51 protein-coding genes and 1 pseudogene are annotated in these 54,592 nt (G+C 54.8%); 24 read left to right on the top strand and 28 right to left on the bottom strand.

Annotated features, from left to right (window positions below; translation table 11 throughout):
- A partial coding sequence (locus tag ACRBCU_RS17050; protein WP_431366593.1) for an NADH:ubiquinone reductase (Na(+)-transporting) subunit B occupies positions 1–1,099 on the bottom strand: 1,099 nt, incomplete at its 3' end.
- Positions 1,100–1,102: 3 nt separating this feature from the next.
- Positions 1,103–2,443 carry a Na(+)-translocating NADH-quinone reductase subunit A gene (locus tag ACRBCU_RS17045; protein WP_431366592.1) on the bottom strand — a complete coding sequence of 447 codons (1,341 nt, stop codon included), beginning with the start codon at positions 2,441–2,443 and terminating at the stop codon, positions 1,103–1,105.
- A 191-nt stretch (positions 2,444–2,634) separates the two neighbouring features.
- On the opposite strand from ACRBCU_RS17045, the gene ACRBCU_RS17040 reads away from it, so the two are divergent.
- The 3 genes from ACRBCU_RS17040 (at position 2,635) to ACRBCU_RS17030 (ending at position 5,027) form a co-directional block, all read left to right on the top strand.
- The gene (locus tag ACRBCU_RS17040; protein ID WP_431366591.1) at positions 2,635–3,666 is read left to right on the top strand and encodes an FAD:protein FMN transferase; all 1,032 of its coding nucleotides are present in this window, start codon (positions 2,635–2,637) and stop codon (positions 3,664–3,666) included.
- Between the two features lie 12 nt (positions 3,667–3,678).
- Positions 3,679–3,921 (top strand): (Na+)-NQR maturation NqrM, encoded by a 243-nt coding sequence (nqrM, locus tag ACRBCU_RS17035; RefSeq protein WP_431366590.1) that lies wholly within the window; start codon positions 3,679–3,681, stop codon positions 3,919–3,921.
- A gap of 347 nt (positions 3,922–4,268) precedes the next feature.
- Positions 4,269–5,027 carry an N-acyl homoserine lactonase family protein gene (locus ACRBCU_RS17030; RefSeq protein WP_431366589.1) on the top strand — a complete coding sequence of 253 codons (759 nt, stop codon included), beginning with the start codon at positions 4,269–4,271 and terminating at the stop codon, positions 5,025–5,027.
- Positions 5,028–5,085: 58 nt separating this feature from the next.
- Here ACRBCU_RS17030 and repC read toward each other — a convergent pair whose 3' ends face one another.
- The 3 genes from repC to repA form a co-directional block, all read right to left on the bottom strand.
- A complete protein-coding gene (repC, locus tag ACRBCU_RS17025) occupies positions 5,086–6,246 on the bottom strand; it encodes a plasmid replication protein RepC (protein ID WP_431366588.1) in 1,161 nt (386 codons plus the stop codon).
- A 171-nt stretch (positions 6,247–6,417) separates the two neighbouring features.
- Entirely contained in the window at positions 6,418–7,410 is a 993-nt protein-coding gene (gene repB / locus ACRBCU_RS17020; protein WP_431366587.1) for a plasmid partitioning protein RepB, read from the bottom strand.
- Positions 7,407–8,594: a plasmid partitioning protein RepA gene (repA, locus tag ACRBCU_RS17015; protein WP_431366586.1), complete on the bottom strand. Its 1,188-nt coding sequence runs from the start codon at positions 8,592–8,594 to the stop codon at positions 7,407–7,409. Before repA ends, repB begins: the two co-directional genes overlap by 4 nt.
- A gap of 250 nt (positions 8,595–8,844) precedes the next feature.
- Between repA and ACRBCU_RS17010 the strand changes: the two genes are divergently transcribed.
- Entirely contained in the window at positions 8,845–9,885 is a 1,041-nt protein-coding gene (locus ACRBCU_RS17010) for a Rieske 2Fe-2S domain-containing protein (protein ID WP_431366585.1), read from the top strand.
- A 5-nt stretch (positions 9,886–9,890) separates the two neighbouring features.
- Here the strand turns inward: ACRBCU_RS17010 and ACRBCU_RS17005 are convergent, their stop codons facing one another.
- The 3 genes from ACRBCU_RS17005 to ACRBCU_RS16995 are packed head-to-tail and all read right to left on the bottom strand — an operon-like array spanning position 9,891 to position 12,069.
- Positions 9,891–10,568 carry a nitroreductase gene (locus ACRBCU_RS17005; RefSeq protein ID WP_431366584.1) on the bottom strand — a complete coding sequence of 226 codons (678 nt, stop codon included), beginning with the start codon at positions 10,566–10,568 and terminating at the stop codon, positions 9,891–9,893.
- 13 nt (positions 10,569–10,581) lie between these two features.
- Positions 10,582–11,052 (bottom strand): MaoC family dehydratase, encoded by a 471-nt coding sequence (locus tag ACRBCU_RS17000; protein WP_431366583.1) that lies wholly within the window; start codon positions 11,050–11,052, stop codon positions 10,582–10,584.
- A gap of 12 nt (positions 11,053–11,064) precedes the next feature.
- Positions 11,065–12,069: an NADP-dependent oxidoreductase gene (locus ACRBCU_RS16995; protein ID WP_431366582.1), complete on the bottom strand. Its 1,005-nt coding sequence runs from the start codon at positions 12,067–12,069 to the stop codon at positions 11,065–11,067.
- A gap of 40 nt (positions 12,070–12,109) precedes the next feature.
- Between ACRBCU_RS16995 and ACRBCU_RS16990 the strand changes: the two genes are divergently transcribed.
- The gene (locus ACRBCU_RS16990) at positions 12,110–12,766 is read left to right on the top strand and encodes a histidine phosphatase family protein (RefSeq protein ID WP_431366581.1); all 657 of its coding nucleotides are present in this window, start codon (positions 12,110–12,112) and stop codon (positions 12,764–12,766) included.
- Here ACRBCU_RS16990 and ACRBCU_RS16985 read toward each other — a convergent pair.
- Positions 12,763–13,761, bottom strand: coding sequence for an NADPH:quinone oxidoreductase family protein (locus ACRBCU_RS16985; RefSeq protein ID WP_431366580.1), 999 nt, complete (start codon positions 13,759–13,761; stop codon positions 12,763–12,765). The two genes, ACRBCU_RS16990 and ACRBCU_RS16985, sit on opposite strands and share 4 nt — an antisense overlap.
- Before the next feature lie 136 nt (positions 13,762–13,897).
- Here ACRBCU_RS16985 and ACRBCU_RS16980 point away from each other — a divergent pair, with 136 nt between their 5' ends.
- The 18 genes and pseudogenes from ACRBCU_RS16980 to ACRBCU_RS16895 all read left to right on the top strand — a co-directional run bounded on the left by ACRBCU_RS16980 (position 13,898) and on the right by ACRBCU_RS16895 (position 32,132).
- Positions 13,898–15,064 carry an acyl-CoA dehydrogenase family protein gene (locus ACRBCU_RS16980; protein WP_431366579.1) on the top strand — a complete coding sequence of 389 codons (1,167 nt, stop codon included), beginning with the start codon at positions 13,898–13,900 and terminating at the stop codon, positions 15,062–15,064.
- 4 nt (positions 15,065–15,068) lie between these two features.
- Positions 15,069–16,184 carry an acyl-CoA dehydrogenase family protein gene (locus ACRBCU_RS16975; protein WP_431366578.1) on the top strand — a complete coding sequence of 372 codons (1,116 nt, stop codon included), beginning with the start codon at positions 15,069–15,071 and terminating at the stop codon, positions 16,182–16,184.
- On the top strand, positions 16,184–17,005 hold the full coding sequence (locus tag ACRBCU_RS16970; protein ID WP_431366577.1) for an SDR family oxidoreductase: 822 nt from the start codon (positions 16,184–16,186) through the stop codon (positions 17,003–17,005). Before ACRBCU_RS16975 ends, ACRBCU_RS16970 begins: the two co-directional genes overlap by 1 nt.
- Complete coding sequence (locus ACRBCU_RS16965) at positions 17,005–17,931, top strand: SDR family NAD(P)-dependent oxidoreductase (RefSeq protein ID WP_431366576.1); 927 nt, start codon at positions 17,005–17,007, stop codon at positions 17,929–17,931. Before ACRBCU_RS16970 ends, ACRBCU_RS16965 begins: the two co-directional genes overlap by 1 nt.
- A 24-nt stretch (positions 17,932–17,955) precedes the next feature.
- On the top strand, positions 17,956–19,152 hold the full coding sequence (locus ACRBCU_RS16960; RefSeq protein ID WP_431366575.1) for an acetyl-CoA C-acyltransferase: 1,197 nt from the start codon (positions 17,956–17,958) through the stop codon (positions 19,150–19,152).
- Positions 19,149–20,141 (top strand): NAD(P)H-dependent flavin oxidoreductase, encoded by a 993-nt coding sequence (locus ACRBCU_RS16955; RefSeq protein WP_431366574.1) that lies wholly within the window; start codon positions 19,149–19,151, stop codon positions 20,139–20,141. Before ACRBCU_RS16960 ends, ACRBCU_RS16955 begins: the two co-directional genes overlap by 4 nt.
- A gap of 84 nt (positions 20,142–20,225) precedes the next feature.
- Positions 20,226–20,876, top strand: a complete 651-nt coding sequence (locus ACRBCU_RS16950; RefSeq protein ID WP_431366573.1) for a histidine phosphatase family protein — start codon at positions 20,226–20,228, stop codon at positions 20,874–20,876.
- 11 nt (positions 20,877–20,887) lie between these two features.
- Positions 20,888–21,919, top strand: coding sequence for a phosphotransferase family protein (locus ACRBCU_RS16945; protein WP_431366572.1), 1,032 nt, complete (start codon positions 20,888–20,890; stop codon positions 21,917–21,919).
- Complete coding sequence (locus ACRBCU_RS16940) at positions 21,919–22,716, top strand: IclR family transcriptional regulator (protein ID WP_431366571.1); 798 nt, start codon at positions 21,919–21,921, stop codon at positions 22,714–22,716. The genes ACRBCU_RS16945 and ACRBCU_RS16940 overlap by 1 nt, the downstream gene beginning before the upstream one ends.
- A gap of 382 nt (positions 22,717–23,098) precedes the next feature.
- Positions 23,099–24,343, top strand: coding sequence for a branched-chain amino acid ABC transporter substrate-binding protein (locus tag ACRBCU_RS16935; RefSeq protein ID WP_431366570.1), 1,245 nt, complete (start codon positions 23,099–23,101; stop codon positions 24,341–24,343).
- A gap of 86 nt (positions 24,344–24,429) precedes the next feature.
- Positions 24,430–24,806, top strand: a pseudogene (locus ACRBCU_RS16930) (branched-chain amino acid ABC transporter permease); the annotation flags it as partial.
- Between the two features lie 2 nt (positions 24,807–24,808).
- On the top strand, positions 24,809–25,347 hold a 539-nt coding region (locus ACRBCU_RS16925; RefSeq protein ID WP_431366569.1), incomplete at its 5' end, for a branched-chain amino acid ABC transporter permease.
- On the top strand, positions 25,344–26,639 hold the full coding sequence (locus ACRBCU_RS16920) for a branched-chain amino acid ABC transporter permease (RefSeq protein WP_431366568.1): 1,296 nt from the start codon (positions 25,344–25,346) through the stop codon (positions 26,637–26,639). The genes ACRBCU_RS16925 and ACRBCU_RS16920, both read left to right, overlap by 4 nt.
- The gene (locus ACRBCU_RS16915) at positions 26,636–27,397 is read left to right on the top strand and encodes an ABC transporter ATP-binding protein (protein WP_431366567.1); all 762 of its coding nucleotides are present in this window, start codon (positions 26,636–26,638) and stop codon (positions 27,395–27,397) included. The genes ACRBCU_RS16920 and ACRBCU_RS16915 overlap by 4 nt, the downstream gene beginning before the upstream one ends.
- Before the next feature lie 14 nt (positions 27,398–27,411).
- Complete coding sequence (locus ACRBCU_RS16910; protein ID WP_431366597.1) at positions 27,412–28,095, top strand: ABC transporter ATP-binding protein; 684 nt, start codon at positions 27,412–27,414, stop codon at positions 28,093–28,095.
- 6 nt (positions 28,096–28,101) lie between these two features.
- Complete coding sequence (locus tag ACRBCU_RS16905) at positions 28,102–29,307, top strand: serine hydrolase domain-containing protein (RefSeq protein ID WP_431366566.1); 1,206 nt, start codon at positions 28,102–28,104, stop codon at positions 29,305–29,307.
- Positions 29,304–31,259 carry an acetoacetate--CoA ligase gene (locus tag ACRBCU_RS16900; RefSeq protein ID WP_431366565.1) on the top strand — a complete coding sequence of 652 codons (1,956 nt, stop codon included), beginning with the start codon at positions 29,304–29,306 and terminating at the stop codon, positions 31,257–31,259. The genes ACRBCU_RS16905 and ACRBCU_RS16900 overlap by 4 nt, the downstream gene beginning before the upstream one ends.
- Before the next feature lie 9 nt (positions 31,260–31,268).
- Positions 31,269–32,132, top strand: coding sequence for an acyl-CoA thioesterase (locus ACRBCU_RS16895; RefSeq protein ID WP_431366564.1), 864 nt, complete (start codon positions 31,269–31,271; stop codon positions 32,130–32,132).
- Between the two features lie 109 nt (positions 32,133–32,241).
- On the opposite strand, the gene ACRBCU_RS16890 is transcribed toward ACRBCU_RS16895, so the two are convergent.
- The 9 genes from ACRBCU_RS16890 to ACRBCU_RS16850 form a co-directional block, all read right to left on the bottom strand.
- Entirely contained in the window at positions 32,242–33,342 is a 1,101-nt protein-coding gene (locus ACRBCU_RS16890) for an NADH:flavin oxidoreductase/NADH oxidase (RefSeq protein ID WP_431366563.1), read from the bottom strand.
- A 228-nt stretch (positions 33,343–33,570) separates the two neighbouring features.
- Positions 33,571–33,942, bottom strand: coding sequence for a VOC family protein (locus tag ACRBCU_RS16885; RefSeq protein WP_431366562.1), 372 nt, complete (start codon positions 33,940–33,942; stop codon positions 33,571–33,573).
- Between the two features lie 13 nt (positions 33,943–33,955).
- Positions 33,956–34,729, bottom strand: a complete 774-nt coding sequence (locus ACRBCU_RS16880) for an SDR family oxidoreductase (RefSeq protein ID WP_431366596.1) — start codon at positions 34,727–34,729, stop codon at positions 33,956–33,958.
- A 1-nt stretch (position 34,730) separates the two neighbouring features.
- Positions 34,731–35,498, bottom strand: a complete 768-nt coding sequence (locus ACRBCU_RS16875; RefSeq protein WP_431366561.1) for an SDR family NAD(P)-dependent oxidoreductase — start codon at positions 35,496–35,498, stop codon at positions 34,731–34,733.
- Complete coding sequence (locus ACRBCU_RS16870) at positions 35,495–36,784, bottom strand: acyl-CoA dehydrogenase family protein (protein WP_431366595.1); 1,290 nt, start codon at positions 36,782–36,784, stop codon at positions 35,495–35,497. The genes ACRBCU_RS16875 and ACRBCU_RS16870 overlap by 4 nt, the downstream gene beginning before the upstream one ends.
- Before the next feature lie 50 nt (positions 36,785–36,834).
- Positions 36,835–37,614 (bottom strand): enoyl-CoA hydratase-related protein, encoded by a 780-nt coding sequence (locus ACRBCU_RS16865; protein WP_431366560.1) that lies wholly within the window; start codon positions 37,612–37,614, stop codon positions 36,835–36,837.
- Positions 37,611–38,903: a 3-hydroxyacyl-CoA dehydrogenase NAD-binding domain-containing protein gene (locus ACRBCU_RS16860; RefSeq protein ID WP_431366559.1), complete on the bottom strand. Its 1,293-nt coding sequence runs from the start codon at positions 38,901–38,903 to the stop codon at positions 37,611–37,613. The genes ACRBCU_RS16865 and ACRBCU_RS16860 overlap by 4 nt, the downstream gene beginning before the upstream one ends.
- A complete protein-coding gene (locus ACRBCU_RS16855; RefSeq protein WP_431366558.1) occupies positions 38,900–40,606 on the bottom strand; it encodes a class I adenylate-forming enzyme family protein in 1,707 nt (568 codons plus the stop codon). Before ACRBCU_RS16855 ends, ACRBCU_RS16860 begins: the two co-directional genes overlap by 4 nt.
- Before the next feature lie 200 nt (positions 40,607–40,806).
- Positions 40,807–41,838, bottom strand: coding sequence for an NADP-dependent oxidoreductase (locus tag ACRBCU_RS16850; protein WP_431366557.1), 1,032 nt, complete (start codon positions 41,836–41,838; stop codon positions 40,807–40,809).
- A gap of 194 nt (positions 41,839–42,032) precedes the next feature.
- Between ACRBCU_RS16850 and ACRBCU_RS16845 the strand changes: the two genes are divergently transcribed.
- Positions 42,033–42,764, top strand: a complete 732-nt coding sequence (locus ACRBCU_RS16845) for an SDR family oxidoreductase (protein ID WP_431366556.1) — start codon at positions 42,033–42,035, stop codon at positions 42,762–42,764.
- A gap of 36 nt (positions 42,765–42,800) precedes the next feature.
- Here the strand turns inward: ACRBCU_RS16845 and ACRBCU_RS16840 are convergent, their stop codons facing one another.
- The 10 genes from ACRBCU_RS16840 to ACRBCU_RS16795 all read right to left on the bottom strand — a co-directional run bounded on the left by ACRBCU_RS16840 (position 42,801) and on the right by ACRBCU_RS16795 (position 54,499).
- A complete protein-coding gene (locus ACRBCU_RS16840; protein WP_431366555.1) occupies positions 42,801–44,597 on the bottom strand; it encodes an IlvD/Edd family dehydratase in 1,797 nt (598 codons plus the stop codon).
- Between the two features lie 156 nt (positions 44,598–44,753).
- Positions 44,754–45,452 (bottom strand): urea ABC transporter ATP-binding subunit UrtE, encoded by a 699-nt coding sequence (gene urtE / locus ACRBCU_RS16835; protein ID WP_431366554.1) that lies wholly within the window; start codon positions 45,450–45,452, stop codon positions 44,754–44,756.
- A 2-nt stretch (positions 45,453–45,454) separates the two neighbouring features.
- Positions 45,455–46,195 carry an urea ABC transporter ATP-binding protein UrtD gene (gene urtD / locus ACRBCU_RS16830; RefSeq protein WP_431366553.1) on the bottom strand — a complete coding sequence of 247 codons (741 nt, stop codon included), beginning with the start codon at positions 46,193–46,195 and terminating at the stop codon, positions 45,455–45,457.
- Positions 46,192–47,358, bottom strand: coding sequence for an urea ABC transporter permease subunit UrtC (gene urtC, locus ACRBCU_RS16825; protein WP_431366552.1), 1,167 nt, complete (start codon positions 47,356–47,358; stop codon positions 46,192–46,194). Before urtC ends, urtD begins: the two co-directional genes overlap by 4 nt.
- Positions 47,359–47,362: 4 nt before the next feature.
- The gene (urtB, locus tag ACRBCU_RS16820) at positions 47,363–49,300 is read right to left on the bottom strand and encodes an urea ABC transporter permease subunit UrtB (RefSeq protein WP_431366551.1); all 1,938 of its coding nucleotides are present in this window, start codon (positions 49,298–49,300) and stop codon (positions 47,363–47,365) included.
- A 70-nt stretch (positions 49,301–49,370) separates the two neighbouring features.
- Positions 49,371–50,588: an urea ABC transporter substrate-binding protein gene (gene urtA, locus ACRBCU_RS16815; protein WP_431366594.1), complete on the bottom strand. Its 1,218-nt coding sequence runs from the start codon at positions 50,586–50,588 to the stop codon at positions 49,371–49,373.
- A gap of 588 nt (positions 50,589–51,176) precedes the next feature.
- Positions 51,177–52,400: an NADH:ubiquinone reductase (Na(+)-transporting) subunit F gene (nqrF, locus tag ACRBCU_RS16810; protein WP_431366550.1), complete on the bottom strand. Its 1,224-nt coding sequence runs from the start codon at positions 52,398–52,400 to the stop codon at positions 51,177–51,179.
- A gap of 13 nt (positions 52,401–52,413) precedes the next feature.
- Positions 52,414–53,022 (bottom strand): NADH:ubiquinone reductase (Na(+)-transporting) subunit E, encoded by a 609-nt coding sequence (nqrE, locus tag ACRBCU_RS16805; protein WP_431366549.1) that lies wholly within the window; start codon positions 53,020–53,022, stop codon positions 52,414–52,416.
- Positions 53,022–53,675, bottom strand: coding sequence for an NADH:ubiquinone reductase (Na(+)-transporting) subunit D (locus ACRBCU_RS16800; protein WP_431366548.1), 654 nt, complete (start codon positions 53,673–53,675; stop codon positions 53,022–53,024). The genes nqrE and ACRBCU_RS16800 overlap by 1 nt, the downstream gene beginning before the upstream one ends.
- Positions 53,672–54,499 (bottom strand): Na(+)-translocating NADH-quinone reductase subunit C, encoded by an 828-nt coding sequence (locus ACRBCU_RS16795; RefSeq protein WP_431366547.1) that lies wholly within the window; start codon positions 54,497–54,499, stop codon positions 53,672–53,674. Before ACRBCU_RS16795 ends, ACRBCU_RS16800 begins: the two co-directional genes overlap by 4 nt.
- Positions 54,500–54,592: the final 93 nt, after the last annotated feature.

The following is a 54,592-nucleotide window of genomic DNA, read 5'->3' as shown; positions in this document are numbered from 1 at the left end:
GGATCGCCAGCATCATTCCCTCCACGCGGATCATCACCACCATGAAGCCGATCAAGGCTCCGTAAATATAGCGGCCCATGTTGGTGTGCGATCCTGAAACAGGCTCCGTCACCATGAACACAAGACCAAAGGCATACCCGCCCACAACCAGATGCCAATGCCACGGCATCGCAAACATCGGATTGCTGTCAGACCCGATCATGTTGAGCAGCAGCGAGAACCCGATCATGCCGCCAAGACATCCTAGTACCATGCGGTAGTTGGCAATCTTAGTGACCAGCAGGAACACCAATCCAATCAGCGCCGCCAGCGTTGACGTCTCACCCATTGAGCCCGGCATAAAGCCAAGGAAGCTGTCCCACCACGTCAAACCTTGCGCCGCCAGCGCTTGGTAGCCTTCAGCAGCAGAGACCGCCAACGCCGTTGCGCCAGTAAACCCATCCACAGGCACCCAAACGGAATCGCCTGATAACTGCGCAGGATATGCAAAATACAGGAACGCACGACCCGTCAAAGCTGGGTTAAGAAAGTTCTTACCCGTTCCGCCAAACACTTCCTTGCCGATCACAACGCCAAAGATAATGCCTAGCGCGACCTGCCACAAAGGCGTGCTCGCAGGCAGGATCAGCGCATACAGCATCGAGGTCACAAGGAAACCTTCGTTAACTTCATGGCGGCGAACCGTCGCAAAAATCACCTCGAAAACACCACCCGCAACCAGCGTGGTGATATAAATCGGCAGGAAGTACATCAAACCGTGCAACATATTCGCAAGCGGGTTCGCTGGGTTGTACCCGATTCCAAGCGCGCCAATGATGCTCGCGCGCCAGCCAGATGGACCAAACTCGGCAATCGCCGAATTGGTCTGGAACCCGACATTATAAAGACCCATCAAAATGCAAGGGATCGTCGCCAGAACCACATAGGTCATGATCCGCTTCATATCAACGTAAGAGCGCGCATGTGGCGCAACCGTCGTCACAGTCTTGGGTGTGTAGATAAAGCTCTCGATCATTTCATAGATCGGGAAATATCGCTCCCACTTACCGCCCTTTACGAAATCCGGCTCGATCCGGTCAAAGAAATCTCTCAGTCCCATCGATCAGCCCTCTTTCTCGATAGTCGCTAGGCAATCGCGCAGCGCTAACCCGTATTCGTATTTCGCAGGGCAGGCAAAACCGGCCAGCCCCAAATCTTCTTCATCCAGTTCCATCGCGCCAAGCGCTTGGGCTTGATCCGTGTCCATGGTTAAAAGCGCGCGCAGCAATTGCGTTGGCAAATAGTCCTGCGGCATCAATGTCTCAAAGGTGCCAACCGGCACCATTGCGCGCCGTCCACCGTTCAAATTCGACGTCAAAGGAAACAACCGCTTGGACATGGCAGAGCCAAGAACAGGCTGAACCGCATATTTGCTAAACATCGGGCGGATCCAACCCATAGGGATCTGCTTGTGATCTTCTTCGATCAACGTGACCTGACGCGCGTAACGGCTAAGATAACCATCTGCCCCCTGCCCCATGCGTCCGCTTAGAACCGAGCCGGAAATCATCCGCACAGGACGATCAAACGGCATCTCAGCAGCGGCAATATCGTCCATCGACGCGCCAACAATCGTGCGTACCAAAGTCGGGTTCGCACACATCGGCCCTGTCAACGCAATCACGCGCGCAGCATCATATGTCCCTGTTTGCAACAAACGACCAATCGCGATCACATCTTGATAGCCAATCGTCCAAACCGACTTGTCACCATGCAGCGGCTCAAGGAAATGAATATGCGTGCCGGCAAGGCCAGCAGGATGCGGACCAGAAAACTCGGCCTGCTCAACCTCGGCCAAATCCGCACCAGGAACATCCGCGCCTGTCTCGCGGCACAGATACGTCTTGCCTTCGCTCAAACGCGCAATCGCTTTCAAGCCTTCGACAAATGCATCTGCTTGCGCGCGAATGATCGGCGCGGGATCGGCGGCCAAAGGCTCCGAATCCATCGCCGTGACAAAAATCGCACTCGGACGTGCCTCAATTTCAGGCACTTTCGAATAAGGACGCGTTCTGAACGACGTCCAGAGGCCAGCAGTAGCAAGGCGCTCTGCCAAACCATCAGCGCTAGACGAATCACCTACAGCAGAAAAATCAATTGGTGCGCCCTCGCCGCCCACTTCGATCTCTACGCTAACGAGCTTGCGTCGCGCACCGCGATTAATCGCTTTGATTCGTCCGGAAACTGGGGAAACGACCTGAACCAGAGGCGAATCTTTGTGTGAAAACACAGGGGTACCGGCAACAACCTGATCACCGACCTCAACCGCCAACCGCGGTTTTAGCCCAATATAATCATCGCCAAGAAGCGCAACTGTCTTAACGTCGGGTGTGACTTCAGTGGCATTTGTTAACCCGCCCGTAATGGAAAGGGTCAGACCTTTTTTTAATGCGAATCGCTGCACTGCTAACCTCGTCGAGACTACTTTTGGACCGCATATCAGATACAACAGAAGCGGAAAGCAAAAAGTATTGTGTACCATTGTATTCCGTGCTGGATAACCGAGGTAAAATCTGTTGAAAAGACCAATATTGTCGCGGGACAGTACAACATTGCCGTGCTACACCGCACCCGATTAAGAATTGAGGTATATCCGTGTCCCAAGCTCTAAAACTCTCGCGCCGCAGCTTTATGGTCATGCCGCTGTGTCTTGCCGCTGCCTGCAAACTGGGTGATTCCATTCTGAAGGTCACGGGCCTGACAATGGGCACCACATATAATGTAACGGCCGTTGACGCGCCCCGCTCTGTCACCAAGTCTGATCTTTCAAACGCTGTGAACAACGCTTTGAATGTCGTAAACGCTCAGATGTCCAACTGGGATGCCAACTCTGAAGTGTCTCGCTTCAATGCCAGCACCTCGCTTGACGCTCTCAACGTCTCTCCCGAGTTTGCCGAAGTCATGAACGCAGCCGAGCAAGTGCATCTGGCAAGCGGCGGTAGCTTCGACACAACCGTTGGTCCTTTGATCGAACTCTGGGGCTTTGGCGCAGATGCTCAAACGCTCAACGTTCCAAGCGCAGACAAGCTTGCAGCAGCTCAGGCCAAGTCAGGGCACGCAAACACTTTGAACGTCGCATCTGGCGCGCTTCAAAAGAAACAAGCCGACGCAAAAGTCTATCTTGCCGCAATTGGTAAAGGCTACGGCGCGGACCTCGTTGGTCGTGCGCTCGAAGATCTCGGTGTGAAAAACTACATGGTTGAAATCGGCGGCGATCTTTATGCCTCTGGTCTCAATGCTGATGGCACACCTTGGCAGATCGGTATCGAAACCCCTGACGCATCCGCGCGTGGTGTTCTTGATGTTGTCTCCGTTTCTAACGTTGGTCTCGCCTCGTCTGGTGATTACCGCAATTTCTTTGAACAAGACGGTCAGCGTTTCTCGCACCTGATTGATCCACGCACCTCTCGCCCGGTTACGCATAATACTGCTGCGACGACCGTTCTTGCAGATAACGCAATGTTAGCTGATGCATGGGCCACCGCTTTCCACATCCTTGGCAAAGACGAAGGCCTCGCACTCGCAGAAGAGCAAGGCCTCGCTGTTCTCTTCACCGAGCGCGACGCAGCAAACGCAGGCTTCACCACAACTGCAAGCTCCCAGTTCCAAGCAAAGATCAGCGCATAAAGGATTGCAGAAATGGCAACGTTTTTCCTGACCTTTGGCTTACTCATGCTGATCATGCTCGGCATGGCAGCGGGCGTTCTGTTAATGGGACGCTCCATCAAAGGAAGCTGCGGCGGGCTAAATGCTATTTCTGATGCGGATCAATGTCTCGTTTGCAAGAAAGACATTGATCCCGACAGCCCTCTGCGTGAACGGCTTCAATGCCCCCGCGCACGTAAAATGCTTGAAAACGCAGGCCTCGATCAAACCGACTAAACGCGGTTTGATCCTTTAGCCACCTAGGTTCAGCGGCACAAACGCTACGCTTAAAAACGCCGTTGCTGCCAGCAATCCATACATCCAAAGCTGCCAGGTTGGCCCCTCGTCCTTCCAGACGCGCCGGTAACGATGCCCAGCCCAACAGCCCAATACAAAGATAATTGTGGCAAACATGGGCGGCAATGACAGCTCAGACACAGGCTTTCTCCGTTTGATCTGCGCCCCAATACCTGAGCCGAGGGCAGAATAGAAACCCTATTCTGCCCCCTGCCCTTTCATCTTTGGGAATGCTCGCAAATGTCATACCATATCCCTTCCAGCAGCGAAGCATGGGATGCAGGCACATGAACCTAGATGGCTATATCAAGGGAAGCCCGACTCAGCTTTTCATTTTGGACTATGGTCTTTTCCAAGTTCATTCTGACAAACGGATTATCGGAATCTGTGGTTTTCTTATCCGCACCAGCGCAGGCGAGAACATTCTCATCGACACAGGGTTTCACCGTAGATACCAACGCGATGCACAAGCGGCCTCCGAAGAGGACGGGTTGTTAACGTTTGGTGAACTCCTAACCCTAGAGCCACAAAACTTCCCCCACGAACAACTCGCTCTTTGTGGCATTGATACCTCTGAGATTGATCTTCTTATCATAACACATACCCATATTGATCACGTGGGTGGAATTGCAGACTTCCCAGACTGCCCAATCCTCATGTCCCAACATGAACGCGCTTTACCTCAGCCAATCTATTGGGCTGATACCCAATCGCTTGAATGGCCCGATCGTGACTATTTCCTAATCAAGCAAGACACCCTGCTCGCCCCGTCGTTTTGTATTTTACATGTCCCAGGTCACACTCCAGGTCAGCTCGCGTTCTTGTTAACGTTGCCAGACACGGGCCCTATTCTTTTGACAAGCGATGCCATTTCACGACCCTGCGAAGTGGATCAAGGATTTGCTGGTTCATGGGACGAATCAGCAGCCTTGAAGAGTGCTAACCGATTGTTAGACCTCGCTGGAAAAGACGATGCTTTTATCATCTATGGTCACTGCCCCAAGCAATGGTCATCTCTGCGCAAAGCGCCACGCTCGTACAGGTAAGGAAAAGTTCACAGTTGTGAACTTTGAGTTGCAAGAGGCGAGTTCACAACTGTGAACTCTATGCCAGTCGTCGTCTAGAAATAGCCAAGAGCATCGGGTTGCAGGTGAATTTTCCCTGCTCAGCCTTGCTCGTTAAGTGCCGCAAATATCCGTTCGGAGACCTGATTTCGCCAAACCGCTCTAACATCGCAACAATAACAATTGCAGCCTGTTCAATTCCCATTGATTTCACAGCGCCTTTCCAAATCGCCGACGAAATGCCCATCATAGGTCTAACCCGATCAGATGCGTGAATGAGGTCTGACCAAGTGTTCAACGGTTCTGAAAAGTAGCTGCCAATTTCTAAGCAATTTGACCGTACGAAAGCGAGCGAGATTTTTGACTTTTGAAGCTCATCGCCGGTTTCTGCTTGGTCCTTCTCCACTAGGTTTTCATCTTCTATTTCTATAATTGAATTATGATGGTGTTGCTCATTTTGAGCTTCTGTGCTGCTCATTTCTTCTGGAAAATGTGTGCTGATCGTGGCTTGAAGTTCTGCCAATGTAGAAGCAACTTTTGAGGTCAAAAGCTCTAACTGTTCTCCATTCAACTTGCGGCGCAATTCACGTGCATACAACTTTGCCTGATCCTCAAAAGCATTCCAGATTTCAAGTTCGGCGCGTTCCAGTTTTGCGAGTTCTGAGAGAGCAGTTAAATCGCGAAGCATTAAGGAGGTGTTAAGACGTAGTTGGTCGATCTTAACCTTTTCTGCACGAGCGATATCGGCGGTCGCTCTGATTTCTTCGTAGCGAATGACCAACGGTGTCAGATCAAACCCAAAGGCTTGTTGCTCGGAGCCAAAACTACGCTTGAAACGCTTTCCATTTGGGCTGTCTCGTCGAATGAGAAACCCAGCCTTGATCAAGCTGGCGAGGTGGCGGCGCATCGTTGAGCAGGGCATGCCATTCAACCGCGCGCAGATCGTGGCGTTGGCGGGATAGATGATGGGTGGCTCGTTCTTAATGCTGAGCACGGTGTCTTGGTGAAAACTCAACAAGGCCTGCAACACGGTCAAAGTGCGATCGGATAATTCAAAGGACTTGCGCGCGACGCCTAGTTCGCGAAGCACCTCCCATTTATCGACTGGGCTTGCTTGTGGGTTCGGGGTTGGCTGCGCGAAATCTTTTAGACGCGCAGCATCATAGGCGCGCCGAAACGGCGTTCTGGGGTGATAGCTCATAATTTTTTACACGAAAGACAAGTTTATTGGGCCCGCGAATCACTTTGGACTTGCGAAAAATTGCTCTGAACCCTACCTTTGAAATGCTACTTACAAGGGTCTCGTGGGGTGAATGCTTTGCGGGACCTTTTCTATGTCTGCTAAGTGCCTCCTGTTATTATCATTGCTCGTTTAGTCCTCATTGCGCTGGTTAAAGCGCGTGTGAAGATCGTCCAGCACGTCTTGCATTTGGGTTTCTAGCCAATCTGCAAACGGACCTTGTTGTAGCTCTACTCTTAACCCTGTGGATGTGCGGCTGAGCGATCCTGCAATCTTGCCATCTGTTGTCAGGGCTTGGGCCTTTGGTTTGGCCTTGGCTTTGGATGGTTTTTGCGGGGCAGGGGGGGCGAGTTTGCTCCAAAGGGCTTCAAACACCTCAACGGAAAGATCGCCCTGTTCGGGGTCTTGAATAACCGCATCAACAAGGCGGGCATCGCGAGCGTTCTCAGCGATGTCGATCAGTTCTTGCGGCGTGTAACGCGCGGCTTCGATGGCTTGACCCAAGGCGTCCCAACGCGGGCGGCCAACGCTATGTGCAGGGCCAATCGCGCGCACAAGTTCGGGGCCGACGGCAGAGATGATGCCAAGCGCCATTGAGATCGAGGACTTGGTAACTGTCAGCACCTCGGCGACGCGGATTTGATTGCCAAACCCGCTTTCAATCAGCTCATGGGCAAAGAGCGCTTTTTCGATATAGCTGAGATCGCGGCGCGCCATGTTTTCGGAAATCTGCGCTTCGACAGCGTGATCCTGATCAAGATTGGCAATGAGCGCTTTGATCGTTTGCACGCTATCTGAGCGGCGAATGGCCTCTAGGCGTCTACGGCCATAGACCAAAAGATAGCGATCTTTTTCGCTGGGATGACGCCGCACAAGAATGGGCACGGTTTGGCCCGTCGCCTCTATCGAGGCGCGCAGATCGTCGATGTCAGTTGGATCAAGGCGGTCTGCGATGCGATCATCAATGATGTGGTAAGGATCGAGATCCCAAACCTTGTGACTGTCCACAGCGTCGCGCGCCGCGCGCAAGGGGCGCGAGGTGGACATGGACGGGGGCGGAGCAGGAGAGCCAGCGGCCGCCAAGGTATCGAGCATTGCCATGCGCTTCTTTTTGCTATCGCTCATGTGCGGCCCCATGTTTTCTGGATCAAGTCAGCGACCTCGCCATTGAGCGCATCAAGGCTTTCGCGCGCACGATCATAGGTGGCGCGGGTAAAGCTGGAGCGTTCGACTTCGTAGAGAGTTTGCTTGGTCAGTCCCGCATCGGAGATCGCGGTGGATTTGAGCATTGGCGCGTTCAGCACATTGTCCCCATACATGGTGCGCAGGAAAGCAACGATGCGGTTTTGCGGCGCGTCGGAGGGTTCATATCGCGTGAGCACATAGCGCATCCAATCGTGGGACATATCTGCGCCGCTGTCTGCAATGACGTCCATCAAATCGGCGGTCATGCGTAGAAACTGGCTCATCGACATAACGTCGAGCATTTCGGGGTGGATCGTGACCAACACGCCTGTCGCGGCAGAGAGCGCGGACATGGTGAGAAAGCCAAGCTGGGGTGGGCAATCGATGACAACGATGTCGTAATCTTCCTGCACGGATTCTAGCGCATCCTTTACGCGGAAAAAGAACAGCCCCGCATTGCCGCTGCTGAGCGCGCGAGGGGTTTCGTGTTCAAACTCCATCAGTTCGAGATTGCCGGGAATGAGGTCCAGATTGGGGATATATGTGGGTCTAATAACCGACTTTATCGGGACAGGGTCCTCATAACGGATCGCATCATAGAGCGTGCCACCCTCTGGTAGATCGACCTCTGGCTGCACGCCGTGAAGGGCCGTGAGCGAGGCTTGTGGATCAAGGTCAATGGCAAGAACGCGGTAGCCTTGCAGGGCAAGATATTGCGCGAGATGCGCAGAGGTGGTGGTCTTGCCTGAGCCGCCTTTGAAGTTCATCACGCCGATAATTTGCAAATGATCCCCGTCGCGCCGACCGGGAAGGTAATCGCCGGGATTGCGCGCGGTTTTTTCAAGCAACTCGCGCAGCGCTTGCACGTCATGGGCGCTATAGTGGCGACGATTGCCGCTGGTCACTTCGGGATTAGGGCCTTTGCCGTCCAGATGCAGTTTGCGCAGGTAACTGTCGTTGATCCCAAGTAGTGCTGCGGCCTCACCAGAGGTAAAGGTGCGCATTTGTTTGGAGGCATCCGGCGGAAACAGGTTTTCGCGCTGGACATGCAACTGGTTTGCCAGCCATTCTGAATGGTGACGAATAACACTATTGAGGGAGTCCTCGGACGGGGCTCTTGTCATGGTCTGCTCTCTTGCGCCTTATTAGGCTCTGCTTTGCTCGGGCCAGCACCAATTTAGTGTCTAGCTAATCAGGTCACGGTTTTTATCGTGTACCCATCTTTTTCCGTGACTATTGACCGAAAGGCGGGATTCGCGCAAGTGGATTATCAAGACCTGTGTTTTGCCAATCTCTTGTCGGCCCTTGTGAGCTGAAACCAGTTTGGTCATTAAGGGAAACAAGTTTGGTCTCTTACCACAGTGAGGAAAACAGATGTTTTTGAAGAATGCATGGTATGTCGCTGCTTGGAGCAATGAGATTGTAAATGAGTTGCAGCAGGTCAAAGTGCTGGGCGAGAAGATCTGCATGTTTCGCAATTCCGAAGGTGAAGTCATCGCGATGGAGGATGCTTGTCCGCATCGCAAGCTGCCGCTCTCCAAGGGTCGAATCAAGGGCGATACGGTCGAGTGCGGCTATCATGGGCTGACGTTTGATTGCGCGGGGCAATGTGTTTGGGCACCGGGGGGCGGGCGAATTCCATCGGCTGCGCGCGTTCGGCCCTATCCTGTGCATGAGAAATACGGGCTTGTGTGGATTTGGATGGGCAATGCGGCGATTGCTGATCCCGAGGACATTATCGAAATCGAGAACTATGATAGCCCCGATTGGGGTATCAATCGCGGCGCGGCGATGGAGCTGAATTGCAACTATTTGCTGATGTGCGACAACCTGCTTGATCCGACCCATGTGGCCTGGGTGCATCAAAGCTCATTCGCAGCCCCGGCGACCAAGGACACGCCGTTGCGGGTGACGAAGACCGACGAGGGCGTGATCGTGCATCGCTGGATGATGGATCACGAGCCTGCGCCATTTTACAAGAAGGTGGTTGAATTTGACGGCAATTGCGATCGCTTGCAGCATTATGAAGTGCGCTATCCTGCACATGCGCTGATTAGGGCGGTGTTTACCCCTGCGGGCACCGGCGGTGTTGATGGGCCGCTGCATGAGAACACGTTTATCATGGACAGCTACAATTTCATGACGCCAACCACCGAAAGCGAGACGCGGTATTATTGGTTCCAACTGCGCAATATTCGCCCTGAAGACGAAGCTTTGTCAAAGATGATGAGCGAGGATGTTCAGCACGCCTTTGAAGAGGATCGCGCCGTGCTGAACGAAGTGCAAATCGGGATGAGCGAGAAGACCTCGCCGCATATCGATTTGCCGATTGATGGTGGCCCGTTGCGGTTTCGCAGGCAGTTGCAAGCGATGATCAACGAAGAACAGCAAGTTGATCGGCAAATGGCCGAATAAAGCGGTTAGTCGTCAAATCCCAAGAATTTGGTCGTGTTGCTGATCGGGCGACGCCGCGAGATGACTGAGTTGGCAACAAAGTCATCGTCTGGCCAACCAAGGGCAACGCAGGTGAGAATGATCTGATCCTCGGGAATGCCAGCGACTTCGCGCACTACTGGGCTTTGCATGATGCCTTGTCCGTTGATCACTGCGCCAAGGCCACGCGCCCAAGCGGCAAGTACAAGCGAGTTGGTCATCGCGCCTGTATCGAAATGGGCGATCGTATTGGTCAAAAGCGAGCGGTCAAAGCACACGACGATGGACACGGGCGCGTCGAACTGGCGAAAGCCGCGCATGACCCAATCTTGGCGCTTTTCTTTATCGCCGCGCTCGATCCCCATGACCTCGAACAATTGCACGGCGATTTCGATCTGACGTTCGCGGTGCACGCCTTCGTATTCAGCGTAATCTTCGATGTCGCGTGTCGGCTTGACGCCGCCAAGCATACGTTCGGTATTGCCCTTGCGCACTTGCTCCAGCGGCTCGCCCGTCAACACATGCAGGTGCCAAGGCTGGGTGTTCATCGACGAGGGCGCGCGATTGGCCAGCGCGATGATCTCTTCCAGCAGTTCTTTTGGGACAGGTTTGTCGGTAAAGCCGCGAATGGAGCGGCGTTCGGTGATGGCTTGATCTAAGTCCATGTGTCTCTTTTCCTTAGTCTTTGAAGATCGCAAGGCCGAGCCATTCGGCGACCAAAGCAGGCGTTTCTTCGCCTTCGATTTCGATTGTGAGGATATTTGTGCGCAAAAGATCGGTTGCGTTGCGAGCGGTGGCGTCTTGCAAGGTGAACCGCCCGCGAAGCCGTGATCCTGCGCGCACTGGCATCAAGAAGCGCAACTTGTTCATTCCGTAGTTAATGCCCATGACCTGACCGTCCATTTCGGAAAAGCAGTCATAGGCAAAGCGGCTGGCAAGCGAGAGCGTCAGGAACCCATGCGCGATGGTGCCGCCGAACGGGGTTTCTTTGGCGGCGCGCTCTGGATCAATGTGAATCCATTGCTCGTCTTGGGTGGTCTTGGCAAATTCGTCGATCATCTGTTGATCAACGGTGATCCAGTTGGACACGCCGACCTCTGTGCCGATTTGAGTTTTGCTTAGTTCGAGCGCGTTTTGAAGCGATGACATCAGCGTATTCCTTCAGCTTGGATCCGCAGCAACGCGCACCATACGTTTGCCTTTGTTGTCGCCGTTCAAAAGCCCGATCAGCGCTTGGGGCGCGTTTTCCAGACCCTCAACGATGTCCTCGAAGACTTTGATCTGACCGTTTGCGACCCATTGCTGCATCGCACGGATACATTTGGCGTCGTTATGGGCGAAATCCATCACGATGAAGCCTTCCATTTTGAGGCGTTTCACCACGATTGCACCGGGCAGGTTGCGCGGGCCTGATGGAGTGTCGGTGTCATATTGGCTGATCGCGCCGCAGCAGATGACGCGGCCCTTTTCATTCATCACATTAAGCGCGGATTCCAGAACCTTGCCGCCCACGTTGTCGAAATAGACGTCTGCGCCATCGGGGCAGGCCTTGAACAATGCCTTGCTAAGACCGCCGGCGCGATAGTCGACGCATGCGTCAAAGCCGAGTTCATCCACCACCCATGCGCATTTCTCTGGCCCCCCCGCGATGCCGACGACGCGGCACCCCAATGCTTTGGCGATTTGACCAACGTATCCCCCGACCGAACCTGCGGCGGCAGAGACGAGAACGGTTTCGCCAGCAAGCGGCTGACCGATGGACATCAACCCATGAAAGGCGGTTTTGCCCGCGATTCCATAGACGGACATAAGGTGCGAGAGCCTGTCGACTTTAGGCAGTTTTTGCACCTTATGGGCCTTGGCGGTGACGTAGTTAGACCACGTGGCTTCGGCGGCAACGATGTCGCCAACGGCAAGGCGCGGGCTGTTGGACGCGGCAACTTCGCAGATTGCATAGGTGGGCATCGCATCGCCCTTGTTGACGGCGGCGCGGTAGGTTGCGCCCTTCATCCATGAACGGTTGGCGGCGTCGATGGACATGAGAATCACGCGCAAGAGGACTTCGCCGTCTTTGGGTTCTGGCATTGGCGCGTCACCCTTTTGGAAATGCGCCTCTGTCAGCGCGTCGGTTGGCAGTTCAGCAATCGTGATCTGGTGGTTTTGCATCGGATGTGTCCTAGTGTGAAAAAGCGATAAGAGGTTTGGAATGAGCGAAGCACGCCAGCATAGATTTACACCGCCCAAAGGCGCGGCAGACCTGTTGTTGATCAGGCATGGAGAGACGCAAGCGGCGGTGCGCGGGCAAAATTTCCCGATGGTGGATGGGCAGGGTGATCCTGCGTTGCATCCTGATGGGGAGGTTCAGGCGCTGGCTGTTGGTGCGCGTTTGAAGGCTGCGCCGATTGGGGCGATATATGTGACCAAGATGCAGCGTACCCATCAAACGGCTGCGCCGCTTGCGGGGCATTTGGGATTGGCACCGCGCGTTGACCCTGACTTGCACGAGGTGTTTTTGGGCGATTGGGATGGCGGTGAATACCGCTTTCGCGCGGCGGCGGGTGATCCTGCGTTTTTGCGCGCGAAGGAGCGTGAAGAGTGGGGCGAAATTCCAGGGGCTGAAACCACGGCGCAATTGCAAACGCGGGTGCGCCGGGGGTTGCTGCGGATCGCTGCGGCTCATGCGGATGAATTGGTCGCCGTTGTCGTGCATGGCGGGGTGATCGGCGCGGCGCTGGCGGTGGCGACGGGATCGCCTGCCTTTGCCTTTCACGGCGCAGAAAACGGATCGATCAGTCGTCTTGTGATCAACGGTGATCAAATGATCCTGCGTGGGTTCAATGAGGTCTCGCATCTGCCGACCTAACCCATCGTCACCACAACTTTGCCAAGTACCTTGCGGTCTTGCAGCAGTTGCAGCGCCTCGCCTGCTTTCTCGAGCGGGTAGCTGGCAGAGATGCGCGGTTTGATCTTGCCTTCGCCATATAGGCGGAACAAATCCCCCATGTTCTCGGCGTGGTTTTGCGGCTCGCGCATTGTGTGCGCGCCCCAAAAGACGCCAACAATCTGACAGCCTTTGAGCAGCGTCAGATTGAGCGGAATGCTGGGGATGCCAGCGGGGAAACCGACGACAAGATAACGCCCTTTCCACGCGAGAGAGCGCACAGCAGGTTCGGCATAATCTCCTCCAACCGCATCATAAATGACGTCTACACCCTTGCTGCCTGAGAGCGCTTTGATCTGGTTTGAGAACTCTTTTTGCGCCGCGCGATCAGACATATCGCGAGAATAAATCAGGGTGTCATCCGCGCCGACCTCTTTGCAGAACTGCGCTTTCTCCTCAGAGGAAACAGCAGCAATAACGCGCGCGCCTGCGGCTTTGCCGAGCTCTATCGCAGCAACGCCGACGCCGCCTGCGGCGCCAAGAATCAGTAGGGTTTCACCCTCTTTAATCTGGGCGCGGTCCTTCAAAGCGTGATGCGACGTGCCGTATGTCAGAACAAAGCAGGCGGCTTCGTCATAGGGCATGTCATCGGGAATTTTCACCACCTGCGCCGCTTCGGCAACCACATGGGTAGAGAAGCCACCAAAGCCCGTCATTCCCAAAACGCGATCCCCAACGCTCAGGTGTGTAACGCCCTCGCCAAGCGCTTCGACTTCGCCGGCGATCTCGCCGCCCGGCGCGAAAGGGCGGAGCGGTTTCATCTGGTAAAGGTCGCGAATTATCAGGGTGTCAGGAAAGTTTACGCCTGCTGCGTGAACCTTGATACGGACCTGATTTTTCTTCGGCTCTGGCGCAGGTAAATTAGTAAGAACCAGCGTTTCCGGACCGCCAACTTCATTGCTCAGCATCGATTTCATTTGTTTCTCCCCATCGGAATTTCTTCGAAGGTGAGACGTGGCGTCGCATCTTGTCAATCGCAATTCAGCCGCCCATTCTGCATAGCGGAACGGATGTCCGCAGTTTGACGTGACGTCTTTACGGGAGGAAATTTGAATGAGTGCGAACCCCTTAGATGGATTCCGCGACGAGCTACGCGCGTGGCTAGAAGAGAACTGCCCAGAGGAAATGCGTGACGGGATGTTGGCCGAGGACAGCATATGCTGGGGCGGCAAGAACTGGGAGTTTACCAGCGATGCCCAGAGGGTTTGGCTAGAGCGCTGTGCGGCCAAAGGGTACACGGTCCCGACTTGGCCAGTTGAATATGGCGGGGCTGGTTTTAGCCGTGATCAGGAAAAGATTTTCGACGAAGAAATGGCGCGGATCAATGCGCGCTCGCCGCTCGAAAGCTTTGGCATCTGGATGCTCGGGCCTGCGCTTTTGCATTTCGGAACGCACGAGCAAAAGCTGCACTATCTGCCCCCTGTCGCGCGCGGCGAAGTGCGTTGGTGTCAGGGCTATTCCGAGCCGGGCGCAGGGTCTGATTTGGCGAATGTGCAAACCCATGGCGCAGATCAGGGCGATCATTGGTTGGTAAACGGCCAGAAGATTTGGACGTCCTATGCCGACAAAGCCGACTGGATTTTCGCTCTGGTGCGCACAGATCGTGACGCCGCCAAGCACAAGGGGATTTCTTTCCTTTTGATGAGCATGGAAGACGCAGGGATCGAGACACGGCCGATCAAAATGATCAGCGGCGCGTCCCCCTTCTGCGAGACGTTTTTCACTGATGTGAAAGTCTCGAAAGAGCAGATCGTTGGCACGGAAAACCGTGGCTGGGACGTGGCGAAATATCTGCTGACCCATGAGCGCGAAATGATCTCTGGTGGCGGCGCGGGGCTGTCTGGTGGCGGGCGCGCTTTGGGCGCTGTGATCAAAGACACGATGGAAGAGATGGACGACGTTCTGCGCGCCGATGCGATGCGCTGCGAAGTGGATGCGATGGCGATTGGCCTGACGCTTGAACGGTTTAAGGATCAATCCGAAGCGGGGCAGGGCGCGGGCGATGCCTCTGCCATGCTCAAATATATGGGCACGGAGTTGAACAAACATCGCCATGAATTGATGATGACAGCAGGCGGATCGGATGCGCTTGAGTGGGACGGACCACTTGGCAATCGCGCGGGGGATTGGCTGCGCACGAAGGCCAATTCGATTGAAGGAGGCACCAGTGAGGTGATGCTCTCGATCATTTCGAAACGCGTTTTAGGACTTCCGGGGTAGAGACATGGCAAAATTGGTAAAAAGCGAAGAAGAAACCATGCTCGCCGATATGGCGCGCGGATTTTTGGACGGGGCAGCGCCCGTCAGCAAGCTACGTGAATTGCGCGACGGCGGTGAAACCCACGACGCGGCGCTCTGGAAAGAGATGGCCGATATGGGCTGGGCGGGCGTCTTGGTACCCGAAGAGGCGGGTGGCTCTGACATGGGGTTCGCAGCGGCAAATGTGATTGCAGAGGAAATGGGCAAGACATTGGCAGTCTCGCCGTTCCTGTCCAGCGCGGTGATCGCGGCAACGGCCTTGCGGCAGGTCAGCGATAGCCGCGCGAATGCGGCTTTGGCGAAGATTGCGAGCGGCGAGGCGACATATGCCTTGGCGGTGGATGAGGGCATAAAGTTCGATCCAGACAGCGCACAAATGGAGGCGCGCAAGGATGGTAACGGGTTCCGTTTGAGCGGCAAGAAGCAATTTGTCGTTGATGGCGCTTTGGCCGATCGCTTGCTGGTTCTGGCGCGCACCGCCGATGGGCTGACGCTGTTCGACGTTCCTGCGGATCGTGCAGGTGTGACGCGGGACAAATCCAACATGATCGACGCACGCGATGCGGCGCGGATCACCTTTGAGGATGTCGAGGCCACGGGCGAAGATGTGCTTGGCGCGGTTGATAGCGCGATGGATGTGCTGCGACCTGCGCTGCAAGCGGGGCAGGCGGCACTGGCGGCTGAAATGACAGGTCTGTCGGCGGGTGCCTTTGGCATGACGGTCGAGTATCTCAAAGAACGCAAGCAATTCGGCATCGAGATTGGCCGTTTCCAAGCGCTGCAACATCGCGCGGCGCATCTGTGGTGCGAGATTGAAGTCACGTCCAGCGCGATCCTGAACGCGGGTCGCGTCATGGATGAAGATCCGAGCGAGGCTGAACTGGCAGTATCCTTGGCGAAAGCACGCGCAACGCAAACGGCGATTTTGGCGGTGCAAGAGGGTCTGCAAATGCATGGGGGCATCGGTATGACCGATGCTTTCGACATGGGTTTTTACATGAAACGCGCACGGGTCAGTGCGGAATGGCTGGGTGACTATAGTTACCACGCCGAAAAGATCGCAAAAGCGAGGGGATTTTGATGGATATTCAAACGTTATTCGGTCTGGAAGGTAAGACCGCTCTGGTCACAGGTGGCGCAACTGGCATTGGGCGCATGGCGGCCGAGGCTTTGGTGCGTGCAGGTGCAACGGTTCTGATCGCGAGCCGCAAAGGCGAGGCCTGCGAGGCTGTAGCTGCCGAGCTGAACGCAATGGGCGCGAGTGGCAAGGCGATAGGTTTTGCGGGCGATGTTGGCACCGAAGAGGGCGTCAACGCGATGGTTGCCTCTGTGAAGGAGCGCACGGACACCCTCGATATTTTGATGAACAACGCAGGCATAACATGGGGCGCGCCGCTGGGGCAGTTCCCGTTCAGCGCTTGGTCCAAGGTGATGGATGTGAACGTCGCGGGGCTTTTCGATTTGACGCAAAAATTGCTGCCGATGCTTAAGGCCTCTGGCACGGTTGATGATCCTGCACGCGTCGTCAATGTCGGCTCTGTCATGGGCGAGCGCGAGATGGGCGATGGCGCTTATAGCTATTCCGCGTCCAAGGCGGCGGTTATTCATCTGAGCAAAATTTTGGCGAAGGAATTGGCGGGTGAGGCGATCACGGTGAACTCCCTCGCGCCGGGGCCGTTTGTGTCGCGCATGACCGCATTTGCCACGCACGACGAAGAGATGCGTAGCCGCGTTGGTGATGATGTGCCGCTGAAACGCGTTGGCCGAGATGAAGATATTGGTGGCTGTATGCTCTTCCTCTGTGGGCGTGGCGGCGCTTACATCACCGGCGCAGTGATCCCTGTGTCTGGCGGGATAAACGTCATGTCTGGCCCGAACATTTTTGAACAGGCGCTGCACTGATGGGTGACATTAGATTTGATGGGCGCGTTGCGATTGTAACGGGTGCAGGGGTCGGCCTTGGCCGCTCTCACGCGCTTGGCTTGGCGGCGCGCGGGGCGAAGATCGTTGTGAACGATCTTGGCGTATCGCGTGACGGTACCGGATCGACATCAGAAGCGTCAGAAGCGGTGGTCGAAGAGATCAGAGCTATGGGCGGCGAAGCCATCGCCCACGGCGCGGATGTCTCTGATGAGGCTGGCGTCAAGGATATGGTGGCGCAGGCAATGGACGCTTGGGGGCGCATTGATATTTGCGTCAACAATGCGGGTATTCTGCTAGATAAGACATTTGCCAAAATGGACATGGCCGCCTTTCGCAAAGTGGTCGATGTGCATTTGATCGGCTCGGCCAATGTGGCCCATGCCTGCTGGCCGATCATGCGCGAGCAGCAATATGGGCGGATCGTCTTTACCTCGTCTTCCTCGGGGCTCTATGGCAATTTCGGTCAGGCGAACTACGGCGCAGCTAAGGCCGCAATGATGGGGCTGATGAACGTACTTCATTTAGAAGGCGCGCGCGACAACATCCGCGTGAACACGCTGGCGCCGACCGCGGTGACGCGCATGACGGAAGAGTTGTTCCCACCGGAAGCCGCCGAGATGCTGGGGCCCGAAACGATCACGCCCGGTTTGCTCTACCTCGTATCCGAGGATGCGCCCAGCCATGTGATCATGGGTGCAGGCGGCGGCAGTTTTGCCCAAACCAAGGTCTATGAAACGCAAGGCATCACGCTGACGGGGGATGAAAACACGCCCGAAGCCGTCGCCGCGCAGTTCGCGCAGATCAGCGATCCAAGCGATCAAAAAGAAATGCCCGACGCGTTTAGTCAAACCAAGAAATATGCCCTCAATGCAGCGCAGGCCCGTGGCCTCAAGCTGAATTGGTAAACAACAAGATTCAGGAGAATTCATATGCGTGACGCAGTTATCGTATCCACCGCCCGTACCCCGATTGGCAAAGCCTATCGCGGCGCTTTCAACAACACCACGCCGCAGCAATTGGCAGGTCATGCGATCGAGCATGCGGTTGCCCGCGCTGGCATTGATCCCGCGAGCGTTCAGGATGTGATCCTCGGCGCGGCTTTGCAGCAAGGTCATTCAGGCGGCAACATCGCGCGCCAAGCGGCTGTGCGCGCGGGCCTTCCCGTCAGCGTTGCTGGCATGTCCGTGGATCGTCAATGTGCCTCTGGCATGATGGCGATTGCGACGGCGGCGAAGCAGGTTGTGATGGATGGCATGGACGTAGCCATTGGCGGCGGCGTCGAGAGCATTTCGATGGTGCAAACCAAAGAGCTGCGCGTTGCGGCAGATCCTTGGCTGATGAAGAACAAGCCCGACATTTACATGTCGATGCTTGAGACGGCTGAAACCGTGGCCGCGCGTTACAATGTCTCGCGCGAGGTGCAGGACGAATATGCTGCTGGCTCGCAGGCCAAAACGCACGCGGCGCAGCAAGCGGGGCGCTTTGATGCTGAGATCGTGCCGATGACGTCTACTATGTTGGTGCAGGATCGCGAAACGAAAGAGATTTCCGAGCATGAAGTCACACTTGAGAAGGATGAGGGCAACCGCCCTAGCACAACCTTTGAAAGCCTCTCTGGCCTGAACCCTGTTTTCAAAGACGGCATGACCATCAAAGAGGGCAAATTCATTACCGCGGGCAATGCGTCTCAACTTTCTGATGGCGCTTCCGCCTGCGTCGTGATGGAGGCGAAAGCGGCTGAAAAGGCGGGTCTTGAGCCGCTTGGCCGTTATGTCGGTGTCATGGCCGCTGGATGTGAGCCGGACGAGATGGGCATTGGTCCGATCTACGCTGTTCCGCCATTGCTTAAAGCGCATGGGTTGACGATGGATGACATCGGTCTCTGGGAGCTCAATGAGGCCTTCGCGGTTCAAGTGCTGTATTCACGCGATCAGCTTGGCATTCCAGACGAGTTGTTGAACGTTGATGGCGGCGCGATTTCTATTGGTCACCCCTATGGCATGTCTGGTGCACGCATGGTCGGTCACGCGTTGATCGAAGGCAAACGTCGCGGTGCGAAATATGTTGTTTGCACCATGTGTGTTGGCGGCGGCATGGGCGCGGCAGGATTGTTTGAAGTCCTATGAGCACCGCAGACGCGCATCTGCCCGCAGCGCTACAAGGGCTTCGCATTCCATTGATTGCCTCGCCCTTGTTCATCATTTCGGTGCCGAAATTGGTGATTGCGCAGTGTAAGGCGGGCATCGTTGGCTCCTTCCCAGCGCTCAATGCGCGGGAGGGCGAGGGCGAGCATCCGCTGCTTGATATTTGGCTCACCGAGATCAAAGAGGAGCTGGATAAGCATAACCAAGCGAACCCTGACCGTCCCGCCGCGCCTTATGCGGTGAACCAGATTGTACATCGCTCCAACACGCGGCTAGAGCGCGATCTGGAGATTTGCGTCAAACATGAGGTGCCAATTTGGATCACCTCGCTCGGCGCGCGTGTTGAGGTGAACGAGGCCGCGCATTCTTGTGGTGGCACTGTGCTTCATGACATCATCAATAACCGTTTCGCCAAGAAGGCGATTGAAAAGGGCGCTGATGGTCTGGTCGCTGTTGCGGCTGGTGCAGGCGGTCACGCTGGGCAGCAATCGCCCTTTGCTTTGGTGCGCGAAATTCGTGAATGGTATGACGGTCCGATTGCCTTGTCGGGCGCGATTGCCACTGGCGAAAGCCTGCTCGCTGCGCGCGCGATGGGGGCGGATTTGGGTTATGCTGGATCGCCGTTTATCGCCACGGATGAGGCGAACGCGGATCAAGGCTACAAGGATATGATCGTCGACTCTGGAGCAGAGGATATTGTCTATTCGTCTTTGTTTACAGGCGTTTGGGGGAATTATCTCAAAGGCTCGGTAAAGAACGCAGGCATGGATCCAGATAACCTGCCGCAAGCGGATGCCTCGTCGATGAACTTCGGACAAGATCGTGAGAAACCCAAAGCTTGGAAGACGATTTGGGGCTCTGGCCAAGGCATTGGTGCGATTAAGTCGGTCGGCCCTGCGGGCGCTATCGTGGATCGGATCGAGGCAGAGTATTTGGCTGCTGGCGAAAAACTGGCAGCTGAGTTCTCATGACTATAGCGCATCAATTTCTAAGGTGCGCGAACGCATATCCTTCGGATAAGCTGCCTCGCGCCCGTCGCACCTCGTTGGTGCGCCGTGGCTGAATTATTAGTCATACGCCACGGCCAAGCCTCTTTCGGGCAGGACAATTATGATGTTCTGTCCGACCTTGGCCACGAGCAAGCGCGCGCTGTTGGTGCGCTTTTACGTGATATGGACTGGGTGCCAGATCGGCTAGTCACTGGATCGCTGAAACGGCAAAAGGACACGCTGTCTTCGATGGGGTATTCTGAGGCTCCTGAGGTGCACGAGGGCTTGAATGAATACGACTTTGGCGATCTGCTGAATGCGCGCTTCAAGGGCGAGGTGCCTGACCTTGTGAAAGGCGATCGTAAGACCCACTTTCGTGCGCTTCGGGAAACCGTGTTTGAATGGCAGGATGCCGCCTTTAATGGGGCGAGCGAGACATATGCGGAGTTCACCGCGCGCGTTGAAGACGCTCGGCAATTTGCGACGGACACAGATGCCAAGCGGGTTTTGGTCGTCTCTTCGGGTGGCGTAATCGGCCAAATGACCTCGGTCGCGATGGGCGCGCCAAAACGGCAAATGATGACCCTCAATCTACAAGTAAAAAACACCGCAATGACGCGGTTCATGTTTTCGGGAAAGTCGTTTTCCTTACATGAATTCAACGCCACACCACATTTCATGACGCCAAACGGCACCAAGCTGTTAAGCTATAGTTAAAGGGGACAGGGATGAGCGCCGATACACAGACATTGGATGAAGCCGCGGTCAGTAGCTATCTGAAAGAGAACCTTGATGGGTTCGAGGGGCCAATGGAGGTCAGCAAGTTTCAGACGGGGCAATCCAATCCAACGTTCATGCTGAAAACCCCGTCGCACAACTATGTTTTGCGTCGCAAACCGCCGGGGGTCTTGCTTAAATCTGCTCATGCGGTGGATCGCGAATTTCGCGTGCAAAAGGCGTTGGCAGGGACGGACGTTCCCGTCTCAAAAATGCATCTTCTGTGTGAGGATGACAGCGTCATTGGCTCGATGTTCTACATTATGGATCACGTGCCCGGGCGCAATTTCGATGAACCCGCGATGCAGGGGCTTACGCCAGAGGATCGCAGCGGTGTCATTGATGATATGGGCCGCGTTTTGGCAGCGATGCATGAGGTTGATATCGACGCGGTTGGCCTGAGCGATTACGGGCCAGAGGGCAATTATTTCGAGCGCCAAGTCGGGCGCTGGTCCAAACAATACCGCGCCTCCGAGACGCAAAAAATCCCAGCGATGGAAGAGCTGATGATCGGGCTGGTCGAACAGCGCCCAGCAGATGATGGCCAACGCACTCTGGTGCATGGTGACTACCGCCTCGACAATATGATCTTTGATGCATCAGGAACGCAGTGCCGTGCGGTGCTGGATTGGGAGCTGTCCACAATTGGCCACCCATTCGCTGACCTTGCTGGCGTCATTATGCAGTGGCAATTGCCTGCGGGCAAAGAAGGGCGCGGAATGGGCGGGCTTGATCGCAAGGCGCTTGGTCTGCCATCAGATCAAGAGTTCATTGCCAAGTACTGCGAACGCCGTGGGCTAAACGGCATCGACAATTTCGGATATTATCTTGGGTTTTGTTTCTTCCGCATGGCGGGGATTATCCAAGGGGTTCTGAAGCGCGGGCTGGATGGGAACGCGTCCAACCCCGAGCGCGCGCTGAAGCTAGGTGAGTTCGTGCCTGTTTTTGCCAAGCACGGGCTTGATGCACTAAAGCGGGGCTAATGATGGACGATCTACGCTCAGACGGTGGCGACAAGGACCGAAACTTTGTCACAGCGCTCGCGCGTGGGTTAGAGCTTTTGCGGTGTTTCCGCGACGGCGAAGTCACCCTTACCAACTCTGATTTTTCTGAGCGCACAGGATTGCCCAAAGCCACGATTTCGCGGCTAACCCATACGCTTTGCGCGTTGGACTATCTTGTTTCTGATCCACGTTCCGGAACATATCGGCTCAGCGCAGGCGTTTTGCATCTCGGCTTTAGCGTGTTGGCGAGCCTCGATATTCAAGACCTTCTGCATCAAGAAATGAAGCGCATTCACCAAGGCCCAAACTTGCATCTGACGGTGTCTTTGGCAGAGCAGCATCAGTTGGACGCTGTCTATGTTGCACACCTGAGATCGCACGAGCCTGTGGCGTTGGTTGGTCAGATCGGTAGCCGATTGCCGTTGTTCACGACCTCGGTGGGTCTGGCGATATTGGTAGGAAAAGATGACGACGCGCGCGAAGCGGTGTTCGAGATCGCGGGACGTGTGAGCAAAGAGACAGAACTCGAAGGGCGCAGGCGCTACGCTGACGCCAAGTCGGTGTATGAAGTTAAAGGCTTTTGCACCGGCTATGGGCAATGGCGGCGTGATGTAAATGCGATCGCTGTTCCGATCCATTCTTTGAACCGACTTAAGGTGTACGGGCTAAATGTTGGCGGTCCTTCATTTCAGGTGAAACCCAAGCAACTTGAAAGCGTCTACGGACCAAAACTGATTCAGGCGGCGGACTCTTTACGCTCGAACACACTGAATTAGTCATTGCGGGATGCAGTTTCGCAATGCGGAACATCGACCCCTGCTGGACAAGTTTTGACCCAGCGTAACTTAGCCAATTCCGAGCTGCATATGAGCAATTTTGATTGCCGAATTGCTCGTCACTGACGTCAGAGAAATTGCTCACTGCGTGATCAGAAGCTTCGAAAAACATAATAAAAACAAGGTTCAATGTGCTCGACCCATTGCGCAAAAAATGAGCATCGCGCCCGTTGACGCAGATAGAGGCGAGATAACTCACGGATTTTCCAGCGCGAAGCATAAGCGCGACAGCCTTGACTTTAATTGAAGGTATGCAAGTCTTTCTTCATTGATCGAGACCTCGAACAAAGAATGGGGCGCGATTTATCCTTGGGAGGAAAACATGAAGAAATTTTTGAAGTTGGGTGCTGTATCAGCGCTTTCTCTGGCTATTGGCGCGTCAGCGGCGTTTGCTGAGAACATTAAGATTGCCTTTATTGACCCGCTATCTGGGCCCTTTGCAAGCACCGGCACCAATGGTCTGCACCAGTTTCAGTTTGCTGTTGATCATATGGTCAACGAAAAGGGCGGTGTCCTTGGCGGAACGAATATGGAAATCGTTCCCTTTGACAACAAGATCAGCCCGAAAGAGTCCTTGATCCAGCTTCAGGTCGCGATTGACCAGGGCATTCGGTACATTGCTCAGGGCAACTCCTCTGGCGTGGCAAATGCGATCACCGAAGCCGTCAACAAGCACAACAGACGTAACCCGGATGACCGCGTTCTGTTCTTGAATTATGCGGCTGTTGATCCAGCTCTGACGAATGACAAGTGTAACTTCTGGCACTTCCGTTTTGACGCGAATGCGGACATCAAAATGGATGCTTTGACGGACGTCATGGCCGAAAACGCGGACATGAAGAAAGTCTACATCATTGGTCAGGACTATTCCTTTGGTAAGGCGGTTGCGGCGGCGGCTGTGAAGAACCTTGGCGAAAAGCGCGCGGATGTTGAGATCGTCGGCAACGAGTTGCACCCAATCGGCAAAGTGAAAGATTTCACGCCATACTCACGCAAAATCATCGCCTCGGAAGCGGACGCAGTTATCACAGGTAACTGGGGCGCGGACATGGTTGGCCTTGGTCGCTCGCTGATTGAAAGCGGTTATGACGGCCCGATCTTCACTTACTATGCTGCTGGCTCTGGTATCACGGCTGCGCTCGGCGAGAGCGCGAAGGACCGCGTACGTTTGATTTCTCAGGGTAGCGTGAACCCGATTGGCAATGACGGCGCACGTGCCACCTATGAGGCGTTTGAAGCCAAGCATCCGGATGGAAACGTCGATCAACCCCGCATTTTCAATGTGATCGGCATGCTTGCGAAAGCGATTGAAGGCGCAGGCTCGGCGACAGATGTTGTCGCGGTTGCGGGTCAGCTCGAAGGTATGGAGTATGAATCCATCTGGGGCGGCAAAGTCTTTATGCGTCCACAAGACCACCAGCTGATTCAAGACATGTATGTTGGTGTCCACACGGACGAAAACATCGACTTTGACTATGACCAGTCGGGCTTTGGTGTTCTGACAGAGTCCACGGTTGAGATGGCGTCTATGGACAGCCCAACAACCTGCAAGATGAAGCGCCCTTAAGAGGGCCGCTTTCAATCCCGCCCTGCGTAACCTGTAGGGCGGGATGTCTTCACATCTAAACTCACTGCTACCCTTTGGGGGGACCGATGGAACTCATCCTCGTCAACATAATCGACGGGCTTGTGACCGGATTGCTGCTCTTTATGCTTTCGGCTGGCTTGACGCTCATTTTCTCAATGATGGGCGTTCTCAATTTTGCGCATGCGAGTTTTTACATGCTCGGCGCGTACTTCGCGTATCAGATCAGCATTGCGCTGGGGTTCTGGATGGGCTTGCTCATTGCGCCCATTATCGTTGGTGTCCTTGGGGCAGGGGTGGAACGGTACGGGCTGCGGCGTGTGCATCAATATGGCCACGTTCCTGAGCTTATCTTCACATTCGGATTAGCCCTGCTGATTGAAGAGATGGTGCAGTTTATCTGGGGTAAGAACCAGATGCCCTTTAATATTCCCGAAGTTTTGACNNACAAGATCTTCATGATCTTCATCTCGGTCGGCATCTTTATGGGGCTTCTCTATGTCCTGACAAAAACCCGCGTCGGTATGATCATCCAAGCGGCGCTCAGCTATCCGCGCACGGTTGAGGCATTGGGACATAACGTACCGTTGATCTTTATGGGTGTCTTTGGTGTTGGCACAGCGCTTGCGGGTGTTGCTGGCGTGATCGCTGGCCCAGTGCTTGGGACATTCCCGGGCATGGCCTTTGTGCTTGGTTCAATCGTGTTTGTGACCATCGTCATCGGCGGTCTCGGCTCGCTCTGGGGCGCGCTTGTGGCGTCGCTCTTGATCGGCTGGATCACCACATTCGCGAAGTCCTACAATCTCGCCATGTCGGATATCCTCAATGCGATTGGTATTTCGACGCCTGAGAACCTGGACGATAATATCTTCCGCGATCTTTGGACCGTCACCAGCCCGCAGATTGCCGATATTCTGCCCTATATCCTGATGGTTTTGATCCTGATCTTCCGTCCTGCAGGTCTCTTCGGAAAGCGTGAATCATGAATGATCAACTGACAACAGATCCGAGCAAACCAGCCCAGCGGATGCGGGCCGGCTCGATGACATTAACGCTGATGCCGTGGATATTATCTGCCGTGGCTCTGATGATCATGCCGTTTATCTTCACGTCAAATTCAGCGCTGACGATTATGAACCAGATGTGGATCACCGTGATCTTCGCGCTGGCCTATAACATGCTTCTGGGGCAGGGCGGTATGCTCTCCTTTGGACATGCGGTTTATGCGGGTGTGGGCGGATTTGCATGTATGCACATCATGAATATGTCCGATCTGTTCGCCAGTTTCCCGCTGCCAGTTCTGCCCGTCTTTGGTGGCCTGTTCGGCATGGGGCTTGCGATGATTGTCGGCTCGTTCTCGACCCGTAGCGCGGGCACCGTTTTTGCGATGATCTCCCTAGGAGTTGGCGAGCTTATCGCCGCCAGCTCCGTCATCATCGTCGCCTTCTTCGGCGGCGAGGAAGGCATCTCTGGCGATAGAACCTACGCGATGCCCTTCTTTGGCAATGAGTTCTTGCAGCAGATCAACGTCTACTACCTGACGTCTTTCTGGGTCTTACTCTCGGCGGCTCTGATGTACCTCTGGTCCCGCACGCCTGTTGGCCGTATGGCGAACGCGGTGCGTGACAATCCAGAGCGCGCGGAGTTCCTTGGCTATTCTGCGCGCTGGGTCCGTTATTACAGCTTTGTTGCATCGGGTTTCTTCGCGGGCGTCGCGGGGGGGCTTTTCGCGATCAACTATGAGATCCTCACGGAAGAAAACCTCAACACGGCCTCCTCTGGCGTCATCCTATTAGTGACCTTCCTCGGCGGCGTCGGTTTCTTCTTTGGCCCGATCATTGGCGCGATTGTCTTTACCTTGGTGCAAACGGTTCTTAGCCTGCAAACCGAACTTTGGGCCTTTTACGCTGGGGCGCTCTTCCTTGCGACGGTGATGTTCTTCCCCGGTGGTTTGGCAGGGTTGATGATGATGCATGTGCCTGCATTCAAGTTGGGTAAGGCCAAGCTGCTCGTGCAGCCCTATATCAAAACCCTTATCCCGGCGGCGATCGGTATCCTCGGTCTTTGCGCTCTTGTCGAAATGACATTCCATTATCGCCATGGCGCAACGGGGGATCATGAGATGACGCTGTTCTGGACAACCTTTGATAGCCATACTTTGATGCCTTGGCTTATTGCGGCTGTTGTCACGGTTATCGGATTAGGGATCGCAAAGCGCACGGCCCCCGCGCTGAAAGAAGCCTGGGACGAAGCCAACTCCGCAGGAGGAGCATCATGAGCGTAGCTGCACTAGAACTGTCAGGGCTTAAGAAGAGCTTTGGCAAAGCCGAGATCATTCGCGGTATCGACCTCTCGATTGGCAAGGCTGAACGTCACGCCATCATCGGGCCGAACGGGGCGGGTAAATCGACCTTGTTCAACCTGATCACCGCGCGTTTTGCTCCGACGGCTGGGTCTGTGAAACTGCACGGGCAAAACCTGCGCGGCAAACAACCCTACGAGATCAATCGCATGGGTCTGTCGCGCTCGTTCCAGATCACTAATATTTTCCCCAATATGACCGTTTTCGAAAACGTGCGCTGTGCGCTTTTGTGGTCGCAGGGGTATAAATATTCGTTCTGGAACCTGGTGAACAAGTCGCGCCAATTGACCGAAGGGGCGGATGCGATCCTTGATCAGATCAACCTGCTGGGGCGGCGTGATCTGCCTGCAGGCACGCTCAGCTATGCCGAGCAGCGCGCGCTGGAGATTGGTATCACCATCGCAGGCGGCGCGGATGTGATCATGCTGGATGAACCAACAGCGGGGATGAGCCATTCGGAAACGGACTATATCACCGATCTGATTATGAAGGTCACAGAGGGCAAAACGCTGATTATGGTCGAACATGACATGGGCGTTGTCTTTGGCCTTGCGGATCGCATATCGGTGCTGGTTTACGGTGAAATCATCGCGACAGGGCGACCCGAAGACGTGCGGGGCGACCCTCGTGTGCAAGAAGCCTATCTAGGCGCAGCCTTGGAGGCAGACCATTGATCGAAGTAACGGACATGCATGCCTACTATGGCAAATCTCACATTTTGCAGGGCGTCTCGCTGAACGTGCAAGAAGGCGAAATCGTTGCGCTTTTGGGGCGTAACGGGGTGGGTCGTTCAACAACGTGCAAAGCGATCATGGGAGAGGTCGAACCCAAAGGCTCGGTTAAGTTCAAAGGCCAAGAGATTGCAGGTCGCAAGGCCTATGAAATCGCAAATATGGGCATCGGCTATGTGCCCGAGAACCGCGATATCTTTCCGGGCCTAACAACGCGGCAGAACCTGACGTTGGGCCTTAAGCCCGGTCAAAAGGACGGGGCTGGACGTTGGTCGATGCAAATGATGTTCGATATGTTCTCAAACCTCAATGAGCGCGCCGATGTCGAGGCTTCGGTGCTCTCTGGCGGCGAGCAACAGATGTTAACTATGTGCCGCACGCTGATGGGCGATCCTGATTTCGTGATGATCGACGAGCCGACAGAAGGGCTATCTCCGCAGATGGTGCAAAAGGTTGCTGACGTGCTGAAAGAGATCGCAGATCGCGGGATTTCCACGCTTTTGGTCGAGCAAAAACTTTCGATTGCAATGGACATTGCGCACCGCGTCTACGTAATGGGACATGGGCAGGTTGTGTTCGAAGGCACACCCGCCGAATTGAAAGAGCGCGAAGATGTGCGCAAGGAATGGCTAGAGGTCTAGGATTTGATGAGCAGCTTTGACGAAGATCGGTTAGGGCGCATCAAAGGCTGGATGCAAAGCTATGTGGATGCGCGCAAATATGCGGGTTGCTCAGCCCTGATCACGCAAGGCGGTGCAGAAGCATTCTATCATGAGTGTGGGTTGCGGGATCTTGAAGCGGGCCTGCCTTGGCAGCGCGATACGGTTGCGCGCATCTATTCGATGACCAAACCCATCACTTCTGTTGCGATGATGATCCTTGTCGAGCGCGGATTGGTGCATCTGGATGCGCCTGTTTCGGACTTCATTGACGGTTTCAAGAATACGCGCTGCCTGATTGATGGCGCGGATGACATTAGCCAAACAGAAGCCTGCGCCACGCCTACTTTGCATCAACTGCTCACGCATACATCTGGGCTGAGCTATTCATTTAATCCCGGCATTGTGCCCCTGCAGATGAAAGAGCAAAGACTGGACTTTGCGCCGAGCCGTAAAACGATTGGGCAAGTCGCCGATCAACTGGCGACATTGCCCTTGGTTTTTCAACCGGGCAAGCGCTGGGAGTATTCCGTTGGCATTGATGTGATTGGCCGCGTGATCGAAGTGGTGTCTGGCAAGCCGTTGGATGAGTTCTTTGCAGAAGAAATCTTTGCTCCGCTCGGAATGCACGATACCCGATTTACCGTCACGAAAGATCAACAGCCGCGCTTTGCGTCGCTCTACACACCGCTGGCAGGGGATTCATTCGATCTAAATTCAGCGCAGAAAAGCGATGAAACTTTGCGCCAAGCCGACGATGCGGAAAACTCACCTTATTTGAGCAGCAAAACCTTCTCTGGTGGCGGTGGCCTTGTGGGCACGATCGATGACTACCTCAAGTTTACCGAAATGCTGCGTCTGGGCGGGCAAGGTATCCTGTCGCAAAGCACACTTAACTTTATGATGCGCAACCACTTGGGCGGCGATATTGCCTCGATGGGGCCGTCAAGCTTTGCAGAGCAACCAATGCACGGCATGGGGTTCGGCATTGGCGGTGCCGTCGCGCTTGATCCGTCGCGCGCAGGCGTTCCAGGCTCGGTCGGGGATTTTTCGTGGGGCGGTATGGCCTCGACTTTCTTTTGGATTGATCCCGTTCACGCGCTCTCGGTGATCTTTTTCACCCAACTTTCGCCGAGCAGTTCATACCCTTCACGCGCCCAACTCAAGGCAATGGTGCATGGGGCATTAACGTGAGCGGAAAGGTTCTTTGGACGCCAACGCAGCAGCGTTATGACGCCTCAAGCATGGCCGCCTTCGAGCGTTTCTTGGAGCAGAGCAGGGGCCTCACCTTTGAAGATTACAACGCCATGTGGACTTGGAGCGTTGATGATCTAGAGGGTTTTTGGCACGCAATCTGGGATTTCTTTGATGTCCGTGCTTCCGCGCGGCCCGAAAAACTACTGGTGAAACGCCAGATGCCAAACATGGAATGGGGCACAGGCGGACGTTTAAACTACGCCGAGAACATTCTAAAGCATGTCGACGGACGCGAGGATGAACTTGCGTTGATCGTGCAATCGGAAACTTTCGGGCGATCTGATACGACTTGGGGTGAGCTACGCCGCCAAGTCGCCAGTGTTGCGGCGCAGCTGCGCAAAATGGGCGTGACGCAAGGGGATCGGGTTGTCGCGATCCTGCCAAACACGCAAACCGCATTGATTGCCTTTCTCGCCAGCGCCAGTCTTGGCGCGATTTGGTCGCTCTGCGCGCCGGATATGGGGCATGTGGCAATCTTGGATCGCTTCAAGCAAATCGCACCTAAAGTGCTGATTGCACAGGATGGCTATGTGCATGCGGGCAAGATGGTGGATCGTACCGATGTGCTGGCGCAGATCAACGACGGGCTGCCAAGTGTCACGCAATTTGTGACCTTGCCTGTCGCTGGCGCGCTGCCAAAGGGCCATGTCGCGTGGGATGATCTTACGCAGGATGATGTGCCGTTCGAGCCTGCACAGGTGCCCTTTGAGCATCCACTTTGGATTGTTTATTCCTCTGGCACTACGGGCAATCCAAAACCTATCGTGCACGGGCACGGGGGCATTGTCCTAGAGGGTTGCAAACATTCGCTGCACAAGGACATCACCAGCAAGGACCGCTATTGCTGGTTGACCTCTTCGGGCTGGATTATGTGGAATTCGCAGTGGGGTGTGCTGGGGCAAGGTGCCTGCGTTGTGATGTATGATGGCGCGGCGAACCATCCTGATTTAGGCGTCATCTGGCGGCTCATTGCCGATGAGAACGTGACATATTTTGGAGCAGGTGCCGCCTATTATAGCACCTGCATGAAAGCGGGTTTGGTGCCGCGCACAGAGGTAGATCTCAGCGCGCTGCGCTCGCTTGGCGCGACAGGATCGCCGCTTTCAAGTGATGCCTATGATTGGATTTACCGCGACGTGAAAGCCGATCAATGGCTTGCGCCTGTGTCTGGCGGAACAGATCTCGCCGGCGCGTTTGTTGTCGGCCACCCGGGAATGCCCGTGATTTCTGGCGAAATGCAGTGCCGCTCGCTGGGCGTTGCTGTGCGCGCCTTTGATCCCGCAGGCGATGAGCTGATCGGTGAAGTCGGTGAGCTTGTCTGCACAGAACCGACCCCCGCCATGCCGCTTTATTTTTGGGGCGATGAGGACGGGAGCCGTCTGTTTGACAGCTATTTCGACGCCTATGAAGGCGTTTGGCGGCACGGCGATTGGATTTCTATCGACGCCAAGGGCGCTTCGGTAATTTACGGACGCTCTGATGCGACAATCAATCGGAAGGGGCTGCGCCTTGGCAGCGCGGAGATTTACCAAGCCGTTGAGGGGCTGGATACGGTTCTGGATTCGCTCGTTGTTGATCTGGAATTTCTGGGGCGCGACAGTTTCATGCCCCTCTTTGTCGTTCCCGCCCAAGGCATCGCCTTTGATGATGCCCTAAAGGAGCAGATCAACACCGCGATCCGCACGGCCGTTTCAGCGCGTTTCGTGCCTAACGAGATCATCGAAATACGCGACGTTCCCAGAACGCTGTCGGGCAAAAAACTTGAAGTCCCTGTGAAAAAGCTATTGCTTGGGGGCGATCCTTCCAAGGTTGTGAACCGTGATAGCATGGCCAACCCTGAGAGCTTTGATTTCTTCATTGCCTACGCGAAAGCACGGGCCAACACGTAAGGCCCGCCCATGACACCTGCCGACGAACTGCTGCATTTGCTGGATATCGAACAGCTTGAGATTGATCTGTTTCGCGGTATTGGCGGCGGCGGCGAAACAACGATGCGCATCTTTGGCGGTCATGTGATCGCGCAGGCGCTCATGGCGGCTTATCGCACGGTGCCGGATCGGCTCTGCCATTCCCTGCATGCCTATTTCATTCGCCCCGGTGATCCTGCAATTCCTGTGATCTACCAAGTAGATCGCGCCCGCGATGGGGGCAGTTTCACGACGCGTAGGGTGGTGGCGATCCAGCATGGCAAACAGATTTTCAATATGTCCGCCTCCTTCCATGTGGATGAAAGCGGCTATGAATATCAGCACCCCATGCGCGATGTGGGCAAGCCCGAAGAATGGCCAAACCGCGATGAGCTCCGCGCGAAAATGGTCAATGAGCTGCCCGAAAAGTACCACGCCGATTTCCTGCGCAAACGCCCGATTGAGCTACGCGAAGTCGCTCCGCGTGACTTTATGACGCCAGAGAAGACCGACGATCGCAACCAGCTTTGGTTCCGCATGGAAGCCGCTAAAGGGCAGGGTCCGCAAATGCAGCATTGCCTGCTCGCCTATGCGTCCGACATGAACCTGCTTGGCTCGTCCCTGCGTCCTCATGGTCTCACGTGGTTCCAGGGCAAGCTGATGACCGCCAGCCTAGACCACGCCATGTGGTTCCACGCCCCTATCGAGTTCGCCGATTGGCATTTGTATGACCTCGATGCCCCCTGGACCGGCGGCGCGCGCGGCTTCAATCGCGGCGCGATTTATTCGGAAAGTGGGGCGTTGGTGGCAAGTGTTGCGCAGGAGGGGCTGATGCGGCCAATAAGCAAACGTTGATTGCTTGTGTGCCGCAATGCGGCGTATGTCCGGTTCAATGAACCAGAAGGAGTCCTCAAAAGCTTGAGGATCGTCATCGCTCTTGTCCGAACGGCAGTGATCTGTGCTGTCAACTGGCCCCGACGAAAAATCCGTATTGTTCGGCGAGCACGTGACGCGCATCCGCCCCCAGTACTTTTGCCGCGTTGAATGCCCAATGGGGGTCGCGCATCATTTCGCGCCCCAGCAAGACGAGGTCAGCGCTTGAGTTCGCTACAAGCGCGTCAGCTTGTTTCGGATCAGTGATACCCCCCACGGCCATGACCGGCAATCCAGTCGCCTTGCGCAGCTCACCGGCCATCTTTGGTTGTTCCGCAGTGCGATTGCCAATTGCACCACGTGCCTCCGGCACAGCGCCGCCACCGGAACAATCCAGAATGTCGACACCAAGCTCCTTCAGCCACACCCCAACTTGCGCTGTGTCATCAAGTGTCAGGCCACCTTCGACAAAATCGTGCACCGAGATCCGCACGGAAAGCGCTTTGTTTTGGGGCCAAACGGTCCGCACTTTCTCGACGGTTTCTAGCAGAAACCGTGCACGCGCGCGCAGATCGCCGCCGTAGTCGTCAGTTCGGGTGTTGACCAAAGGTGTCAGAAACGAATGAAGCAGATAACCATGAGCGCAATGAACCTCTAGCAAATCATACCCAACCTCAAGCGCCAGCTTGGTAGACTGGACGAACTGGTCCTGAATTGCGAGAATTTCGTCTACACTCAGCGCGCGTGGAGCCTTCCAAAGCCGGGTCCCATCTGGATCAAAGGCCGCGTCAGTCGGGCCGACAGTCTCCCAGCCTTTCGGATCATCGGCGTCTAGATGGCTTCCACCTTCGAGCGCGGTTGCTGCGCTGCCTTTGCGACCAGAATGCGAAATTTGGATGCCTGTCACAGCACCAAATCTCTGCTGTAAAGCGACAATCGGCTTTAGGGCTGCAACCTGTTCTTCGTTCCATAGTCCGGCGCAGCCTTGAGAGATGCGTCCAGTCGCCGATACAGCTGTACATTCGGCCATGATAAATCCGACGCCACCAACCGCCCGTGCACCCAGATGCACCATGTGCCAATCGCCAGCGACACCATCGGTGGAGCTATATTGGCACATCGGAGACATACCGATGCGGTTCTTGAATTCCACGTTCTTGATTTTGAACGGCGTGAAGAGGTTTGAGGACATGAGTTTTTCTCTATCGGGTTCTATTGTCGTCGATCATCCAACGATCTGGGCGTAACGCTTTCGGATTAAGAGGCGAAATTCAAAACAATGAAAAGCATTTTCGACAATGGGTCACAGGTCGAATTTCAAAATGCGCAAGATACTGGTGTGCTTGCAGCCGATCAAAGCGGACGTTGGTGGTACAAGGGGCAAAGTCCGCTTTGTCCGCATAGCGGACCTCCTCCCAACCTACCCAAACACGAAGAAACAAATCTTGTTGCCATCCAAGTCCCGCACATAGCCGCCATAAAAACGATCGTCGATCCGTTGCCCGGGTGCGCCTTCGCAGGTGGCACCAAGCTCAATCGCTTTGTCATAAAGCGCGCTGGCCTCTTCCTTGGAACTAGCAGTAAAGGCGATCATGCCACCGTTGCCAGGGGCAGGGGCCTCTTTGTCATATGGCTCGCACACGGCCAGCATCGGCTCGCCGCGTTTGGTGCCGATGAAGGCGATGCGCCCCATGTCGATCACGACTTTCGCGCCTTTGTCGGCGAAAAGGTCTGTGTAGAAGGTCTTGGCGCGCTCCATGTCATTCACGCCGATGGTTGTGTAGCCGATCATCGTCTGGGCTCCCTTATAGTTCTTGATCGCCGTAGAGGCGGTTGAGTTTACGCATGCCGCCGATCCAGCGGTCATAGTTGTCGGTTTTGTTTTTCATGTAGTCGATCACTTCGACGTGCGGCGTGATGAGGAAGGTTTCTTCGCGGATCACATCTACACAAGCCTGCGCGCAAACATCTGGTTCCATCATGCCATTGATCGCGGCGACGTGGTCTTCGTGCCCGCGTGTCATTTCAGTGCGCACGGCTTGAGGGCAAAGCACAGAAACCTTGATCCCCTCATCGCCGTGGGTCATCGCGATCCATTCGGCAAGCCCCACAGCGGCGTGTTTGGTGACACCGTAGGAGGCAGAGCCGACTTGGTTCAACAAACCCGCCGCGGAAGCGGTGTTGAGCAAATAGCCCCCCCCTCGCGCAGCCATGAGGGGCGCGAGTTTACGCGTGGCCCAGACATGGGCCATGACGTTGATGTCCCACGTGCGTTGCCAGTCCGCGTTAGGCGTTTCCATGCCGCCGCCAACCGCGATGCCCGCGTTGGAAAAGAACAGATCGATTGGTCCGATGTCGGCCTCGACCACGTCGATCATGCTTGTGATCTGATCCTCGCTTGAGACATCAACCGTAAAGGCCGTGCCGCCAACATCGCGAGCGGTCGCTTCAGCCCCTTCGCCGTTCATATCAACACAAACGACGTGTTTAGCACCCTCTTTAGCGAAGGCTTCGCAAAGTGCCTTTCCGATCCCGCTGGCCGCGCCTGTTACGACGCAGATTTTATCCTTCAGCTCCATATCAGGACCACATGCTAGAGCCGCCACAGACGGTCAGCGCCTGTCCGGTCATGTATTTGCTCGCGTCCGATCCAAGGAAAACGGCAAGGCCTGCAAAGTCATCAGGCTCACCCAAACGGCGCAATGGAACTTCGTTCATATATTGCGCGGCGATTTCGGGATTGTCCCAGAGTTCCTTGGCAAACTCGGTTTTCACAAGCCCGGGGCAAATCGCGTTGAAACGGATGCCCTTGGGACCAAATTCCGCCGCGAGATTACGCACGAGACCAATGAGAGCGAGTTTTGAAACCCCATAAGTCCCCAGCATGACAGAAGGTTTGAAAGCGCCGATAGACGAAGTAAACGCCATCGAGCCAGAGCCTTTCGCCACCATATCAGGGGCAACCATCTGAGCGAGCCAAAGGTTGGAGAGCACATTGGCATCCATCGTTTTACGATAGGCATCATCGTCAATCTTGGAGGTTTTCCCGTAGTAGGGATTTACCCCCGCGTTGCCGATGACAATATCAATTGGCCCCGCGAGCTCGTGGGTTTTGTCCACCAGCGCTTGCAATTGATCCTTCTCGCCAACATTGCAAGCCACCGCATAGGCGCTGCCTTTGCCGAGCGCATTGATTTCAGCGGCCGCCGCATCCAGCGCCTCTTGCTTGCGCGCAGAGATCACCACAGTCGCGCCATGCTCGGCCAAACCTTTGGCCATTGCCAGACCCATGCCCTTAGAGGCACCCGTGAGCAGCGCCACTTTTCCTGTCAGATCAAACATGCTCATCCCATGAACCCCCCAGAACCGCGTGCTTGGGTGTCGCCCTTGATCGCATCTTGGCGCGAATTGCTGTCTTTGTAGGTCTGCACTTCGTGGCGCGCGATCACGTGATGATGCACTTCATCGGGGCCATCTGCGTAGCGCAAGGTACGCTGCTGCGCATACATGCCTGACAGCGGCGACCACTGGGAAATACCCGTCGCGCCGTGAACCTGCATCGCTTGATCAATGATGTCGCAAACCTGCTCTGGCACTTTGGCCTTGATCATAGACACCCAGATGCGGGCCTCTTTGTTGCCCAGCGTATCCATCGCTTTGGCGGCTTTCAGAACCAGCAAACGCATGGATTCAATTTCGATCTTCGCGCGCGAAATCGTCTCCATGTTCTTGCCCAGATCAACGATCTTCTTACCAAAGGCAACGCGGTTCAAACCACGATCAATCATCAAATCCAGCGCCTTTTCGGCCTGACCAATAGAGCGCATACAGTGGTGAATGCGGCCCGGTCCAAGGCGCACCTGCGAGATTTCAAAGCCGCGCCCTTCGCCCCACAAAATGTTCTCTTCGGGCACGCGTACATTGGTGAAACGGATGTGCATATGGCCATGCGGCGCATCATCATGACCAAACACATGCATAGGTCCAAGAATGTCGACACCCGGGTGATCCATCGGCACGAGAATTTGCGATTGCTGGCGGAAAGGCTCTGCGTCGGGCGAAGTTTTCACCATTACAATCATGATCTTACAGCGCGGATCGCCTGCGCCAGAAATATAGTATTTCTCGCCATTCAGAACCCATTCACCGTTTTCAAGCACCGCCGTCATTCCGATATTCTTAGCATCAGAGGAGGCGCGATCAGGTTCGGTCATCGCAAAGGCAGAGCGGATTTCACCCGCGAGCAGTGGCTTGAGCCATTGCTCTTTCTGCTGCGGGGTGCCGATGCGTTCCAGCACTTCCATGTTGCCCGTATCAGGGGCAGAGCAATTGAGCGTCTCTGACGCAAGAGGGTTCTTGCCCAGTTCAGCCGCGATATAGGCGTAATCGAGATTAGAAAGACCTTCGCCCGTTTCTGCATTCGGCAGAAAGAAGTTCCAAAGCCCCGCGTCACGTGCTTTCTGCTTAGCCGCAGCCATCAACTCAAGCTGTTTGGGATGGTAGGACCAGCGGTCTTCGCGGCCCTCTCCCAAACGGTAATACTCTTCCGTCATCGGGTCCACGACTTCGCGAATGTGTTTGATCACCGCATTCAACAGCGGCTTGGCCTTCTCGGACATTTCGAGATTGTTCATGCTCATCGTTGCATCTGTATCGGACATTTTCGTGCCTCCTGTTGGCAGAGTTATTTGTTGACCCAATTGGGTGCGCGTTTCTCGACGAAGGCTTGAACGCCTTCTTTGAAATCTTCGGTCTTGGACAGATCGGCAATGACGTCTCGCGAATAGGCGATGCTGTCTGCCATCCCATCCCGCTTGTTGAGATCGTTCAAAACCCGCTTGGTGGCTTTGACGGCAGACGGGGAGACAGTGCAAAGCTGCTCGGCCTTTTCCATCGCTTTTGCCATCAAATCGCCGTGCGGATGCACTTCGTTAACGCAGCCCATCTCTAACGCTTCAGCGGCACTGATTGTGCGGCCCGTAAACATCATTTCCTGCGCCGCAAGACGGCCAATGTAGCGCGACAGGCGCTGCACACCGGAAGCGGCGGCGAAGAAGCCAACCTTAACCTCGGGCAGCGCGAACTTCGCTTGATCCGACGCGAGGATAATGTCGCAAGACAGGGCCGTTTCAAAACCACCACCCATCGCGAAACCATTTACCGCTGCGATGATCGGTTTTTCCAGATCAAAGCGCGACGAAAGACCAGCAAAGCCCGTCTCGGTCATCTTGGCCTTGCTGCCACCAGCCGCCGTTGCTTTCAGATCGTTGCCAGCGGTAAATGCCTTATCCCCAGCGCCCGTCAGAACGGCGACCCAGAGATCTTGGTCTGCCGCGAACTCGTCCCAGCAATCGGCCATTTCATTGTGCATATCTACATGCACAGCGTTATAAACTTCGGGCCGGTTCATCGTGACCAATAGAATGTGCCCATGCTTCTCAGCTTTGATAAATTCGTAGCTCATACCTTTAACCCTCCAGTATCTATGTCAGTAAATTTCCCGCCAGACGCAGCCAACGCGCGCAGCGTTTCGGCAGGGGCAAAGGCGCTATCCTCTGCGCCTAATTTCTCCATTCGCGCAAGCACCGCTTTGGCGCCAACCATATCGCCATAGAACATCGGCCCGCCCTTATCTGCAGGCCAGCCGTAGCCATTCAGCCAGACCACATCTATGTCAGACGGGCGCTGCGCTTTGTTCTCTTCGAGGATTTTCACCGCCTCGTTGATCATCGAATAAATGCAGTTTTCCACGATCTCATCGGCGCTCATCGTTGAGGGCTCGGCACCTGTGATGTCGCGGATGATGCCCGCGGTCACGTCAGACGGAATAGGGCGGCGCGCGTCGTCGTAGTCATAAAAACCAGCCTTGGTTTTCTGACCACGCCGATCAAGTTCGCACAGCGCGTCGCGGATTGGATTGTCCGTTGTGGCGCCTTTTGACCACCCGATATCAAGCCCCGCAAGATCGCTCATCTGGAAGGGGCCCATCTTGAAACCAAAGGCATTCAGCGCCGCATCAACATCCCAGGGCATGACGCCCTGATAAACCAGCTTGTTCGCCTGAATTTGACGGGCAAAGAGAATACGGTTGCCAACAAAACCGGGGCACACGCCAACAAGCGTTGCGATTTTATTGATGTCTTTGGCAAGCGCCATGCAGGTCGCGACAACATCATCCGCCGTATGACGCGCACGCACAATTTCAAGCAGTTTCATCACGTTCGCGGGCGAGAAAAAGTGCAGCCCGATCACATCCTCTGGGCGTTTGGTCATGCTCGCGATTTCGTTAATATCCAGCGCAGAGGTGTTGGTCGCGAGGATCGCGCCCTCTTTCATCACCGCGTCAAGCTCGGTGAAAATCTTGCGCTTCAGCTCCATGTTTTCGAACACCGCTTCGATCACCAGATCGCAATCGGCCAGATCCGCCAGCGCAAGACGTCCGTCAAAACGCCCCATGCGTGCCTCGACTTCCTCTTGCGGGAAACGGCCCTTATCGGAGGAACGTTGATAATTCCCGCGCACTACCTTGAGACCGCGATCCAGCGCCTCTTGCGTGGTTTCCACAATTTTCACATCAAAGCCAGCGGTTGCGAAATTCATCGCAATACCGCCGCCCATCGTGCCAGCGCCAATAATGCCAACGGTCTTGATCGCGCGCTTTGGCGTCGCGTCAGATAAGCCCGGCACCTGCCAAGCTGCCGCGCCAGAGGCGGCGAGATATGCACCAATTTCTGCTTCGGTCGGAGAGTTCATACTTTTGCCTCTTCAGTATCAAGACAAGCCGTGCGAATTGCGCGCCTGTCAATTTTGTCGGTTGCGCCCCGTGTCAGCACATCGTGCTGCACCCACAGATGCGTAGGAATTTTGAAATGCGCCAAATGCCCCTCTAGAAAGCGCGCCATGTCAGTCTGCGAGAGCATGGCACCTTTCTTAAGCTGAACAGCGGCGCCGACGGCTTCGCCCAAACGCGCATCTGGAACAGAAAAGGCTGCCGCCTCTAGAACATCGGGATGTCGATGCAGCGCGCCTTCCACGTCGAGACAGGCGATATTCTCGCCGCCGCGAATGATGATATTCTTTTTGCGATCCAAAATGGTGATGTAACCCTCGGCATCCATCACCGCCAAATCCCCTGTGCGCAGCCAACCGTCTTGTAGCGTTTCGGCCGTCGCTTCGGGTTTGTTCAGGTAACAGCGCATGTTCGCAGGGCTTTTGACGGTGATTTCACCCAGCGCGCCAAGCGGCACTTCGATGCCGGCATCGTCCAGCAGTTTCAACTCTTGCACAGGTGGATGCAAACGCCCCGCGCTTTCAGGGCGGGCGAGATAATCCTCACCGATCATCCCAATGCCAAGCGCATTTGTTTCCGTCATGCCCCAGCCCGTCGCCACGCCCGCATTGGGGAACGCATCAGCCAATTCAGCAACCTGCGCGCCAGGGCGTTTCGCGCCGCCAGAGCCAAGATAATCCATCATCGGAAGGCTTTCATTCATCTCGCGCGCGGCCTGCGCGAGTTCGGCAGACTGCGTGGGAACCCCGAGAAAACGGGTGATATTGCCATCGCGCATGAGACGCACGGCCTCGCGCGCATCCCATTTACGCATCAGCGTAATTTTGGCCCCCGCAGGCAGGCTAAGCAGAAACAAAGGATGCGTTGCTGTAACGTGAAACAGCGGCGTCACAACCAGCGCAGAAGGGCGCGGCGCTTCGGGCGCACCGGGTTCTGGCGGCTCGATCAAAGGGGCCACGACAGATTGCATCAGCCAGCTAAACACCGCATTCACCGCCCCGCGATGCGTTTGCACAACGCCCTTGGGGTGGCCAGTGGTGCCAGAGGAATACATCACCGCAAAATCGTCATCCGTGTCGATCTCAACTTCGGGAGACGTCTGTGCAGCCGCCCCATCGCGCAGCGCAGTTAGATCAAGCGCGCTCTGTCCTTCGCCGTCGCGCACGCCGATTAACGTCAAACCCAATGGATCGCGCAGCGGCAAAAGCCGCTCCATACGTGGCCCGTCAGCAAACACCACCTTGGCGCCGCTGTCACGCAAAGCGTAATCCAACTCTTCGGTTGTCCACCATGCGTTCACGAAAACCACAACGCCCCCGATGGATGAAATGGCAAGAACCAAGGCAAGCAATTCTGGATAATTGCGCATCGCAATCGCAATGTGATCGCCCTGTTTCAATCCAAGATCGTCGCGCATCGCATGCGCCACTTTGTTCACCGAACTGGTAAACTCCGCGTAGGTTTGAACCTCGCCCTCATAGGCCAAAAATTCCAGCGTCCCGTTTCCGTGCTGCGCCCATCCTGCGGCAAGCAACGCAGGAACCGTCTGCGGAATATTTTTGAACGCTTTGAGTGTAACCCCGCGCACGTCAGTCTCATGCACTTCAAATGTCGGGTTGGTTGCAACGACATGCCGAACCGCCTCTTCGGGCGTCATCGCAGTCATTGTATCTGTCGGATATTTTGCATCATCCCCTCCCAAGGCAACGCGTCAATCTTGGCGAGAGACTAGCAGCAAAATTGACGCTGCCAATCCTGCACAACGGAACGTCATTCCGCAAAAAATCTTTTGTGACGGGGGGAAAATGCCAAAGGGCGATCTATTAGGACCGCCCAAAGTAACATTTAGCCAAAGATCGTGAACGCTTAGGCGCTTAACTTGATCACGCGCTTACCAAAAGATTCGCCGCGCAAAAGGCCAGCGAACGCGGCTGGCGCTTGCTCCATTCCGTCGATCATTTCCTCAAGGTACTTAATCTTGCCACTCGCAACCCAGCCGCCAACTTGCTTGGCAAACTCTGGATACAAATGACCAAAATCGTCAAATACGATAAAGCCGCGCATCGTCATACGTTTGCGCAAAATTGTACCCATCAGCATGCTCATACGGTCAGGCCCATCTGGCAACGCAGTCGCATTGTATTGGGAAATCAAGCCACAGACAGGAATGCGCGCAGAGGGGTTCAATAGCGGCATGACCGCATCAAACACTGCGCCACCAACGTTTTCGAAATAAATATCAATGCCACTTGGAACCGACGCTTTAAGCGCTTTGGGGAAACCATCAGCCTTGTAATCAATGCAGTCATCAAACCCGAGAACGTCTTTCACATGCGCACATTTGTCGGCGCCGCCCGCAATTCCAACGACCCGTAGACCCAGCAGTTTACCAATCTGACCTACCGTTGCGCCGACAGGGCCACTTGCACCAGCGACAACAAGCGTTTCACCTTCTTTGGGTTGCCCGATTTGCGTCAGACCTGCCCAAGCGGTCAGGCCCGGCATGCCAAGAACTCCCAGCGCCCAAGATGGGTTTTGCGGCTCTTTGCCCATGTTGATCACCATCGTGCCGTCAGACACAAAGTAATCCTGCCAACCACCAAAGGCGACAACCCAATCGCCTGCCTCATAGCCCGGCACGTCCGATGTCACGACTTGTGAAACCGTGCCGCCAACCATAACGCCGCCAATTTCAACAGGTGCGGCATAAGAAGGCGCATCACTCATGCGGCCCCGCATATAGGGATCGAGCGAAAGAAATTCATTGCGCAAAAGCATCTGGCCCGCGCCCGCAACTGGCATCTCGTTTGTCTCTAAACGAAGCGTATTTTCATTCGGCTCACCCACAGGGCGTTCGGCCAAAACATACTGGCGATTTGCAGAATCTGATTGAGTCATTTCGAAGTTCCTTCGTTGATCTGGCCACGGGCAAGATGTTGGATTGCGAGTTAAAGCGCTCAAACATCGACAGCGCAACTGCGCGTTGCTGTTACCTTGCGTCGGCGCCTGACCGCGCGCTTGCGCAATCGGCTTGCGCTTGGTGAAGCAAATTGCAACGCTAAGACGCGCAGGCCATCAGGGGGAAAGACGCTATGCCATCTATCATTATTACAGGCGCAGGCAGCGGAGTTGGCCGCGCAACGGCTCTTGCTTTTCAAAACGCAGGTTGGGATGTCGGCCTTATCGGACGTCGCCAAGCGCCGCTTGAAGAAACCGCGGGTGAGAGCAACGCTCTGGTGTTGCCCTGCGACGTCACCAACGAAGCAGACGTCGAAAAAGCGTTCCATAAAGCACACCAACATTGGGGGCATTTGGATGCCGTCTTTAACAACGCAGGCGTCAGCCTAAAAGGCGCGCCTCTGGATGAGCTGAGCGTTGCGGATATTCGCGGCTTGCTTGACGTGAATGTCATGGGCGCCTTCATTACCGCGCGCGAAGCGTTCGGCATCATGCGCAAACAAACTCCCCAAGGTGGGCGCATTATCAACAACGGCTCTGTTTCCGCCTATGTGCCGCGTTGGGGCTCAGCTGCTTACACCGCTTCGAAACATGCGATCACCGGCCTCACGCGCACCGTGTCGCTAGACGGGCGCCCCTTCAACATTGCTTGCGGGCAAATCGACATCGGCAACGCGCTAACCGACATGGCCCAAGCAATGACCCAAGGTGTGCCTCAGGCCGATGGATCCGTCGCCGTTGAGCCGGTTATGGATGTCAAAGACGTTGCCTCATCCGTGTTGCATATGGCGAGCCTCCCGCTGGAAGCCAACGTGCAATTCATGACCGTGATGGCCAGCGCTATGCCCTATATCGGACGCGGCTAACCAAAAGGTCCCGAACACACGGGCCAGCTTTCCGCCTTAGTGATTGTCTCGCGGCAAATGCTTTCGAGAGATATCCTGATAACTCGGTGCATCCTTGAGCGTCATACCCTCTGACAACGGTTGAACCATTTCGCGGAAATATTGCTGCCATGGCGATTGGCTGACTGGAATCGGGAAACCGCCCTTCGCCAACAGCGCCTCAAACCGCGCACCAAGCTCTGCTTCAGAAATCAAAATGTCCGCTGAGCATTTCTTCAGATCAATGCGGATAGTGTCGCCCGTTTGCAGCAACGCCAGCCCGCCATTGTCGGCCGCTTCGGGAGACGCGTTCAAGATCGACGGCGAACCCGAGGTTCCCGACTGCCGCCCATCCCCGATGCAAGGCAGTGCCTCCACCCCTTGTTTCAACAAATACGCAGGCGCGCGCATATTCACCACTTCTGCGCCGCCCGGATACCCCTTCGGCCCCGCACCGCGCATCACCAGAATGCACTGCGCGTCAATGTTTTCGGCGGGGTCATCAATGCGATGATGATAGTCCTCTGGACCGTCAAACACGATCGCCCGTCCCTCAAACGCATCTGGATCATCTGGATTGGACAGATAGGCCGCGCGGAACGCTGGGCTGATCACGCTTGTTTTCATGATCGCGCTGTCAAACAGATTGCCCTTGAGGTTCACAAATCCAGCGGTTGTTTTCAGCGGCGCATCAACGCTCTTGATCACATCATCGTTGCTCGTGCGGCGCAGCGCGCAGTTCTCTAGCATCGACTTGCCGTTGGCGGTGATCGCCTCTGGATGCGGCAACAACCCCTTGGCTAATAACTCGGCAATCACCGCAGGCACACCGCCTGCGCGATGGAAATCTTCGCCCAGATATTTCCCCGCAGGTTGCAAGTTCACCAGCAGCGGAATGTCATGGCCGACCTTTTGCCAATCGTCATTATCAAGCGGCAATCCCAAATGCCGCGCAATCCCGTTCAAATGGATCGGCGCATTGGTTGACCCGCCAATCGCAGAGTTGATCACAATCGCATTCTCAAATGCCTCGCGAGTCATCACGGTTGATGGGCGCATGTCCTCCCAAACCATATCAACGATCCGTTTGCCGGTCTCGTAACTGATCTGCCCGCGCTCGCGGTACGGCGCAGGAATCGCCGCCGCGCCGGGCAATTGCATGCCCAAGGCCTCGGCCAGAGAGTTCATCGTCGTCGCCGTGCCCATCGTGTTGCAATAGCCGACCGAAGGCGCAGAAGCGGAGGCAATTTCCATAAACGCGTCATCAGTAATTTCACCCGAAGCCAGCTTTTCGCGGGCCTTCCAAATCACCGTGCCAGAGCCTGCACGTTCCCCCTCGTGCCAACCATTCAGCATCGGTCCAACAGATAAAGCAATCGCTGGAATATTGACCGTCGCCGCCGCCATCAATAGCGCGGGCGTGGTCTTGTCGCAGCCAATCATCAGAACAACGCCGTCCAGCGGATAGCCAAACAGCGACTCGGTTAAACTCAAGTAAGCAAGGTTGCGATCAAGGCTCGCGGTAGGGCGCTTGCCAGTCTCTTGGATCGGATGCACAGGCACCTCAAGCGGCACGCCGCCAGCAGCAATAATCCCATCGCGCACGCGTTTGGCCAATTCCAAATGATGACGGTTGCAGGGACTTAAATCGCTGCCCGTCTGCGCAATCGCAATGATCGGCTTGCCCGATTGCAACTCTTCGCGCGTCAGCCCGTAATTCAAATACCGCTCCAAATAGAGCGCCGTCATCTCGGGGTTTTCAGGGTTGTTGAACCATTTTCGAGAACGCAGATCTTCAGGTTTGATCTTCAACACGCACGACTCCTTGCGATGACAAATTTGGCTAGACCATATGCAATTTACGCGTCAGAGCAACGCTAGACATAGTCAACGCCCATTAAGCAACATAATCAGGGTTATGCGCGCCTTAGTCAGTTGCGAAATCTTTTCTATCGCAAACCAGCCCCGACCCTAAATCGTCACAGCATCCAAAAGCGTGCTTCGCTGCGTTGCCCCTTTGTCGCTTTTGAGAATAACCTCTCCGCGCTTCAGCACCACGAATTCGTCTCCGAGCTCAAAAGCAAAATCGAAGAACTGCTCAACCAAAATGATTGCCATGTCACCGCGTTCACGCAGGAATTTGATCACTTCTCCGATCTGCTTGATGATGTTGGGTTGAATGCCTTCAGTCGGTTCATCCAAGAGCAACAGCTTCGGCTTGGCGACCAAAGCGCGCGCGATTGCGAGCTGCTGTTGCTGACCGCCAGACAAATCTCCGCCACGCCGATTTCGCATATCTTGCAATACCGGAAACAGTTCGAAGATTTCGTCGGGGACCATTCGCTCCGCTTTATCCAAACAGGCATATCCCGTTTCCAGATTTTCACGCACCGTCATAAGCGGAAAGACATCTCTGCCTTGGGGCACATAGCCCACGCCATGCCGCGCCAAAACATGCGCGCGCGCGGTTTTCGCGATCTCGGATCCGTCCAGTGTCACTGTCCCACCCGAGCGCGGATGCGCGCCAGCAATTGCTTTCAAAAGGCTGGTTTTCCCGACGCCGTTTGACCCCATCAAACAGGTGACTTGCCCAACAGTCGCTGACAAAGACACGTCATGCAGAATTTGCGAATGGCCGTAATGCAGGGTTAAATTTTCTACGTTCAGCATCGTTAGCGTCCTAAGTATACGTCAATGACATCTGGATTTTGCGTGACGTGATCAATTGATCCTTCGGCCAAAACTGAGCCTTCATGCAGGACTGTCACCTTGCAATTCAAACGGCGCACAAATTCCATGTCATGTTCAACCACGACCACAGCTCTGGTCTTAGCCGCCTCAACAAGGATCTCCGTGGTCTTTTCGCGTTCAGCCAGCGTCATGCCAGCGGCAGGTTCATCAACCAGCAAAAGCCGGGGATCTTGTGCCAATAGCATTCCGATTTCGAGCCACTGCTTTTGCCCATGACTCAGTTCACCCGCTTTGCGCGGCAGTTGCTCGGTAAGGTTAATTTGCTCGGTCAGCGCCTCAATCCGTGCAGCGCCTTCTGCCGACTTCCGATAGAACAAAACCTCAAACGGCCCGCGCGGGTTTTTCAGTGCCATGGCCAGATTTTCACGCACGGTTTGATCCTCGAAAACTGTCGGCTTTTGGAATTTTCGACCAATGCCTTCGCGCGCAATCTGGCTTTCGGATTTACCGATGAGATTGATCGACTTTTCACCCCATAAAACACGGCCTTCATCTGGCTTGGTCTTGCCAGTGATGATGTCCATAAACGTGGTCTTGCCCGCGCCATTGGGTCCGATAATCGCACGCATTTCAGGCTCTGCGATCTGGAAGGCGAGATTATTGATCGCTTTGAAACCGTCAAAGGAAACAGAGACACCCGAAAGTTCAAGAAGCGTGCTCATGATGGGTCCCTCTTCAATTTATCAAAGATCATGCCAATGCCACCAGGAAAGAATAGTGTGACCGCTACGAACGAGACGCCAAGCAGTACCAACCACCATTCGGTCCATTGAATCGTGTAAAAGCCAAGGTTGATATTTGGCGCCCCGCCACCTGTGAACCAGCTGGACAATAGCGAAACGAACGCCGTGCCGATCACAGCGCCATAGAGCCGCCCGCGCCCACCAATCGCGACCCAAACCGCGAGGTAGATAGACGCAATCGGCGCGATCTCTGCTGGGTTAATGATGCCTGCTTGCGGGTAATAAAGCGCGCCAGCAATACCGGCGACAATGGCGGTCAATGTGAACACAAACAGCTTATAGCTCTCGACATGGTATCCTAGAAACCGCACGCGCGCTTCATCATCGCGAATGGCGCGAATGACACTGCCCATTTTGCCCGTCAAAATGCGCGCAAAAAGAACGTAGCCCAACCCCAAGGCTAGCGCAGAAACCCAAAAGAACGCCATCGACACAACCGACTGAGGCACACCTTCAAACCCGGGGATATTCTGAAGACCAGACAGCCCATTGTTGCCACGCAAACCGCTGTCATTCTGAAACAAGTAGAGCGCCAGCGCGAGCGTCATCGCTTGGGTCAGGATCGACAGGTATACACCCGTCACCCGCGAGCGGAACGCAAGCCAGCCAAAGACGAGCGCCAACACACCGGGCACCAGAACAACAAGCAAAAGCTGTAAAATCAGACTATGCGAAAACGCCCAAATCAACGGAAACTCGGACGAGCCGACAACGCCAAAAATCTGCGTCGCAATAGCATCATTGATCTCGGTCGCGGTGGGGGGGATCGTCCGCTCCGCTAGGTTCTGCGTCACAATGGCTTCAGTGCGCGCAAACATCAGCCACATGCCAACTGCATAACCACCGATGCCAAAGAATGCGAAATGCCCCAGCGAAAGGATACCACAATACCCCCAAACCACATCCATCGCGATCGCAATCAGGCACAGACACAGAACTTTGCCTAGCGTTTTGACAAAAGAGGTTGAAATCAGGCCCGCCCCCGTCGCCTCAGCCAAAAGCGTGACCGCGAGGGTGAAAATGCCAAGGCAGGCGAGGAACCAAAGAACCGAAGGGTTATCTGCAAGAAAGCTTTTACGCATTGGATCAATCTCCCGCCGCGCGGCCCTTAAGGGCGATGATGCCCTTTGGCCGGAATTGTATGAAGAGGATGATAAAGAGGATCATGTAGGTTTGCGCCGCCAGTGAATTGGACGGGTTGAGCCATTCAACTCCCTTTTGGAAGGTGCCAATCATCGCAGCGCCCGCAAGAGTGCCCCACACGTTGCCCACGCCGCCAACGACCACGGTCATGAAGGATTGCACAATATAGTCTGATCCCATTTCCGACGTAACCTTGGCAAAAAGACCAATGGCGACACCAGCAATACCCGCGATGCCCGAACCAAGCCCGAAAGTCATCATTTTGATCTTGTCAGGATTGATCCCCATCGACGCCGCCATGTGCGGGTTCTGGGTCACAGCACGCACTTCCAATCCTAAACGGGTCTTCTTGAGAACAAACAAAAGGAGCCCAAGGAACAAAAGCGCCAGAACAAAAATCGCGATGCGGATATAACTGATCTGAACCACATCGTTGATGATCCATGCCCCATCAAGCCACCCCGGAGAGGTCAATGGGCGCGCTTGCGTGCCAAAGACATTCTTCGCAAGCTGCTGAAGCGCAATGGATATACCGAATGTCGCGAGCAGCGTTTCAAGCGGGCGATTGTAAAGCCAGCGAATAACCAACCGCTCCATCGCCACCCCCGCCGCAAAGGTCACAGCAAAAGCTAAGGGCAGCGCGACAACCAACGACGCGGTGTAGTTCGGTATGAAACTTTGAACCACATACCCTGTATAGGCGCCCATCATGATAAACTCACCGTGGGCCATGTTGATTACCCCCATCACGCCAAAGGTGATCGCAAGACCAACAGCCGCTAGAAAATAGATCGAGGCCAGCGAAATGGCATCAAGGCTCAAATCAAAGAACTGATTAACCCCAACGCGGGTCTGCACGCCCGATTGAGCTTTCAGGGCGGCCTCAGTCACAGCGCTGTCTTGTCCAAGAAAAACGCTTTGAATTTGATAAGCCGCGAGCGCCGCATCAACATCGCTCTCGCGTACCCGTTCAGGCACGAGACCATCGCCTGCAAGCGTGTCATAAGCCGCTTCTCGCTTGGCGAGATCATCAAGCTGGGCAACAGGAATTCCGCCGGCTTTGCCACCAACAACATTAGCCTCAAGCGCTAGGCGAATTTCATTCTCGGTAAGAGCCGCTGGCAACGATTTTTCTTGAACCAATAGCGCATAAGCCTCTTCGCGGGAAATATCATCACCGACCGCAAGGGTCGCCGCTACATTGCTCTGTGTTGCGCCTTGCGACACTTCGATTTTTGTTTCCAAAATCTGAGACAGCGTTGCGCGCCCTTCAACGCTCAAGTCACGCGCCATTGCTTCGATTGCGCGAACACGCTGGGCACTGTCTTGCCCGAAACGGGCACTTAGATAATTCGCGATCTTTTCTTTGCGCGCCTTTAGCGCGGCGTCAGGTTCGTTATCAATCGACGCAAGCAGCGGCGCGAGCATGCTGCCGGCCATATTACGCGCAATTGCGTTAACCGCATCGCTGCGCCGTTTGATGTCGGGATCGCTTAGCTGGAATTGCACTAGCGCCGAAGCAATTTCTTTTCGCACGCCGCCGTTCGGCTTAATCTGGTTGGCCGCCTTTGAATCGACCACTTCAACCGTTTCGCCACTGTCCAAATCAAGCAGCGCAATGTCGGTGCCAGACTTTTCTGCGTAAAAGAAAAGCCCGTCTTCTTTGCGGCTATAGACCTCTTTGCCCTGCCAACGCTCTAGAAACTGCGCCACGTTGGGTAATCCAGAGGCAACCAATGCCTCCAGCAACGGGCCAACGGTTTTGCGCGACGGTTTTGACACCACTTTTTGATGGGCTTGCAGGAGATTCTGCAACTCTTGCGCATGGGTGGTCATGGGCAGGCTCAATAGGGCCAACACCAAAGCAAAGATACGGATCATGGGGAAGGTTCGCCAGTTCAGGTGAGACCAAGGCGAACACCGCGCCTTGGTCTTTGTTTAAAAGATCAACTTAGTAGTTGGATTTGATCTGAACGCAGGAATTGGTTTCAGTGTTATACATACCGCAACCAAGGTCTTTCCAATCAGATTTCAGCACTGCGGAAGCAGGCAAGAAGTCTGTCCAAGCATCGCCTGGAACTTCAGCCGTCTTGGAAATGATGTCGAATTGACCATCGGTTTGGATTTCACCAATCAGCACAGGTTTCGCGAGGTGGTGGTTTGGCAACATAACTGCGGTACCGCCCGTAAGGTTCGGGAACTCTTGACCATACATCGCAGAACGCACCGCATCCACATCCGTGCTGCCTGCCGCTTCAACCGCATTCACCCACATGTTGAACCCGATATAGTGGGCTTCCATTGGATCGTTGGTTACACGCTCTTCGCCAGCAAAAGCTTTCCATGCTTTGATGAACTCGGCATTGGCTTCTGACTCAGCGGACTGGAAATAGTTCCACGCAGCCAGGTGACCCTCAAGGTTGGTCGTGTCCAGACCGGACAGCTCTTCTTCTCCAACTGAGAACGCAACAACTGGAATGTCATCCGCAGAGATACCAGCCGCAGCCAATTCTTTGTAGAAACCAATGTTCGCATCGCCGTTGATTGTTGAGATCACGCCAACGGATTTACCGTCTTCACCCAAAGCAACGACATCAGCAACGATCGTCGCCCAGTCAGAGTGACCAAATGGTGTGTAGTTCACAAAGATATCGTCTTTCGCGATACCCTTATCTTGTAGGTACTGTTCGAGAATGTTGTTTGTTGTGCGCGGATATACATAGTCCGTGCCCAGCAGCGCGAATTTCTCAACGCCCAACTCTTCAAGGAAATAGTCAACCGCAGGGATAGCCTGCTGGTTCGGCGCAGCGCCTGTGTAGAATACGTTCTTGGAAGACTCTTCACCTTCATACTGAACAGGGTAGAACAGCAGACCATTCAGCTCTTCGATCACAGGAAGAACAGACTTACGCGAAACAGATGTCCAGTTTCCGAAGATGACATCGACCTCGTGCGTGCTTAGCAACTCACGTGCTTTTTCAGCAAACAATGGCCAATCAGAAGCAGGGTCAACAACAACAGCTTCGATATCACAACCCAAAACACCGCCTTTAGCATTCTGCTGCTCAACCAGCATCAACATCGTATCTTTAAGCGTTGTCTCAGAGATCGCCATTGTGCCCGAGAGAGAGTGTAGAACACCCACTTTAACGGTACAGTCAGCCGCCATCGCAGCGGAACCAGCGATAGTCAAAGCAGCAGCACTGGTTAGGGTTTTTGCGAATTTGATCATTTTAACTCCTAGCGGAGTGCCCGCCGCATTGCGCGAATGTGCGCAAAAGCGTAGCTTGGCCTCCGCAACGTTTGTTGCAATTCGTGTGGCGGTCTCTTCGAGGTCCAATCGGTTGACCGTCACACATCCAGTTTCCCCCAACGAACCGAGGTCCGTCATCAGGTGGCCTTATGAACGATAATGCAGTTGCAGCATTCAATATTTGGCGCTGAAACCCTGCCCGATTAATGAGCAATGAGTATTATTTCATCACAATTTCAGACTTTCGCCCAAAATGAGGGCAGTTGAGACGCCCCATCGCAAAGAATGAGTGAGATTTGATCACTTGCTAACGTCTTTGATCAAGGAAGCAGCAAAAGCAAAATGGAATCGCAGCAGGCACATAATCCGTCGCCCCTAGCGGCTCAATCGCTCTCGCGACGTCAAATCTATGCAGCCTTGAAAAAGAACAAACGAGGCCAACCAGCAGTTGCCCAGTACACACCTCAGAAAAAAACGGGGCCTCGCTGGGCCCCGCTTTGATGATTAACCGCCGAAATCGTCCAGCATAATGTCTTCGTTATCAACACCCAGATCGAGCAGCATGTTGGTCACGGATTGGTTCATGATGGGCGGACCACACATATAATATTCGCAATCCTCAGGCGCTGGGTGATCTTTCAGATACTCTTCCAGCAATACGTTATGGATAAAGCCCGTGTAGCCCTTCCAATCATCCTCTGGCTGCGCATCCGACAAGGCGACATGCCACGTGAAATTCGGGAACTGCTCGGCGAGCTGATCAAAGTCTTCAACAAAGAACATCTCTTTCTTAGAGCGCGCACCGTACCAGAAAGTAATCTTGCGATCACGGTTCTCCAAACGCTTGAGCTGATCAAAGATGTGGCTCCGCATCGGTGCCATACCCGCGCCGCCACCAATAAAGACCATCTCTTTATCCGTCTCACGCGCGAAGAATTCGCCGTAAGGACCAGAGATCGTCACCTTATCACCAGGCTTGAGATTAAAGATGTAAGACGACATCTTACCCGCTGGAATGCCAACCGATCCGGGCGGCGGCGATGCCACACGCACGTTCAGCATGATCATGCCGCGCTCGTCAGGATAGTTCGCCATCGAATAGGCGCGCTCGGTCGGCTCTGGCACATGAGATTCATATTCCCACAGCTTAAAGCGATCCCAATCTTCGCGGTATTCTTCTTCAATATCAAAATCGGAGTACTTCAAATCATAGGCAGGTGCCTCGATCTGAATGTAACCGCCAGCGCGGAAATTCACGTCCTCGCCCTCTGGCAGATCTAGGATCAACGCCTTGATAAAGGTCGCCACGTTTTCGTTGGAACGCACGGTGCATTCCCACTTTTGAACACCAAAGACCTCTTCAGGCACTTCGATTTCCATGTCTTGCTTAACCGCGACCTGACAGGACAGACGATCACCGCAGGACGCTTCTCGCTTGGTGATATGGCCCTCTTCTGTTGGCAGGATTGATCCACCGCCAGAATGAATGCGCACGCGGCATTGCGCGCAGGTTCCGCCGCCACCACAGGCTGAAGGCACGAACAATTTCTGCTCTGCCAACGTCTGCAACAGCTTGCCGCCCGCAGGGACGGAAACCGTCTTTTCGCCGTTGATCGTAATGTTAACGTTACCGCTAGACACAAGCTTGGAGCGCGCGCCAAGGATCACCGTCACAAGCGCGAGAACGATCAAGGTGAATAGCAAAATGCCGAGACCGAAGGTTGCCATTAAACTACTCCACTCAAAGTTTCACGCCGGAGAACGACATGAAGGCCATAGCCATCAGGCCAGCCGTGATAAAGGTAATGCCAAGGCCCTGAAGGCCGTCAGGTATGTCGGAATACTTCAGCTTCTCACGCACGCCTGCCATCGCGGTAATCGCCAGTGCCCAGCCAAAGCCGGACGAGACTCCGTACGTCAGCGATTCAGAGAAGTTATAGCTACGTTCCACCATAAACAGCGAGCCACCAAGGATCGCGCAGTTCACTGTGATCAGCGGTAGGAAAACACCCAACGCGTTGTAGAGTGGCGGGAAGTATTTATCCAAAACCATCTCAAGAATTTGCACCAAGGCGGCGATAACGCCGATGTAGGAAATCAATCCAAGGAATGTCAGATCAACATCGCTGAAACCAGCCCAGCTTAGCGCGCCAGGGGCAAGCAAATAGGTGAGGATCAGGTTGTTCGCAGGCACGGTGATCGACTGCACCACCATAACCGAGATACCAAGGCCGATCGCCGTGGAGATCTTTTTGGAAACCGCAATAAACGTACACATGCCAAGGAAGAATGACAGCGCAAGGTTTTCAACGAAAATGGCCTTAACGGCGAGAGAGAGGAGACCTTCCATCAGTGCGCATCCACAACTTGAATTTTGTATTCACGCTCTTCCACTTGGTCCGTCTTCCATGTGCGGAAGCCCCAAATCAAAAGCCCGATAATAAAGAACGCCGAAGGTGGCAGCAGCAGCAAACCATTTGGCACATACCAGCCACCATTGTTGACCGTTGGCAAAATGGTAATTCCCAGCAAGCTGCCAGAACCGAACAATTCGCGAATAATGCCAACCAGCATCAAGATCAGGCCATAGCCCAAACCGTTGCCAATCCCGTCGATAAAGCTGTCCACAGGCGGGTTCTTCATCGCAAAGGCTTCGGCGCGGCCCATCACGATACAGTTTGTAATGATCAGTCCAACAAAGACCGACAGCGTCTTGGAGATTTCAAAGGCATAGGCCTTGAGCAACTGATCCACCAGAATAACCAGCGAGGCGATGATCACCATCTGCACAATAATACGGATCGAGCTGGGAATATGATTGCGGATCATCGAAATGAACATCGACGAAAACGCCGTCACGAAAGTCACAGCAATCGACATCACAATCGCCACCTGCAACGAGGACGTCACAGCAAGGGCGGAACAAATGCCCAAGACCTGCAAAGTGATCGGGTTGTTATCGACCATCGGGTCGAGCAACATTTCTCTACGCGTTTGTGTCATTGGACATCTCCTGCCTTGAGGGTGTCTAGGAACGGACCGTACCCCGCCTCACCCATCCAGAACCGCACCAGATTGTGCACGCCATTTGTCGTCAGCGTCGCGCCCGCGAGCGCGTCGATATGATAGTCTTTACCAGCCGCTGGTGCTGCTTTGGTCACGCTGATCTGCAACGTGCCGTCTTCGTCTGACAGACGCTTGCCATTCCACAGCGCTTTCCAACGCGGGTTGTCAACTTCGGCGCCCAGACCGGGCGTTTCAGCATGGTCATAGAACTGCAATCCGAAAATATCGTTGCCGTTCTCTTCAAGCGCGATAAAGCCGTAAAGCGTTGACCAAAGGCCATACCCATGCAGCGGCATAATCAGCTTGTCGATCTCGCCCGCATCATCCCGCAGCAGATAGACCGTCACATACTTGCCTTGCCGCACGATACCCGCAGGATCGTCCTCCAATGCAATCGACGTGGCGGGATCATCCGCCGCCGCACGATCATCAAAGCTCGCGGCGTCAAACTCTTGCGTGAACGCGCCAGTGCTTAGCTCAAGAACATGCGGTTCAAACGCCGCGAAAGAGTCCAGCACATCCTTTTCAGGATCGTAAATGCCAGCAACTTGCAGAATATTGATCTGCTTGTCTTTCAGCGCGTTGATCTCTTGCGTCGGGCGCAGCGCAACCGCCGCTGCCGATACGATCATCGACGCCACAAGGCATAGCGTCACCGCAACAAAGAGCGTCTTAGCGACCGAGTCTGTAGGCAGCGCCATAAAGCGTGCAATCGGTCCGCCGCGCGCGGTTTCGGGAAGGGTGTTTTTATCTTCAGACATGGCGTTTGGCCCTACGTCGAATGTTGGCTTGCACAACAAAGTGGTCGATCAGCGGCGCAAAGACATTGCCGAACAGGATCGCCAGCATCATTC

It is taken from the genome of Planktotalea sp. (assembly GCF_050633725.1).
GTDB lineage: Bacteria > Pseudomonadota > Alphaproteobacteria > Rhodobacterales > Rhodobacteraceae > Planktotalea.
The sequence above is the reverse complement of the archived record's forward strand: the minus strand, read 5'-3'. Positions and strand labels throughout refer to the sequence as shown.

Bases quoted from the DNA above. Each gene is read 5' to 3' on its own strand.
- ACRBCU_RS16870 (WP_431366595.1), bottom strand. From the start codon at position 36,784: ATGAACAATCTCGAAATGTCCGAGAAGGCCAAGCCGCTGTTGAATGCG.
- urtA (WP_431366594.1), bottom strand. From the start codon at position 50,588: ATGGCGGCTGACTGTACCGTTAAAGTGGGTGTTCTACACTCTCTCTCG.
- ACRBCU_RS16890 (WP_431366563.1), bottom strand. From the start codon at position 33,342: ATGTCCTCAAACCTCTTCACGCCGTTCAAAATCAAGAACGTGGAATTC.
- repA (WP_431366586.1), bottom strand. From the start codon at position 8,594: ATGACAAGAGCCCCGTCCGAGGACTCCCTCAATAGTGTTATTCGTCAC.
- ACRBCU_RS16955 (WP_431366574.1), top strand. From the start codon at position 19,149: ATGAGCACCGCAGACGCGCATCTGCCCGCAGCGCTACAAGGGCTTCGC.
- ACRBCU_RS16920 (WP_431366568.1), top strand. From the start codon at position 25,344: ATGAATGATCAACTGACAACAGATCCGAGCAAACCAGCCCAGCGGATG.
- ACRBCU_RS16860 (WP_431366559.1), bottom strand. From the start codon at position 38,903: ATGAACTCTCCGACCGAAGCAGAAATTGGTGCATATCTCGCCGCCTCT.
- ACRBCU_RS16885 (WP_431366562.1), bottom strand. From the start codon at position 33,942: ATGATCGGCTACACAACCATCGGCGTGAATGACATGGAGCGCGCCAAG.
- ACRBCU_RS16915 (WP_431366567.1), top strand. From the start codon at position 26,636: ATGAGCGTAGCTGCACTAGAACTGTCAGGGCTTAAGAAGAGCTTTGGC.
- urtC (WP_431366552.1), bottom strand. From the start codon at position 47,358: ATGCGTAAAAGCTTTCTTGCAGATAACCCTTCGGTTCTTTGGTTCCTC.
- ACRBCU_RS16960 (WP_431366575.1), top strand. From the start codon at position 17,956: ATGCGTGACGCAGTTATCGTATCCACCGCCCGTACCCCGATTGGCAAA.
- ACRBCU_RS16985 (WP_431366580.1), bottom strand. From the start codon at position 13,761: ATGAAATCGATGCTGAGCAATGAAGTTGGCGGTCCGGAAACGCTGGTT.
- ACRBCU_RS16880 (WP_431366596.1), bottom strand. From the start codon at position 34,729: ATGGAGCTGAAGGATAAAATCTGCGTCGTAACAGGCGCGGCCAGCGGG.
- ACRBCU_RS16940 (WP_431366571.1), top strand. From the start codon at position 21,919: ATGATGGACGATCTACGCTCAGACGGTGGCGACAAGGACCGAAACTTT.
- ACRBCU_RS16850 (WP_431366557.1), bottom strand. From the start codon at position 41,838: ATGACTCAATCAGATTCTGCAAATCGCCAGTATGTTTTGGCCGAACGC.
- nqrM (WP_431366590.1), top strand. From the start codon at position 3,679: ATGGCAACGTTTTTCCTGACCTTTGGCTTACTCATGCTGATCATGCTC.
- nqrE (WP_431366549.1), bottom strand. From the start codon at position 53,022: ATGGAAGGTCTCCTCTCTCTCGCCGTTAAGGCCATTTTCGTTGAAAAC.
- ACRBCU_RS16975 (WP_431366578.1), top strand. From the start codon at position 15,069: ATGGCAAAATTGGTAAAAAGCGAAGAAGAAACCATGCTCGCCGATATG.
- ACRBCU_RS16800 (WP_431366548.1), bottom strand. From the start codon at position 53,675: ATGACACAAACGCGTAGAGAAATGTTGCTCGACCCGATGGTCGATAAC.
- ACRBCU_RS16845 (WP_431366556.1), top strand. From the start codon at position 42,033: ATGCCATCTATCATTATTACAGGCGCAGGCAGCGGAGTTGGCCGCGCA.
- nqrF (WP_431366550.1), bottom strand. From the start codon at position 52,400: ATGGCAACCTTCGGTCTCGGCATTTTGCTATTCACCTTGATCGTTCTC.
- ACRBCU_RS17030 (WP_431366589.1), top strand. From the start codon at position 4,269: ATGAACCTAGATGGCTATATCAAGGGAAGCCCGACTCAGCTTTTCATT.
- ACRBCU_RS16855 (WP_431366558.1), bottom strand. From the start codon at position 40,606: ATGACTGCGATGACGCCCGAAGAGGCGGTTCGGCATGTCGTTGCAACC.
- ACRBCU_RS16875 (WP_431366561.1), bottom strand. From the start codon at position 35,498: ATGAGCATGTTTGATCTGACAGGAAAAGTGGCGCTGCTCACGGGTGCC.
- urtB (WP_431366551.1), bottom strand. From the start codon at position 49,300: ATGATCCGTATCTTTGCTTTGGTGTTGGCCCTATTGAGCCTGCCCATG.
- urtD (WP_431366553.1), bottom strand. From the start codon at position 46,195: ATGAGCACGCTTCTTGAACTTTCGGGTGTCTCTGTTTCCTTTGACGGT.
- repC (WP_431366588.1), bottom strand. From the start codon at position 6,246: ATGAGCTATCACCCCAGAACGCCGTTTCGGCGCGCCTATGATGCTGCG.
- ACRBCU_RS16905 (WP_431366566.1), top strand. From the start codon at position 28,102: ATGAGCAGCTTTGACGAAGATCGGTTAGGGCGCATCAAAGGCTGGATG.
- ACRBCU_RS16910 (WP_431366597.1), top strand. From the start codon at position 27,412: ATGCATGCCTACTATGGCAAATCTCACATTTTGCAGGGCGTCTCGCTG.
- ACRBCU_RS17000 (WP_431366583.1), bottom strand. From the start codon at position 11,052: ATGTCATCGCTTCAAAACGCGCTCGAACTAAGCAAAACTCAAATCGGC.
- ACRBCU_RS17005 (WP_431366584.1), bottom strand. From the start codon at position 10,568: ATGGACTTAGATCAAGCCATCACCGAACGCCGCTCCATTCGCGGCTTT.
- urtE (WP_431366554.1), bottom strand. From the start codon at position 45,452: ATGCTGAACGTAGAAAATTTAACCCTGCATTACGGCCATTCGCAAATT.
- ACRBCU_RS16795 (WP_431366547.1), bottom strand. From the start codon at position 54,499: ATGTCTGAAGATAAAAACACCCTTCCCGAAACCGCGCGCGGCGGACCG.
- ACRBCU_RS16895 (WP_431366564.1), top strand. From the start codon at position 31,269: ATGACACCTGCCGACGAACTGCTGCATTTGCTGGATATCGAACAGCTT.
- ACRBCU_RS16980 (WP_431366579.1), top strand. From the start codon at position 13,898: ATGAGTGCGAACCCCTTAGATGGATTCCGCGACGAGCTACGCGCGTGG.
- ACRBCU_RS16865 (WP_431366560.1), bottom strand. From the start codon at position 37,614: ATGAGCTACGAATTTATCAAAGCTGAGAAGCATGGGCACATTCTATTG.
- ACRBCU_RS16965 (WP_431366576.1), top strand. From the start codon at position 17,005: ATGGGTGACATTAGATTTGATGGGCGCGTTGCGATTGTAACGGGTGCA.
- ACRBCU_RS16990 (WP_431366581.1), top strand. From the start codon at position 12,110: ATGAGCGAAGCACGCCAGCATAGATTTACACCGCCCAAAGGCGCGGCA.
- ACRBCU_RS16945 (WP_431366572.1), top strand. From the start codon at position 20,888: ATGAGCGCCGATACACAGACATTGGATGAAGCCGCGGTCAGTAGCTAT.
- repB (WP_431366587.1), bottom strand. From the start codon at position 7,410: ATGAGCGATAGCAAAAAGAAGCGCATGGCAATGCTCGATACCTTGGCG.
- ACRBCU_RS17010 (WP_431366585.1), top strand. From the start codon at position 8,845: ATGTTTTTGAAGAATGCATGGTATGTCGCTGCTTGGAGCAATGAGATT.
- ACRBCU_RS16970 (WP_431366577.1), top strand. From the start codon at position 16,184: ATGGATATTCAAACGTTATTCGGTCTGGAAGGTAAGACCGCTCTGGTC.
- ACRBCU_RS16995 (WP_431366582.1), bottom strand. From the start codon at position 12,069: ATGCAAAACCACCAGATCACGATTGCTGAACTGCCAACCGACGCGCTG.
- ACRBCU_RS16935 (WP_431366570.1), top strand. From the start codon at position 23,099: ATGAAGAAATTTTTGAAGTTGGGTGCTGTATCAGCGCTTTCTCTGGCT.